This is a genomic window from Corynebacterium sp. HMSC068G04 (assembly GCF_001814885.1).
Classification (GTDB): Bacteria; Actinomycetota; Actinomycetes; order Mycobacteriales; family Mycobacteriaceae; genus Corynebacterium; species Corynebacterium hiratae.
Map to the genome: position 1 here is coordinate 19374 of NZ_KV818319.1, position 56472 is coordinate 75845.

Genomic DNA, 56472 nt, shown 5'->3' on the forward strand with positions numbered 1-56472 from the left:
AGTGCAGCTCGGACTCGTTCGGGTCGTTGGCGTTGGTGGAGGTGTCGTGCTTGGACAGGACCGAGACGTCGTTTGGCGTCAGGCCCAGTCCGCGCAGCGAGCGTGCGAGACGAGAGTTCTCGCGACCACGGCCAGCACCCAGCGCACCCAGGCCAGGGGCCGGGATGGAGGTGTGGGCACCGTCGCCATAGGAGGCGGCGTGCGCGACCACTGCGAGCACCGGCAGTCCTAAGTCGGCTGCTAGTGAGGCACGAACCAGCAGGACCGTGCCGCCACCCTCGCCTTCGAGGAAGCCGCCGCGGCGGCGGTCATTGGCGCGGGAGATGAAGCGATCATCGATTCCCTTGGCGGTCATCTTCGCGGTCTCCGCGGTGGCGTTCATATCGCCGAAGCCCTGGAGGGACTCCACCTGGACATCGTCGATACCGCCGGCCACGACCACATCGGCCTTGCCCAGGGCAATCTTGTCCACGGCCTCCTCAATCGACACCGCCGCGGTAGCGCAGGCACCGATGGGGTGAATCATGGAACCGTAGCCGCCCACGAGGGACTGCATGGTGTGCGCCGCGATGACGTTGGGCAGTGCTTCCTGCAAGATGTCGGAGGGGCGGTCCTCGCCCAAGAAGCGGGAAACGAATACCTTGTGCAGGGACTCCATGCCGCCGATACCTGTGCCCTGCGTGGTGGCCACCTGGCCCGGGTGGATGGAGCGCAGCAGCTCCGCCGGAGAGAAGCCGGCCTGGGTGAAGGCATCCACCGCGCTGACCAGGTTCCACACAGCCATGCGGTCGAGCGAGTCGAGCATGTGGTCCGGGATGCCCCAGCGGGCAGCGTCGAAGTTGTCCGGCATCTGCGCGGCCACGGTGCGGGTGAGCGTGGCCTTGCGCGGCACCTTTGCGGTGGCACCCTTGCGGCGGGTGACCTCCCACTCGCCGTCAGCCTCGCGGATGCTGGTGAACTCTGGGTCGGCCTCGGCGATGTCGCGGGCGGTGGCCTCGGAATCGACGGTGAAGGTGATGTCGCGGTCCAAGAACACCGTGGTCAGGTCGATGGAGCCGCGGTCGGTGAGGTGATACTTATCCGTCAGCGTGCGGATGCCACAGCGCGCGACGACCTCATCGCGGAAGCGGTCGAAGATGTCCTCTTCGGCGATCTCTTCGTCGTTTTCCACGACGAACCAGCCCGGCGTGGGCTCCTCGTGCCATGCGATGAGGCCGGTCATCCACGCGAGCTCAATGACACCGGCGGCGGTCAGCTCGGCGGAGCCGTCGCGCTGCAGGCCATACTCGGCCTCGAAACGGGTGCGGCCGGAACCCCAGGAGCTCACCTCACCGATACCGGCGATGACCACCATGTCGTCGAGGTCGGTGGTGATGTCGCCAAGTTCCTGAGCCAGCTGCGGCTGCACCGGGCGCGCCGGGGAAGGCAGTGCCTTGATGCGGACGGTGGTGTCCTTGGCGGCACCCTCTGCAGCGGACTGCGCAGCAGGCTTCTCGACCTCTAGAGAAGTCAGCGAGAAGCCTTCGAGACCGCCGGTGAGGTCTGCCTCGATCGGGCGTTCGGTGGCGCGGGCACGGGATTCGGCGGAAGCTAGGTCTAGCAGCTCAGAGGAGATTTCCTCCGGCGACCAGACGTGGATTCCGGCCTTCTGCGCGGCTGGAACGAGGACGTCGTTGCCGCCCATGAGGTGAGTGCCTGCGACCCAGCCGATCTTGGCTTGCGCCAGGGTGACGCCGGCCGGCCAACCAGCCTCGACGTTCCACTTGGCCAGGATGGCGTCGAGTGCCGCCTTGACCTCGCCGTAGGCGCCGTCGCCACCGAAGGTGCCGCGGTTGGGCGAGCCTGGCAGGACAACGTGGCAGCGCTTGTCGACGTCCCCCTGGCTCAACCTTGCCAGTCCCGCGATGGTGCGCTCGACGGACCAGAGCAGCAGGCGGGCCTGCGTCTCGGTCGTTCCGGAGGCATCCGCTAGCGAGCCGGAGACACTCGGCGCGGCGAAGGGGAAGGCCAGCGTCGGCGTGAGGGCCGGCTTGAGGATCTTGACCTCGTTGCCCACGGACTCGCGCTGTTCAGTGCCGATCCAGTCGATGAGCGCGTCAATATCGCGGAAGCTCGACAGGTTCGCCGGGACCAGCCACAGGGCGGAACCAGCAGCGCCGTGCTCGGCGTAGAGCGTGCGCGCGAATTCCTTGCGGGCCTGGCTGACACGGGAGGCGGTCATGATGACGGTCGCGCCGCCCTCCAGTAGGCGCTCCACCAGCGCAGTGGCGATGGAACCAGGGGCAGCACCCGTGACCAGGGCAACCTCACCGGCGAACGCGCCGGGGGTGGTGTCCACGGCGGCCTTGGCGATGTCCTCGCGCTTCCACCAGCGCGCCTGACGCGCTAGGTCCTCGCCGGCACCGCGGAAGCTGTCCACCGGGTACTCGGCCTGGCCCAGTGCCAGGCGGGCGAGGCGCTCGCGGGCGATGGCCCAGGAGTCGTCGAAAAGCACGGCCTTGTTCGCATCAAAGGACGGCGTGACGGACTTGAGCCAACCGGAGCCGAGCTCTGCCTCGACGGCATCGATGACGGTGGTATCAGGTGCCTCGATGAGCTCCGGTTCGGAGTCCAAGCCCAGCTGGGAGAGAACCTGGCGGGCGACAGTAGCCAGCACGCCGCTCTCACCGGTGACGGTCTCGGCGAAGGCATCGAGCGCAGCGGAGTCGACCACGGCACCGCCACCGGCACCACCGGCGGCCGCGCCCTTGGACACGGATGCACCGTGGGTAGCGGCGACGGCTTGGACGGCGGCGTCGATCAGCTCGTGTGCTGCGGACTTGGAGGTAGCGCTCGCCGGCACGGTGCTCAGCGAGCCGCCGCGCACGGAGTCCTCCTCGCGGGAGCCCAGCAGAATCTCAGCCTCGACGTGGGCAACCCAGGACTCGGGCAGGCCCCAGGTGCCGGTGACGTAGTCCGCCACGGCGGTGGGCTTGAGGCCCGCAGCGCCGAAGAGCTGGCGCAGGCGCGCGCCGACGGCCTCACCCAGCACCGGGCCGAAAGCGGAGTAGCCCGGGGCGGCGGTGGCGACCTTCTCGCGCAGCGTTGCCACGTCGGCATCGGCGGCGCCATCGATGGCCGGCACGCCGATCTCCGCGGACATGTCCATGAGCAGCTGGTTACGGCGCGAGGACACACCGTTGGTCAGCTCCTCCACGGTGTCGGAGTCCGCGATCTGATCCACGCGGATCTTGTTCTGGAAGGCGAAGAGCACCATGATGGCCTCCGCCGCACCAAAGCGCAGCTCGGGGGCGTCGCCGGAGGCGGCGGCTGCGGTAGGCGCAGGAGCAGGTGCGGCAGCTGGCGCGGCCGCAGCCGGAGCCTCGGCAGCCTCGGCTGGTGCCTCGTTGGTTTGTTGTGCCTCCTCGGCGTCGGATTCCGCAGCCGGTTCGGCGGCTGGGGCTTCGGAGACGTCGGCAAGCATGACCTGCTCCTGGTCGCGCTCCACGTTGAGCACGCGGATGGTGCCCTCCGGGATGCCGGCGACGGCCAGCGAGCGGGTAGCCAGGTTGGTCAGCGTCGGGGAAGAAGCCAAGCCGACCTCGATGATCTGCTCGACCTTGCCGAAGAGGAGCTCCTGGGTCTCAATCCAGCGCACAGGCGAAGCGAACTGCCAGGACAGCAGCTCAATGAGCAGCAGGCGGGCGAGCTCGTGCTCGGAGAGGTCCTCCACCTTCAGCCCGTCCAGCTTGCCGGAGGGAGCCAGCGGTGCCACGGCATCGACGAAGTCCTGGGTCAGCTCGAAGGGGCGGGCCACCAGGTTCGGGATGTAGCGGCCTACCAGGGCGTCCAGATCCAGCTCCTGCGGCAGGAGCTCATCGAGCTTCTCCGCGAAGGCCGGAACGCCCTCGCGCAGCACGCGGGAGTGGAAAGGAACGTCGATGCCCGGGACCATGACGGCCGCGCGCGGGGCGATGGCATTGGCCTTGTCCACCAGGGCCTTGAGCCCCTTCTTGGTGCCGGCGACGGAGTACTGCTGGCCGCGGATGTTGTAGTTAACAATCTCCAGGAACTCGCCGGTGGCCTCGGCGACCTCAGCCACCCAGGCGTCGACGTTGTCGGCATCAATGCCCGCCATGTTCGGGCGCAGTGCCGCCATGGCGTATTCGGAGTTGCCCTCCGCATCGCGCGGGACCAGGCTGCCCATGGCGGAACCACGGGAGTAGACGATGTCGATGACACCTTCAAGGTCGAAGATATTCGCCAGCGAGGCTAGCGCGGTGTACTCGCCCAGGGAGTGGCCGGCGAAGTAGGAGGTCGGGGCCAGGGCGTCCTCGGCGCGCAGGCGCTCGGTCTGGGCATAGGCCACTACAGCCAGGGCCACCTGCGTGAACTGGGTCAGGTGCAGCACGCCTTGCGGGTGTCGGAAGGTGGTGCCGCGGACGGTGAGCTCCGTCGGGTTCTCATCGATGACCTTCTGGATGCTAAAGCCGAGGTTCTCGCGGGTATGCGCATCAGCACGGCGCCACGCTTCGCGCGCTGCCGGGGAGGCCTGGCGGTCGCCCTTGCCCATGCCTTCGGCCTGGATTCCCTGGCCGGGGTAGACATACGCCGTGGTCGGCGCGGCAAGCAGGGCCTGGCCGCGGGAGACCACCTCGCCGTCGATGCGGCAGGTGACTTCGAGGGCCTGGTGGATGCCCTTGCGGCCGACGCGTTCAACGGTGACCTCGATGTCATCGCCCAGCTGCACCATGCCGTACATGGAGTAGGTCCACCCCACCACGCGGCCATGGCGCCCGGCCACTTGCTGTGCGGCGGCCGAGAGCCACATGCCGTGCACCAGCGGTGCCTGTAGGTTCACCAGCTGGGCCGCGTTATAGGAAGTGTGAATCGGGTTGTAGTCACCGGAGACTAGAGCGAAGGGCGTCATGTCCTGCGGGGCGGTGACGGTGGCGCGGTCGACGAAGGAGCGCGGCGTCGGCACCACCTTGGTGGCGGACTTGCCGCCGCCCCACTCCGGTGCTTGGCTCGGTGCGGCGGTGCCGGTGGCGCGGCCACGGATGGCAAAGCGGTGCATCTGCGTGGCCACGACATCACCGGAGGCGTGGTCCTTGAGCTCCAGCTCCACCGTGACGATGCGCCCGGAGACGGATTCCTCGATGGCGGTGCAGGAGGAGGTGACGTCGATCTGGCGGCCGTCGGCAAGCTGCTCCAGCGGCACGCGCAGGTCGATGACGTGGTCCAGGTGCACCGCGTTGAGCAGGCCTTCGATGACCGGGTAGCCGTCCTCCAGGCGGCCGGAGCCGAGCGCGGCGTAGATGGCCGGCCAGCACGGGCCGACCAGAACATCCGGGGTGCCGGCCTTCTCGGCTGCAGCATCGCCGCAGGTCACCGCGCTGTGTGCGGAGAGCAGCGAGGCAGGGAAGTGGAAGGAGTAGCCCGACTCGACGGTGGGCATCTCCGTGATTTCATCGCCCTGCTCCGCCGTGGAGCCGACACCAGCCAGGCCCTCCAGGAGGGTGAAGACGGAGTTGGGCAGGCGCTCCTCGGAGACCACCGGGGAGCCACCCGTGGCTACATCCTCCGGCAGGTCCACAGGGACGGTGACCTCGCGGACGTAGAAGGGGCGCTGCTCCTCCGGCAGGTCATCCCAGTAGGAGTCGGCCGTGATGACGATCTCCCAGTTGCCCTCGGCATCCTGGCGCAGGTCGAAGGCGTTCTCATCCATCTCATAAGCCGGGTTGGCCATGAGGTGGCCGTGCCACAGCAGGGTCGGGGAAGTACGCAGGAACGCGGCCTCATCGGCGGCGGAATTCAGGCGGGAGAAAGCCTTCTGCGGGGTCGATCCCTGCTCCAGCAGCGCATCCGTGGTGGCCTGCTCGAAGCGGGCAAGCAGGTCTGCCACCGGCTCGTTCTTCTTGGTAATACCCGCCACGGCCACGGGGCCGGGGATGATGCGCACCTGGTCAGCGGTGTAGCGCTCATCCTGCGCCTGCCAGAGCGTGTCCTTGCCGAACCAGGACTTCAGGTCACCGTCCAGGGCCGGTACCCACGGCATGGGCTTGACGTGCTTGTAGTGCAGGGAAATCCACCAGGCGGCATCGCGCGCCGAGACCTCGGTGGTGCGTGCGGCGGGGTAAGCCTCCAGCAGCTTCGCTGCGGCTGCGGGGGCGTCGTGGACGTCCTCAAGGCTTGCGAAGAGGGTTTCAATCTGGCCGTGGTCCGCCGGGTTCAGGCGGGCTTCGACGCGGTGGAGGAGATCGAAGAAGCGGTCATCCCACGTCGGATCCACAAACGGGTGGGCCAGCGTCACAAAACGCTCGATCCACTCGGCGTAGGTCATGGACTCGACATCGCCGAAGTAGGGCTTGCAGGTCTTGGCCAGGGCGTCGATGATTTCCTGGCGGTGTGCCGGATACTCCTCGATGCTCAGGCTCGTAATCAGACGAGAAGCTGCGGCGAAGGAATTATCGAGGTCGTGGATATCTGCCAAAAGGTGGGACTGCGAGGATGCCACGCCGTTCGCACCGGTGCCGCGGCCTACCCAGCCGTCGTTCTGCTCCGGGCTGATACCGGCGGTGTTGACCAGCAGGTCCTTCACCGAATCAGTGGCCTTGGCCTCCTTGGTGGCCATGGCGACGGTGCCGAGGAAGACGGAGTCGACAGGCATGGCCGGCATACCGTGCTTCTTCGCCCACTCACCGGTGAGGTAGGAGGTGGCGCGGTCGGGGGAGGCGATGCCGCCGCCGACTGCCAGATAGACGTTGGGGTGCTGGCGGATTTCGGCGTAGGTATCCAGCAGCATGTCATCCAGGTTGACCCAGGAGTGGTGGCCGCCGGCGTGGCCGTCCTCGACCTGCATGATGATGCGATCCTCTGGGTAGGCCGTGGCGATGGCCAGGACATCGCGGATCTGCTTTGCGGTACCGGGCTTGAAGGAGATGAAGGGGAAACCGTCGGCGTGGAGGCGGTCCAGCAGCTCGCCGGCCTCCTCTACTTCCGGAATGCCGGCGGAGATGCACACGCCGTTGAAAGACGCACCGGCCGCGCGTGCCTTGGGCACGATGCTCGCCTGGCCGAAGTGGAGGTTCCACAGGAAGCGGTCGAAGAACATGGTGTTGAACTGCGCCGTGCGGCCCGGGCGCAGGTGCTGCTCCATTGTGGCCAGGTGGGCGCGGAAAACCTCATCGGAGTACATGCCGCCGCCGGCCATCTCCGTCCAGTGGCCGGCGTTGGCTGCCGCGGCCACGATCTCTCCATCAGCGGAGGTCGGCGTCATGCCACCCAGCATGATCGGGGACAGGCCCGTGAGATCGGAGAAGCGGGTCTGGGTATAGGTGCGGCCGTTCGGAAGCTCGATGGTGCGCGGGGCGAAGTCAGCGTAGTTCAGGGCCTTGGGCAGTTCATTGCCCGGCGTCGCCAGCGCATCGAGCTCCTGCGGGGTGGCGGCGGAGACCACCGTCACCCCGGTTCCCTGCACCACGCGGCGGGTGATGTTCGCCAAGGCGCGGTCGAGAACGATGAGATGCTCGGAGTTGAGCGCGGCCAGCGTGGCCGGCCAGTCGTGTTCGTTGACCAGGATGGCCTCGGCCTGGGTGCGGGCCTCATCCACGTCGAGGCCGCACTTCTGAGCCAGCGCCACGGTGCGCTCAGCCGCCGGCGCGAGAACCGCGTTGTGGAAGGGAAGGGCCACGGGCAGCTCATCGAAGCGCGGGCTGAGCTCATCGCCACCGATGGTGCGCTTCTCCAGCTCGGCGTTGAAGCTCTTCACGGCCTCTTCGATGGCGGTGCGGGTGGCAGCCAGGTCCTCCGGGTTGCCGGACAGCGCGAAGTGGCGGCGGCCGTTGACCACGGCGATGGCTGCGGTGCCGTGTAGGTGCTCAGTGACGAAGCTGCGCTCCAGGCCCCGGATGGACAGCATCTGGGGGCGCGGGTCGGAGCCGTTGACCGCGCTGGCTGCGGTGCCCATCAGGATGGCCAGAGCCAGGGCTTCTACTGGCTTGTCGACGGCCATCTCGCCCAAGCTTCCCTGCGAATGCCCAGCGCGCTCGTCGATGTCGACGCCGAGATCACGCAGCTGCTCGATGGCAGCAATCTGGCCAAGGACGATGCCGGGGATGGACACTGCCGGCAGAGAGTCGAGGGAATTGGGCTCGACGGAACCATCAATGAGCTGCTCGAGGCGCTCAAGTGCGCCAGGGCACGTGGAGGCAATGGTGCGTGCGGCGGGGCCGGTGAGGCTGCGGGCCTGGGCGAGGGCCTCGCGCAGGGAGTCAGCGGTGGCGGCAGTCTGCGCGGCGGTGGTGATGAAATCCTGCCAATCGGAGCCTTGTCCGGCGAAAAGCACGGCCGGGCGGGGCATGGAATGCAGCATAGTAACAGGCATCTTTCCTCTTTTGAGCTGATGGGGAACGGTTTTATGAAGAGCTGTGGGCAGGATTAGTTAGCCCTACAGAACAATCATGATGTGCCACCGTAGTCGAAGCTTTCGTGCAAAGCTGTCTCCCGCGCGGAAAATGTGAGGTTTTTCTCACGTTTGGTGGCGGGGGCACTCTTTCTCAGCGCTCGCCGCGCGAAGTTGCCCAACCTTTTGTATCCTCGGGCTCACTGCAGCGGCTCGGGGAGGAGCAGGGGTGGCTCGGCATCGGCCCGCGCAGCATGAATGAAAAGAAAAACTAGGGGGGACTATGTCTCAATCAACACCAGAGAAAACGACTAAGACACCGGCTCGGCTCAGCAAAAGCCGAGTTATCAAAACCATGACCAAGCTGGCCGGAAAGCTTGAGGAGGATTCCTCGACCGGCATGCCCACCATCAAGATTGCGGGCGGATTCTTAAGCATCGACGTCAACGAAGAGATGGGCGGCCTCTGCGTCCTTGGGTATTGGGGCGGCGCGGTGTGCTTCGACCCGGACCGGCAGCCGTTGCGTATGGAAGTCAACGATCTCAACGGCGGTGCAATATCCGGCAGCCTCGTGGCCGAGCCCTGTGGAAGCTCCGCTATGCATACCCACCTGCGGGTCTTCGCGCCGCCCTATCTGCCGTCGACGGCCACGAATGCTCAGCTCAAGAGCATTATCGCGGGCTATGCGGCCGAGATGTCAGCGGTCTTCGCGCGCTTGGATGAGCAATTTCCGGAAGATCGCTCAAAGCCGCGGAAAGGCTCTGGGCTCAAGCCGGTGTCGCCTCACTATTTCAGTGAGGCCTATGGGGTGTCAGTAGTGGGGATGTGGCGGGTACATGAACGCGCCACACGCTTGGCGATGATCGGCACGCCCATCCACGTGGTGGATAACAAGAACGGGGCCGTGAGCATCCTCATCAATGAACACACGATCACCATTGAATCCGCCCTCGATGGCTCCGGGGATATTGAGCTCAGCCTCGTCACCCCCTCCGGCCGCTGCGCGTGTGACCTGGATGCGCTCGTGCGCTGGGCTGAGTTTATGAACGATGATCAATACGTTTACTCCGCGCGCATCGAGGCGGTAAACCTCGATGGCGGCCAAGAGCAGGACCTCGTTTTGGTGACCACGGCCCGCATTCCCACGAAGTGGGGCTACACCGACGAACAGCTAGATTGGCAGCTCAGCACGTTGGTGAGCCAGCTTGTCCGGGCTGGTGAAGCGTTCTACCGAACCTTCAACCCCACGCGCGTGATGCGCTATATCGACCGCGCGGCCTAGGCGGGAGCCTCTTCTCCGAGCAGTTTCAGGAGGTCCTTCTGCACTTCGCGGCGGCGGACCTTGCCTAGCTGGTCGGAGGCCAGGTGCTCGAAGTGGTAGAAGGTGCGCGGTACCTTGTAGCGGGTCAGGCGCTCGCGGCAGTAGTCCTTGAGGCCCTCCGGATCGAGCACCGCGCCATCCTCCAGGATGATGCAGGCCACGACATCCTCGGAGCCATCCGCGCGCGGGCGGCCGACGATGGCCACGTTGGTGACGTCCGGGTGCTGGCGGATAACGTCTTCCACCTCGGCCGGGTACACATTGAAGCCGCCGGTAATGATCATCTCCTTGATGCGGGAGACGATCTTGATGAAGCCATCGGGCTCCATAATTGCCATGTCGCCCGTGCGGTACCAACCATCGTGGAAGGACTGCTCGGTGGCCTCTGGCATGTTGAAGTAACCCTTGAATACCTGCGGCCCGCGCACGAGGAGCTCGCCCGCGGTGCCATCCGGCTGGGTCTCGCTGAGGTTGTCTGGGTTGCCGATGCGCACCTCGGTATCCGGGAAGGGGATGCCGATATAGCCGGGGCGGCGGTTCTTATTGAGCGGGTTTGCGGCCACGATCGGCGAGGTTTCCGTGAGCCCGTAGCCTTCCACGAGTAGGCCACCGGTGAGTGTTTCCCATTCCTCAACGATGTCCGCTGGCAACGCCGCTGCACCCGATAGACTGTTTTCGATGCCGTGGAGATCGATGTTCTGTTCCTTGGCTGCCTCCATGACCTTGGAGTAGATCGTGGGCACACCCGGCATCCAAGTGGGGCGGCGCTTTTTCATAATGTCTAAGAGCAGCGGAATCTTTGGCGCCGGGGTGAGGACCAGCTCGCCGCCAATGTGTACGCCGAGGGCTGCGATGAGGGTGAGGCCATAGACGTGGAAGAGGGGGAGGGCAGCGAGCATGCGCTCGGGCTTCTTGCCTATTTCGGGCACCCACGCTTCTGCCATCTTCATGTTGCAGTACAGGTTGGAGTGGGTTAGCTCCGCGCCCTTGGGTCTGCCGGTGGTTCCGGAGGTGTAAAGGATTAGCGCGGTATCGTCGCGGTTGACCTTGGCATCCTGTAGCTTCTGGCCTTGTCCGCCGATGGCGCGCCCAGTGAGCGTGCTCCACGGAACGGTGTTAGGGGCGGGAACTGAAAGTTCGGCGCGCTTGTCCTTAATGATGGGAAGTGGCAAGCGCAGTAGCAGCTGCTTGGGGCGCGGCATGGCCTCGATCATGTTGACTGTAACGATCGTTTCTAGCGGCGTGGTATCACGCAGCTCCTCAAAGACCGGGCTCGCCTTATCCCAGACCACGGCCACCCGGGCAGCGTGATCTTGGAAGAGGGGCTCGAGCTCAGCCGCAGTGTAGAGCGGGTTATGCTCCACGACGGTCGCCCCGAGCTTCAAGATGGCGTAGAAGACTGCCACATGCTGGGGGCAGTTGGGGAGCGCTACGGCGACGCGGTCACCGGGGCGAATACCGAAGGCCTTGAGGCCCGCCGCGGCGGCGCGCACGTGGGTATCGAGTTCGCGGTAGGTCATTTGGTGACCAAAGAACCACGTGGCGGGCCTTTCGCCGAGCTCTTCCACGGTTTCTCGATAGGAGTCCAAGAGCGTTTCGGTACCGTAATCCAGATTGGGCTTAGTCCACTCAGGGTAATACTGGAGCCAGGCTTTCGACTCAAAAGCGGAGGAGGCCTGGGCAGGGGATTCGGTCATGTTCACGAACTCCTTAGGTGGTCAAACTTGTTATGTTTGGAACAGTATAACCAATCTGTGACAGAAGTCTCGCAAAACTTAGCAAAGTTGCTTAAAGCAGTGAACATGCAATAACCCCGGTGATGTGCGTCTATCACGCAGGGATCGCTCCGGGGCTATTGAGTGTTACTTCTCTGCCTATTTCTCCGCCTTGAGGCGCTCAAGCAGATCTGCTTGAACCTCGCGGCGGCGAATCTTGCCCAGCTGGTCCGTGGCCAGCTTCTCAAAGTGGTAGAAGGTGCGCGGCACCTTGTAGCGAGTCAGGCGCTCGCGGCAGTAGTCCTTGAGGCCTTCGGGGTCGAGCGCGGCGCCGTCGTTCAGCACGATGCAGGCCACGACGTCCTCCGAGCCGTCCGAACGCGGGCGGCCCACGACGGCGGCCTCCGCGACGTCCGGGTGGTCCAGCAGCGTTTCCTCAACCTCGCCCGGGTAGACGTTGAAACCACCGGTGATGATGATTTCCTTGATGCGGCTGACTAGGCGGATGAAGCCGTCTTCTTCCATCACGCCCATATCACCCGTGCGGAACCAGCCATTGTGGAATGCCTTCTTAGTGGCTTCCTCATCGCCGAAGTAACCCTTGAAAACCTGTGGGCCGCGGGCGAGAACTTCGCCCTCCTGGCCATCGGGCATGGTTTCATCCAGGTTGTCCGGGTTAGCGATGCGAATCTCCGTGTCCGGGAAGGGGATGCCCACGTAGCCGGGGCGGCGATCATCGCTCATGGGGTTACCCACGATGATCGGCGAACACTCCGTGAGGCCATAGCCTTCCACGAGCATGCCGCCGGTGTACTTTTCCCACTTCTCCACGGTATTGACCGGCAGGGTCGAAGCGCCGGAGAAGGCCGCGCGCACGCCGTCGAGGGAGACGTCGTTTTCTTCCGCCTTCGCCACGATGCGCTCGTACAAGGTCGGCACACCCGGCACCCACGTCGGGGTGTGCTTCTTCATCAGATCCATGATGAGCGGCATCTGCGGGCTCGGAAGCAGAACCAGCTCGCTGGCGATGAGCGGCGCCAAGGTGGCGTTCATGGTCAGGCCATAGGCATGGAAGAAGGGGAGCGCTGCGAGCATGCGCTCGGGGGAATCACCCAGGCCCGGTACCCAGTGCTTGCCCATCAAGATATTGGAGAAGAGGTTACCGTGGGTCAGCTCCGCGCCCTTGGGGCTGCCGGTGGTGCCGGAGGTGTAGAGGATGAGCGCGGTGGTGTCCTTGGTGACTTCCTCTGGGGTGATGACGTCAGAACCATCGCCGCCAATCGCGTTGCCCACGAGGGATTCCCACGGCACCGTATTCGGGGCCGGGGCGGTGAGCTGATCGCGCTTGGACTTCAGCGGCGGGATAGGCAGGCGCAGGGCTAGGCGCTGCGGAGTCGGCATCGCGTTGATCATGTTGATGGAGACGACGGTCTCCAGGGAGGTCGTCGGACGCAGCTTCTCCAAGGTGGAGGCCGTTTTATCCCACGCGATGGCGATGCGTGCGCCGTGGTTCTTAAACAGGCCCTCCAGCTCGTGGGCGGTGTAAAGCGGGTTGTGCAGCACCGCGATAGCGCCCAGCTTGAGCACGGCCCAAAACGCGGAGATGAACTGCGGGCAGTTGGGGGCGACGATGGCGACGCGGTCTCCCGGGCGCACGCCGAAGGCGCGGAGGCCGGCGGCTGCGCGGCGGACCTGCTTGTCCAGCTCGGCATAGGTCTGCGTGCGGCCGAAGAAGTAGGTTGCTGGCTTGTCGGGGTGGAGCGCGAGGTTGTTGTCGTAAACGTCGAGAAGCGTGGTGTCCCCGTACTCCAAGCTGTGCGGGGTCCACTCCGGGTAGTACTGGAGCCACGCCTTGGACTCGTATGCCGACATCGATTCACCTTTCGGTCGCGTAGGTTGAGGTACGGGCCAGTATAACGCGGCTCGTTTCGGGATACACTGGAAAATTATGCGCATCGCGATGATTTCCATGCACACCTCGCCCCTTGAACAGCCCGGTTCCGGGGACGCGGGCGGCATGAACGTCTATGTTCTCAACACTGCCCGCCAGCTCGCGCGCCTCGGCGTAGAGGTCGATATTTTCACTCGCGCTACGCGCCCCAGTCAGGGGGAAGTGGTGGACGTCGAGGAGCGCCTGCGCGTCATCAACATTGTGGCAGGGCCCTATGAAGGCCTCAGCAAAGAGGAACTGCCCACCCAGCTGGCCGCGTTCACGGGCGGCATCTTCAACTTCGCGCGCTGTTTTGAGGTGGAGTATGACGTCATCCACTCCCATTACTGGCTCTCCGGCCAAGTGGGCTGGTTGCTGCGCGATCTGTGGGATATTCCTCTCGTCCACACCGCGCACACCTTGGCTGCTGTGAAGAACGTGCACCGCACGCTCGATGACACCCCGGAAACCGAGGCGCGTCGCATTTGCGAGCAGCAACTGGTGGATAACGCTGACATCCTCGTGGTCAACACCGCCCAGGAAACCCGCGATCTGATCGAGCATTACGACGCCTCCCCGGAAAGGATCGTCGTGGTCTCCCCGGGTGCGGACACCGAGCTGTATACCCCGGGAACGGACCGCATGACGGAGCGCGCCCGCCGCCAGCTGGGCATCCCGCTGCACACCAAGGTGGTGGCGTTCGTGGGCCGCCTGCAAAAGTTCAAAGGCCCCGAGGTTCTGATTCGCGCTACCGCGGAGCTCATGGAGCGCGATCCGGATCGCCGCCTGCGCGTGGTCATCTGTGGTGGGGCTTCCGGGGCGAATTCCTCTCCGGATACCTATCACAATCTGGCCCGTGAGCTGGGGGTGGAGCGTGTGGTGCGTTTCCTCAGCCCGCGCCCGCCGCAGGAGCTCGTGGCCATCTACCAGGCCGCGGACATCGTCGCGGTTCCCAGCTATAACGAGTCCTTCGGGCTGGTGGCCATGGAGGCGCAGGCCTCCGGAACGCCCGTGGTGGCCGCGGCCGTCGGCGGGCTGCCCATCGCCGTCGCGGACGGTGACACGGGCTTGCTCGTCCACTCACACTCAGCGCAGGACTGGGCGGACGCATTGGAGCAGCTGCTTGACGACGATCCCCGCCGCATCGCCATGGGCGAAGCCGCCGTCGATCACGCCCAGCAGTTCAGTTGGGCAGCGGCCGCCACCCAGTTGGAGAATATTTACGCCGATGCGATGAGTATCGAGATTCCGGATTGCCACGCGCGCCGGGCAATCGGATATTAATCCCACACAAGTGGGCATAAACCCACACTTAGGGGTGATGTGCTCGGGTTCACAGGCGGGCTGTCGAAAAACGTGGCATGCTGGTGTTTATGAGTAACGGAAAGCTGATTCTACTTCGACACGGACAGTCCGAATGGAACGAGTCCAACCAGTTCACCGGTTGGGTTGACGTCAACCTCACCGCCAAGGGCGAGGGCGAGGCCAAGCGTGGCGGCGAGCTGCTCAAGGAACAGGGCATCTTGCCGAATATCGTCTACACCTCCCTGCTGCGCCGTGCCATCCGCACCGCCAATATTGCACTCAACGCGGCTGACCGCCACTGGATCCCGGTTGTGCGCGACTGGCGCCTCAACGAGCGCCACTACGGCGCCCTGCAGGGCCTTAACAAGGCAGAGACCAAGGATAAGTACGGCGAGGAGCAGTTCATGGCATGGCGCCGTTCTTACGGCACCCCGCCGCCGGAGCTGGAGGACTCTTCCGAGTACTCCCAGGCCAACGACGTCCGCTACGCCAACCTGGAGACCGTCCCGCGCACCGAGTGCCTGAAGGACGTCGTCGAGCGCTTCGTCCCGTACTTCGAGGAGGAGATCCTTCCGCGCGCCAAGAAGGGCGAGACCGTTCTCATCGCCGCGCACGGTAACTCCCTGCGTGCGCTGGTCAAGCACCTAGACCAGATCTCCGATGAGGAGATTGCCGGCCTCAATATTCCGACCGGTATCCCGCTGGTTTACGAGATCACCGAGGACGGTTCGGTTGTGAACCCGGGCGGCACGTACCTGGATCCGGAAGCTGCTGCTGCCGGCGCCGCTGCCGTGGCTGCCCAGGGCGGAAAGAAGTAACCGCCCAGGAAGCTGCGTGCTGCGCACGATCCCCAGGGAGCCTATACTCCTTGGGGATTCTTTCTAGGGGTGTGAATGATTGTGGAACTGGTACTCGCTTTCCTCGCCGGTGTGGTGGCCTGCGGCCTGGCCATACCGGTGATCACCCGGATCCGTGAACGGATGGAGCGCCGCCGCGTCCGCGATGCAGACGCTAACCAGGTCACCAGTGTTAGCCAGGTTCTGCACCTAGCCGTGGGTGGTTCCCCATCTGGAATGACTGTGCTTTCGCGCACGAAAGAGGTCATCTTCTCTAACCCCGCTGCCCATGAAATGTCGATGGTGCACGACCGCGCGGTGAACCCCGACATTTGGAAGGTCGCGGAAGAGGTCTTCGAAGACAAAGAGACCCGCACGCTGGACCTTGCTATCCCCAAACGGCGCACCGGCAACCGCGTGATTCAGGTGCGCGCAGTGGTCCAGCCGCTGACGCTCAACGATGATCGCTTCGTCATCGTCTACGGCACCGACGAATCCGAATCGGTGCGCATGGAATCCGCTCGTCGTGACTTCGTGGCCAACGTGTCGCACGAGCTGAAGACCCCGGTGGGCGGCATCGCCCTGCTAGCCGAGGCGCTCCTCCAGGACACCGGGGACCCCGAGCACGTCGAGTACTTCGGTAGCAAGGTGCAGAAGGAAGCGGCGCGCATGGCGGACATGGTCAGCGAGCTCATCTCCCTGTCCAAGTTGCAGGGGGCGGAGGCCCTCCCGGAGATGGAGCCGCTCGACCTCGATGAGGTCATTGATGAGGCCATCACCCGCAATCAACTCGCTGCCGATTCCCACCACAACCAGCTCACCCGCGGCGATTCCGCAGGCGTCAAGGTAATGGGAGATAAGTCCCTCTTGGTCACGGCGATTTCTAACCTGATCTCGAACGCCATCCACTATTCGCCGGATGATCTACCGGTGTCGGTAACGCAGAAGGTGGTCGGCGAGAAGGTCGTTCATATTCGAGTTACGGATCGCGGCATCGGCATCGCCCCGGAGGACCAAAAGCGCGTGTTTGAACGCTTCTTCCGCGTGGACAAGGCGCGCTCCCGGCAGACCGGCGGAACGGGCCTGGGCCTGGCCATTGTGAAGCACGTCGTGGCTAATCACGGCGGCAACATCAAGCTGTGGTCGCGCCCCGGAACTGGCTCGACGTTCACTATCGAGCTCCCTATATACGCCGAAGAGAAGCCAGCAGATAATCTTATTAACCGGGATAATATAGAAGACGGAGCCGTCAGCTCTGCCGCCCCTGGTTTGCAGCGCGCCGTGGCGCGTGTAGCAGCTCGTCGAAAGGATAAAGCGCAATGACCACCATCCTCATCGTTGAAGATGAAGAGTCGCTGGCCGATCCCCTCGCCTTCCTCCTCCGAAAGGAGGGATTCGACGTACTCCTCGCCCCGGATGGGCCCAGCGCGCTCGAACAGTTTGCGGCAAATAAAGTAGACATCGTCCTGCTGGACCTTATGCTGCCGGGAATGTCTGGAACCGACGTCTGCAAGCAATTGCGCACGACGTCCTCCGTTCCGGTGATTATGGTGACCGCGCGCGACTCAGAGATTGACAAGGTCGTGGGCCTGGAGCTCGGCGCGGATGATTATGTGACCAAGCCTTATTCCTCCCGCGAGCTCATCGCCCGCATCCGCGCGGTGCTGCGCCGCGGCCACGACGTTTCCTCTGACAACGCCGAGGAGGAACCGGACGATCAGATTCTAGAAGGCGGCCGTGTGCGCATGGATGTCGAGCGACACACCGTGCTCGTCGCCGGTGAACCGGTCTCCATGCCGCTCAAGGAATTCGACCTTCTCGAGTACTTGCTGCGCAACGCTGGGCGCGTGTTGACCCGCGGACAGCTCATCGACCGCATCTGGGGCGCCGACTACGTGGGTGACACCAAGACTCTCGACGTTCATGTCAAGCGCCTGCGCTCCAAGATCGAAGCCGAGCCTTCCCACCCGCAGCAGCTCGTGACGGTGCGCGGCCTCGGCTACAAGTTCGAGGCTTAAGCGCGAGGATCCGCCGGGTGCCGCGGGAAGTCGACCCCGGAGCGCGCCCGGGCCTCGCAGTGTGTGGCCAGAATCTCGTAGCTCTCCTCGCCGAGTAGCGCGATGAGCTCGGTTTTCTGCGACTTCCACAGTGGTTCATCCGCTATGTGGCAGGAGGGATCCGCCGAGCAATACCAATCGAAGTCCTCGCCGCCGTTGCCCCACCCGCGACGGTCATATTCGCCGATGGTGGTGCGCAGGATTTCCTCCCCGTCGGGGCGCTCCTCATAGTCTTCGTGCCGGCGAATCGGCAGCTGCCAGCATACTTCGGGCTTGACCACGGTAAGCTCCTCGCCTGCCTCGAGCGCCCATTGGTGGATAGCGCAGCCCGCCCCCGTGGGCCAGCCGGCACGGTTAGCGAAGATACAGGCGCCGTCGACAAGCGGCGTCTTTAGCGCCGGTTCCGGCTCGCCATCGTCGCCGTCGAGCTCATCCCATTCCAGCCAGGGTTCCAGCTCCTCGGGCTCACCGTGTTGAAGGAACTCATCTACCCCCTCAGGGCGGTGCTGCCAGAAGCGGGCGGGCATGCGGGAGACGGCGTCGTGAAGCTGCTCCCTGTCTGTCTCATCAGCCATGTAGGCGCCGTGGACGCAGCAGCCGACGTCGGGCTGTTGCTTATCGATGCCGTGGCACCTCTCGGTTCCAAACTGGCAGGCATAGTGCGATTCGAGCCAGGTCAGGTCGATAGAGAAGACATGGAGTGGATCGTTCGGATCCGTAAATTCAAACCACTCTCTGGGGAAGTTGGGGGCCTTTTCGCGGCCGGCCAAGATGGATGCTGCCGCGGGGGAGGAGGCAGGAAAACCCAGGTAAACTTCATTCGATTTCGGGCGATTCACACCTACCCACGGTAGACCTACTACTCTGGAGGCGTGCGATTAGGTGTATTAGACGTCGGAAGTAATACCGTCCATCTTGTTGCGGTCGACGCCGCAACCGGTGGGCGGCCTTCGCCGATGAGCGATTGGAAGACCCCGCTGCGTCTGGTGGAACAGCTAGACAAGGACGGCAACATCCACGAGAAGGGCATGAAGAAGCTCATTTCCGCCGTGGGTGAGGCCGCTGAGCTGGGCCAGAAGCTGGGCTGTGATGAATTCATCGCCTTTGCTACCTCCGCCGTGCGCTCGGCCACGAACTCGGCCAAGGTCCTTGACGAAGTGGAAAAGCAAACCGGCGTGCGCCTAGAGATCCTGTCGGGCGAAGAGGAAGCGCGCTTGACCTTCCTGGCAGCGCGTCGCTGGTACGGCTGGTCCGCTGGCCGCATTACCAACCTCGATATTGGTGGTGGCTCGCTGGAGCTATCCACCGGTACCGACGAGCATCCGGAGATGGCCTTCTCCCTCGACCTGGGAGCTGGCCGCCTGACCCACAACTGGTTTGATACGGACCCGCCGGAGAAGTCCAAGGTGAACTTGCTGCGGGATTACATTGACGCGGAACTGGTCGGCGTGGCCGATAAAATGCGCGCACTGGGCCCCGCTGGTTTGGCCGTAGGAACTTCGAAAACCTTCCGCACGCTGGCTCGTTTGACCGGTGCCGCACCGTCATCGGCGGGTCCCTACGTCAAGCGCACCCTCACTGCACCGGGTCTGCGCCAGCTGATTTCCTTCATCTCTCGTATGACTGCAGCTGACAGGGCAGACCTTGAGGGTGTAAGTTCTACCCGATCGCATCAGATCGTCGCCGGCGCGCTTGTTGCCGAGGCGAGCATGCGTGCCCTGGGAATCGAAAAGTTGGAGATCTGCCCCTGGGCTCTCCGAGAAGGTGTCATTTTGCGCCGTACCGATAAGGGACTGGAATAGGAAAGAAACGTGGCTGACAAGAAACAGTTGACAGTTGCGGAGCTGCTGGCCCGTAACGCGAAGAACCGACCCGGCGAGGAGAAGACCCCGCGCCGCCGTCGTCGCAGCCTTGATGAAGGCGGCATCTCGGTTGCGGAGCTGACCGGCAATCTTGAGAGGGTCAAGGCAACTCCGGCCGAGGCAAAGCACTCCAGCGTCTCCATTGACGAAACGGCCCCGGTCATTCCTGCACCGAAGAAGGAGCAGAAGGAACAGCCTAAGCAGGAGACTCCTCAGCAGGAGGAATCCAAGAAGAAGGCTGACAAGCCTCAGGCTGCTGCTGTCCCAGTAGAGAAGTCAGCTGAGCCGGAGACCAAGCGCTCCCAGCCCTCTGATGAGGACACGCGTGTTATCCAAAAGGTCAAGGACGAGCCTAAGGAGAAGGCTGAGGCAAAGAAGACTGAGGCTAAGGCCGAGTCGAAGGTCGAAGAAAAAACCGACGATAAGGTCGAAACAAAGGTCGCTGACAAGACCGCACCACAGGCTGCGGTAGCAACCGAGGATGACACCGTCACCACCGGTGAGCTCGAGGCAGTGGATCAGGACCTTGAAGAATACGACGAGGACTACCACGACGAAGAGGAGGGCAAGCTCAACCCCTTTGCCGTCGTCCTGCTCGCCCTCGTGGGTATCGTGCTCGGTGCCATCGTGTTCAAGGGCTTTGAAATTCTCTGGGACCGCTTCGACCGCCTCGTCGTCGTTGTGCTCGGCGTCGTTGTCACCGGCGTCATCGTCGGAATCGTCCACGCACTGCGCACCAGCCGCGATGGTTTGTCGATGTTCCTCGCAGCCGTCGCTGGCCTCGTGCTTACCTTCGGCCCGCTGCTCGTTGTGATGTAAGCACCTGTTCCACAAGACACTTTCTATAAGGCATCTGTCAGAAGGCATCTGTACCCCTGGAAAACGCCTTCTGACAGATGCCTTTTGTATGCGCGGGGTCAACCTGCGGGCAAAGCCTTGACCTGGTGGCCGCGTTCCAGCCTTTCTGGCACCCTGGGATGCATGACAAAAATTGCAGTACTTGGTGGAGGACAAATCGGCGAGGCCCTAGTTTCCGGGCTGGTGAATGCAGGCTACGAGGCCGCAGACATTGTGGTGACTAACCGCCGCTCCGAGCGCGGTGAGGAGCTGAAGAACGCTTACGGTGTGAGTGTTACCAGCGATAACGCCGCGGCGATCGACGGCGCCGACTACATCTTTGCGTGTGTGAAGCCCTATGCCATCGTCGAGCTTCTCGAGGGCCTCGACATCCCCAAGACAGCTGTGGTCGCCTCCATGGCGGCTGGTCTGACCCTCGACACCCTGGAGAAGGCCGCCGGTGAGGGCGTTCCCGTCGTCCGCGTCATGCCGAACACTCCCATGCTGGTGGGCAAGGGCATGTGCACCTGCGCGGGTGGTGCCCACGTCACGAAGGAGCAGCTCGACGGCGTGGTCAAGCTGCTGGAGGCCGTCGGTGAGGTCGCCGTCATCGAAGAAAAGCACATTGATGCCGCTACCGCCCTGGCGGGTTCTGCGCCTGCCTACTACTTCCTGGTCACCGAAGCGCTCATTGATGCCGGCGTCCAACTCGGCCTCACCCGCGACGTTGCCGAGAAGCTGGCCACCCGCACTGCACAGGGCGCGGGTGAAATGTTGGCTGAATCCGGTAAGGATCCGGTCGCTTTGCGCGCAGGGGTAACCTCCCCGGGGGGAACCACTGCCGCTGCCCTTCGCGAGCTCGAGGAGTCCGGACTTCGAGGCGCCTTTTTCCGCGCCGCTGAGGCATGTTCCCAGCGTGCGCAGGAACTTGCCTAGAGTTCTCCACCGCCCTGGGAGCGATGTGACACCTGTTGTCATTCGGGCTTGATGGGGAACAACGGTGCGAAAGAGGAAAAAATTAGCACTTGGGTCGCATTAGTCACAGGTTTCACGCTAAGCTGGCAGGAGCGCGTGCGTGATAGTCCTGTGGGAGGGGAAGCCTACAGCGCGTCACGTGCTGAAGGGTTAAATAAACTATGACGAATGAAGATAAGGGAACCTTCCTGACCATCGCCGAAGTTGCGGAGATCATGCGTGTCTCCAAGATGACGGTGTACAGGTTGGTTCATGCAGGTGACATGCCGGCAGTGCGCGTGGGACGCTCGTTCCGCGTTCACGAATCCGCCGTCAAGGAATACCTTGAGGCTTCCGTGTACGGAGCCTAGCGCGCACCTCTCTCTGACAGCGCCCACCACTGCGGACCCTCGCGGTCCACGGCGGTGGGCGCTGCCGTTAGTTTTGGTGCTGGGCAGGCCACTAGGTAAGATGGTGAACATTCGTTTCGGCACTGGTATGCCTGTGTCTCCCCGTTTCGCGGGGCCGCCTCGAGTGCACCGTGGGTGGTTTTATTCCAGGCGTTGCCGGCCGGGTTACGTACGTACTGATACCGAAAGTGAGGAAACCTGCTATGGGTTCTGTCATCAAGAAGCGCCGCAAGCGCATGTCCAAGAAGAAGCACCGCAAGATGCTTCGCCGCACCCGCGTTCAGCGCCGTAAGCTGGGCAAGTAAAGCTTCGCCTGCAAACTCCCCGCATGGTCCTTTTGGGATCGTGGCGGGGAGTTTCTGTTATCTTTTCTCCTTCCCGTCATTTCAGATGACCGCGCCGTCGTTTCAAACGACGACACCGCTTAGAACGGAATATCTTCCTGCGGGGTGCTGGGGGTGCGGGGTTCCTCGGCAGCGTCGTGCGCGTTGTGAGCCTCTTGTGCTTCCTCGTAGGCGCGCTCGCGGGTGGCCGTGATCTTTTGGGCTACCGTCTGGGCCCAACGCTTCGTCTTCTTTGCCAGCGGGCCAGTCGGCTCCGTCATGGCCCACGTTCCGTCCTCGTAGAGCCACACGATGTCCCCAGTATGCGGATCCATGATGTAGTGCGCGCGCCCATCAGTCTTCATGTTGTGGTGGTGCTGGCACAGGCTGGCCAAGTTGCGCGGGTGCGTGGCGCCACCATCGGCGTAGTTAATGCGGTGGTCCATTTGGCACAGGTAGGCCGGCCGGTTGCATCCCGGAGCGCGGCAGGTGCCGTCCCGGCCCTCCACGTATTTGCGGATGAGCTCTGAACAAACGTAGCTGGCTGACTCCGGCGGCTGCGAGGAAAGGTCGCGCGTGCGTGTTGCGGGAATGTCCTGTGACGTCCAACCATGCCCTTGGACGAAGGTGGGAGCGTTGTCGATATCGCTGGCTTGATAGGTGTGCAGAATGACGGTCGCGGGCGGAGAGATACTGCCGGCGATGAGCTTCTTCAGGGCATCGGCCTGTGAAAGGCCGTTTTCCTTTGCTGCCTGCTTGATGTAGCCATCCAAAATCATGCCCGTGGCGCTATCGGTATTGAGCTCGAGGATGCCGCGCTCGCCAGTATCGGTAAAAGTATATGAGTCCTTCTTCGGGGAATCGCGGAAGGAAAAGGACTTGTTGATGCTCTTGCAGATATCGCGCACCTTGCGCCCAATCTGCGCCGGGGTAGGAAAGACCTGGTTCGGTGAGGTAGGGGTGAAGAAGGTGGCAAGGGCGTCGTCGATAAGCGCGAGTGTTTCCGCAGGCAGCGCGCCCAGTTTGGTCAAGGTGCGGTCGATGGTGATGAGCGCTTTCATATCGAGCAAGAACTGACTGTCTTGCAGGGCCTTGACCTGCGGTAGCTCCGTGAGGCGGTGCACGGCTAGACAGCATTCACTAACGGTGTAGTCCCCGACGCCAAGCTTGGTGACGAGCCTCTGGCACGCGACACCGAAATCCTCATCGAGGTCTGGCATGGCAGCTACCCACGAGCGGTAGTCTGCACGGCGAGCGGCGCTGCGCTCCACGGCGAGGGCGCAGTCAGGGTTCATATGGGAAAAGTAGGCGGTTTGGGTGGCGGTATTCACGGTATCCCCCGGGTTTGACGTGTCGATGATATGTTCTAAACGAACTATAAAACATGTCCCGGACATCTATCTCTACCAGGCATTATTGGGATATCTGGGTGAGAGTTATGGATCGTGTATTTGTCACTATAAACCGAGTGGGGAGTGTCATCCTTCTCACCCCACAGGAGCTCATCGCGTACGTAAAATGGCGAACTATGTTGCCTCGACTCCTCACTCTTGACAGCCTGGTTATTTCGCAGACCAAGTCCTTCATGCAGGATGAATTCCTGATCGCCGATGACGAGGGCGTGCCCGTCGGGACGATTCTGCAGTCGACGAGCCTGAAGGACATGTTCTTCAAGGCCTCCCGCAGCCTTCAAGTTGCCTTCACGGATGAGCAGGGAAACCCGCAACAGCCGCTCATGGTGATCAAGGATCCGCCCAACTTCGTGCAGGATACCTATGAGGTGTATCTGCCGGGCGTCGAGAAGCCCATGGCGATCGTGACCAAGCGGTTTGCCATGTTCAAGACGCGCCTGAGCCTAGAAATGGAGGGCTTCCCGGAGATCGAGATTGAAGGCGATGTCTGGGATTGGAATATCACGATTACCAGCCAGGGGCAGCCGCTGGCAGAGGTGCGCAACGAGTGGGGAGGCGTGGGCAGGTTCCTAGCCGGTAAGAATACCTACCGCCTCAGCATCGCGCCGGGGCTCGACCCGCAGCAGCATGCAGGGTTGATTGGTGCGGTCATGTGCATGGACATGCTGCGCACTAAGGCTCAAAACAGCAGTTAGCGGCGCACGAACCGCCAGCTGCCATAGGAGAAGAGCGCGGTGGCGAGTGCCGGGAGGCCGTAGGTGCGCACGGCCTTGCGTACCGAGCGGTAGTCGCGGATGAGCCAGCCTTTTTCTTCGGCGATATCGCGCAACTTGGAATCCGGGTTAATGGCCACGGGGGTCCCCACCATGGAGAGCATCGGGACATCGTTGGCGCTGTCGGAGTAGGCAGTGCAACGCTCAAGGTCGAGGTTCTCCAAGGTGGCCAGCGCTGCCACGGCGTGCTTTTTACCTGGGCCGTGGAGGATATCGCCGACGAGGCGGCCGGTGAAGCGACCATCTTTAACCTCCGCCACGGTGCCGAGCGCGCCCGTGAAACCGAAGCGCTGCGCCAGAATCTGCGCCAGCTGCACGGGGGTGGCGGTGACCAGCCACACCTGCTGGCCGGCGTCGAGGTGCATCTGCGCCAGCTGCTTCGTGCCCGGGTAGGCCTTCCGGGCCATCGATTGGTCCACGATGCTCTCGCACAAGGCCACCATCTCATCTACCGAGCGGCCCTTGACGAACTCGAGCGCCTGCACGCGCCCAGCAGCCACGTCGGCGGCATTCTCCGATCCGGAAATGCGGAACTTGAGCTGCTTCCAGGCAATGGGCAGAATTTCTGAGAGCTTGAAGTAGCGACGCCGCGCGAGGCCCAAGGCAAAGGACACGAGCGAGGACCCTTGGACCAAGGTGTTGTCCACATCAAAGAAGGCTGCAGCGCCGGCGTCTTGGGGGATGTCTGGGTCGGGCTCGGTTATGGAGCGCGACCCCGCCGATTCGAAGGAACCCTGGACGGAATCGATGCCAGAGGAGAAGGCATCCAGGTCGATGCCGAAGAGGTGCTCCACGGCGGCGGCTGCCGACGCCTCACCGGCCGTACGCTGGTGCTCTTCGCCGAGCGGGGCGAAAGCCTGTTGCTCCAGGAAATTGCGCAAGTTTCCCCTGCTAGCGGTCCAATTGGCAAGGAACTCGCGGGGAGAATCGGGCATACCAGGAGGGAGCGGGAGGGGCACGCGTTCAGCTTTCATAGGGTGGGCGGACTAACGTGTCCATAGTAAACCGCGAAACGTTCTACGTCCTACCGAGGAGAGCTTTATGTCCCACGTCGTCGAACTGATGGTGCGTACCACGTGCGGCTCCTGCGCGCGCGTTCTGGAGCAGATTACCCCGGTGGTCCGTCACGCTGGGGCAGAGCTTAAAGTGTGCAACGTCGATGAGGATGCGGAGCTGGCCATGGAATACGGCGATCGCGTTCCTGTTGTGGTTATTGATGGAGAGGAATTCTCCTGCTGGGAAGTGGACAATGAGGAGCTAGCGCAGGCGCTGGCGGACTAGCTTTCTGTGGGCACTTCCGTGAGTTTCGGAAACGAGATGACAACTAGTAGTCTTTTGGATGATCTATGTCATCCAAAGGGATGATGCAAAACTGGAGGGTTGTGCATGAGTGTGCTCGTCGTGGGCATGTCGCATCAGTCGGCGCCGGTGGCGCTGCTGGAAAAGCTGAGCATGGACGAGACCGTGCAGAATGACACTTGCCGGGCCATGGTGTCGGCGGGCTCGCTGAGCGAGGCGATGATTATCTCCACCTGCAACCGCCTCGAGGTATACACCGTCACCAACTCTTTCCACACCGGGGTCCAGGATGTCGTGCGCAACCTCGCTGACGTTTCCGGGGTGGAGGAGGAGAAGCTGCGCTCCTATCTCTATGTGCGCTATGCCGACGCCGTCGCTGAGCACCTCATGATGGTGGCCTCAGGCTTGGACTCGATGGTGGTAGGGGAGCAGCAGATCATCGGCCAGGTGCGCACCGCCTACCAGTTTGCTTCGGAGCAAGGAACCGTCGGCCCGCGCATCCATGCGCTGGCGCAGTCCGCGCTGCGCACCGGCAAGCGGGTGCATTCCGAAACCGAGATCGATGAGGCGGGCTCCTCCATGGTCTCCTTTGCTTTTGATCAGGCGCTGAGCCGCATGGGCAGGGAAGATCTCGCGGGCAAGCGCGTGCTCATCTTGGGCGCAGGCGCGATGGCCTCGCTCGCGGCAACGCACGCGGGGCGCCTGGGTGCGCAGCTAATTATCGCGAACCGCACCATTGCCCGTGCGGAGCGCGTGGCACAGCATGCCCATGAGGCGGGCGTGTACGCGGACGTTATCGACTTCTCGGAGCGCGCCCAGGCCCTGCGCGATGTGGACGTGGCAATTTCCGCCACGGGAGCCCAGGGCTTCACTATTACGGCGGCCGACGTCGAGCGCTATCACGTAGCCGACCGCGAGCTGATGCTCGTGGATCTCTCTCTGCCGCGCGATATTGATGACGCTGTGGCAGAGGTCGAGGGAGTCGATCTGGTCAACATCGAGAGGCTCAGCAACTCCCTGCAGGCAGCCGATACCGACCTGGCCGCCGGTACCAGCCCGCACGCGCAGGCGCGGCGCATCGTCAGCGAAGAGCTGGAAGCCTATGCCTCTGAGCAACGCGTCCGCGACGTCGTCCCGGCGGTCTCAGCTCTGCGCAAGCGGGCCGCGAACCTGGTCCAGTGCGAGGTAGCGCGGCTGGAGCAGAAGCACCCGGAGCTGGATGAGCGCCAGATGGGAGATATCAATCGCGCCCTCAAGCGCGTTGCGGATAAGCTGCTGCACGAGCCCACGGTCCGCGCGAAGCAGCTCGCGGCGAACTCTGGCACCGTGAGCCACGAGACCGCACTGCAGGAGCTTTTTGGACTCCACCTGGAGGGCAGCGGCGTCGCCGTGGACGTGGCGGAGCTGCCGGACGCCGCGCAGATGGAAGCCGCGGAAAGCACTAAGGAAGAAAAGGACGCATAGATGTTGAAGATCGGTACCCGAGGATCCCTCCTGGCCACGACTCAGTCGGGCCACGTGCAAGAGTGGCTGCAAGAGGAAGGCTATGAGGCTGAGCTGCACATCGTCACCACGCAGGGTGACGTCAATATGGCTCCCGTGGAGCGCATCGGCGTGGGCGTGTTTACCCAGGCCCTGCGTGAGGCCGTCGCCCGCGGCGAGTGCGAGATCGCAGTGCACTCTTTTAAGGACCTGCCCACGGCTGCCGACGAGCGCTTCGACCTCGTGGTTCCGCAGCGCCAGGACGTGCGCGAAGCACTTATTGCCCGCGATGGCCTGACCCTCAAGGAACTGCCGGAGGGCGCGCGCGTGGGTACGTCTGCCCCGCGCCGCATCAGCCAGCTGCGCGCGATACGCCCAGACCTGGACATCCGTCCGCTGCGCGGCAATATTGATACCCGGATGGGCAAGGTCACCAGCGGCGAGCTCGACGCCGTCCTCTTGGCCTACGCCGGCCTCGTGCGCGCGGGTTACGCGGATCGCGCCACCGAGGTCTTCGATCCGGAGATCTTCATGCCCGCGCCCGCGCAGGGTGCCCTGGCCATCGAGGCGGTCAAGGGGACCGAGGCGGCGAAGGCCATCGCCCTGCTTGCCGACGCCCCCGCTACCGCCGCCACCCGCGCCGAGCGCACCGTACTTTCCCAACTGGAGGCTGGGTGCACCGCGCCGGTGGCCGCTACCTCCCACTGGGAGGGCGATCAGCTTGTCGTGCGCGGTGGGGTCTTCGCTCTCGACGGCTCCCGCCAGCTCATCGCTCAGGCTCAGGGAACAGCGGACGAGGCTGAAGAATTGGGGCGCGCGGTCTCCAAGGAGCTCTTCGCGCAGGGAGCTGCAGACCTACTGGCAGCGGAGTAATCGCACGTAGATTTTTGGTTTCGGGCCTTTTCCTTTAGTGTGTATCTAGCACACGATCATTGAGAGCAATGATTAAGGGCCCCTTAACTCGCGAGTGAGGGGCTTTCTTATCTCCATCCCGCGCCTGCCACGCTTCGGCGCCGGGGCACTCGGAACCCACAAACTAGAAAAGAACCTTATGAGCAATGCCGTGCCGGATACCCAGCCTGAGCTGGGTAAGTCTGATCTGGGCAAAGTCGTCTTCGTCGGTGCCGGCCCAGGTAATCCTGATCTGCTGACCGTCCGCGCCCGCGAGGTTCTGGAGACCACCGCTAACGTTGTCACCGACGCGGGGGTTTCGCAGGGCGTGCGCGACATGGTGGCGCAGCAGGTGCCGGTTCCGCAGGAGCTTCTCGACGCCGCCGAGGAAGAGTACGAGCGCATCTGCGCCGCGGCCAAGGAAGCGGGCGCGCGCCGCAAGCCGCCGCGCCCAGCACCGCCGACGGCGGCGGTCTTTGAGGAGGTCGAGGGGGACGTCGTCAAGCAACTGCGTAACGCGCTCGAGCGCGCCGAGGGCCACGACGTGATCCGCCTGGTTACCGGTAACCCGCTCAACCGCGAATCCATCAAGGCGGAGATTACCGCCGTGGCCAACGCAGGCATGGAATTCCAGGTGGTTCCGGGCATGTCTCTGCCTTCGACGGTTCCCTCCTTTGCGGGCATTGCTCTCGGTGCCACGTACACCGAGGCTGATATCACGCAAGGGGCGGACTGGGACGCGCTGGCCACCGCGACGCAGCCGCTGGTTTTGCAGGCCACGGCGGATGACCTGCCGGTCATTTCCGCCGAGTTGGTGGAGCGCGGAATGCCCGCGGAGACGGAAGCATATGTCACCGTTCACGGCACCACGCGCCTGCAGCGCACCCACGAGACCACGCTGGGCACGCTGGGCAAACTTGATGCGGAGCTGCCGGGCGAGCTCGTGGTCACGCTGGGTCGCAGCTTTGATGATCGCTCGAAGTACTCCTGGTGGGAGAACCGTTCGCTCTATGGCTGGCGCGTGCTGGTGCCGCGCACGAAGGAGCAGGCCGCGGCGATGAGCGCCCGTCTGGCTGGTCACGGCGCTATCCCGCAGTCGGTGCCCACCATCTCCGTGGAACCGCCACGCAATCCGGCGCAGATGGATCGCGCCATCAAGGGTATCGTCGAAGGCCGCTACAAGTGGGTCGTGTTCACCTCCGTCAATGCGGTGAGCGCGGTGTGGAAGAAGATTGCGGAACTCGGCCTCGATGCCCGCGATTTCGCCGGCGTGCACCTCGCCGCGGTGGGGCAGAAGACCGCCGATGCGATTCGCTCTAAGGGCATGGTCCCGGAGCTGCTGCCGCCGGCAACGAAGCAGAACGCCGAGGGTCTCGTCGAGGTTTTCCCAAACTATGTTGAAGACATCGACGCTGTGGGGCGTGTGCTGCTGCCGCGCGCCGATATTGCAGGCGAGGCGCTGGTGACTGGCCTGCTGGACTTGGGCTGGGAAGTCGATGATGTCGTGGCCTACCGTACCGTTCGTGCGGCCCCGCCGGCCGCGGAGATCCGCGACATGATCAAGACTGGCGGTTTCGACGCCGTGGCCTTTACCTCGCCGTCGACGGTACGCAACCTCGTCGGCATTGCCGGCAAGCCGCATGCCCGCACCATCATCGCCTGCATCGGCCCCTCCACCAAGGCGGCGGCCGAGGAAGTGGGCCTGCGCGTGGACGTGGTCCCGGAGGTCGCGGACGTGCCGATGCTTGTCGACGCCCTCGCTGACCACGTCGCGGCCCTGCGCGCTGCCGGCAACCTTCCTGCTCCGCGCAAGAAGCGCCGCTCGCGCAAGAAGACGGCGTAGACCGCTTCTGGGCGGGCAGGAGAGGGGCGACTAGAGTCGAGAAGGTAGTTCAATTTTCTCGTAGCTCAAAGGAGAGTTTTTACTCATGAGCATTGCTCGCCGCCCCCGCCGCCTACGTCAGAACCCGGCTTTTAGGGATTTGGTTGCGGAAACCTCGCTGCGCCCCTCCGACCTCATCCTCCCGATGTTCGTGGTCGACGGTCTGAACGAACCCCGTGATATCCCCTCCATGCCGGGCGTGCAGCAGCACAGCCTGGATTCCCTCAAGCGTGCCGCGCACGAGGCCCTCGATGCGGGCGTGACCTGCGTTGACCTCTTCGGCGTGCCGCGCGAAGAGGATAAGGACGCGACCGGCTCCGTGTCCTGGGACCCGCAGGGCATCCTCAACGTGGCGATTGCGGAGCTGCGTCAGGAATTCGGCGATGACCTCATCGTCATGGCGGATACCTGCCTCGACGAGTTCACCTCCCACGGCCACTGCGGCGTGGTCGATGACCAGGGCCGCGTGCTCAACGATGAAACCGTGGAGCTCTACCAGGATATGGCCCGCTCCCAGGCCCGTGCTGGCGCGCACATGGTCAGCCCTTCCGGCATGATGGATGGTCAGATTGCCGCGATCCGCGAGGCCCTCGATGAGGCCGGCCACGAGGATGTTGCCATCATGGCCTACTCGGCCAAGTACGCTTCGGCCTTCTTCGGCCCCTTCCGCGATGCCGTGGGCTCCTCCCTGGAGGGCGACCGCCGCACCTACCAGCAGGACCCGCGTAATTTCCGCGAGTCCATGCTGGAAGTGGACCTGGACATCGAGGAAGGCGCGGACATCGTCATGGTTAAGCCTGGCCTGCCGTACCTCGATGTGCTGGCCGGTGCTGTCGAGCGCTCCTCCGTGCCGGTAGCTGTATACCAGGTCTCCGGCGAGTACGCGATGATTCAGGCCGCTTCCCAGAACGGGTGGATCGATGGCGAGGCCGTTATGCTGGAGTCCTTGACCGCGTTCAAGCGCGCGGGCGCGGATCAGATCCTGACCTACTTCGCCACGGACGCCGCCCGCTTGCTCAAGTAAAAGGAGAATCGTGACGTTCAGCCCGAACACTACGCCGTCGGCACACAAGCCGGCGAAGCAGGATACGGAGCCGGATAAGGAGCAGGCCAAGCGCACCGAAGCCGTCTCCCTCATGCTCAAGGTGTGGACCGTTGCCTTGGTGCTCGAGGTGGTGCACCTGGTCTTGAGCATCGTGCTGACCCTGCTGAATAGGGAGGAGCTCTTTGCCCAGGCCCGCACTACGGCGGAGTCCGCAGCGGAGAAGTCCGGGCAGGACGTCAGCGATGCCCTCGTACAGCTCGTGGGCTATGGCTCGGTGGCGTTTAGCTCGCTGATTTCACTCGCCATCGTGGTGCTGTTGGGCATCATGCTGGGCTTTATCCACAAGAACTCCAAGGCAGCCGGTACTGGCCGGCGCCTGTGGTTCGCCTTCTCCCTCTACTTTGGCCTCCGCGTGCTCATCGTCTTCATCAGCAGCCCCGCCGGGGCGAGCGCGCCGGATTGGCTCTTCTTACTCGATGGTGCCGTGCAGATCCTCGTCGGCGTGGCGGCCGTGATGGGCTTGATGTTCTCCACCAAGGAAGAGGTGCTCGAGTACACCGGCGAGATGGAGCAGCTGCGCCAGATGCGCAAGGAGATGGAGGAGCAGCGCCGCCAGGAAAACCTGGAGGAGCGCGAGAAGAAGAACAAGGACAATAAAGAAAAGGACAGGGAGAAAGAAGACAACAAGGACGGCAAGCGATGAGCGAGCGCCCCGGTCCCGCGGACTATAACCGCCGCCCACGCCGCCCTAAGAAGCAGGGTGAGCAAGACTTTTCCACCTGGCCTTCGCAGCTGCGCATTGCCTACTGGGTCTGCGTGATTGCCGCAATTGTCATGCTCACCGCCGGAATGGTGGGGATCTTTGGTTCCTATACATCGGTGACGAACACCCAGCTCAGCCCGGAGCAGGTGGACTATATCCGCTTCAACACGCGTTTTGCGGCCATCTCCAACGTGGTGGGTGCCGTCATCATCGCGGCCTGCTCCGCGCAGCTGGCAAGCGGCTCAGTATGGGCGCGCCGCATCATCACCGCGGTGTCTGCCTACACCATGTTCGTCAGCATTGCGGCGCTGATCGCGGGCGTGGGCGGGCTGCTCTTGCTGCTTATCCCGATGGCGCTCATGGTGGCCATCTACTTCCTCTTTCACCCGGATTCAACGGCTTTCATCAAGGCCCGTCGCGCCCAAAACTCCTGATTGGCGCCTACTCCAACTTTTGATTCATAATGGACGGTATGTCTCGACTGTCTGATGCGCCGCTAATTGCTGCCGCTACTGGCCACACGCCCTCCCGCCCGCCCGTCTGGTTCATGCGCCAGGCGGGGCGCTCTTTGCCGGAGTACCGCAAGGTGCGCGAGGGAATCAGCATGCTGGATTCCTGTTTCATGCCGGAGCTCCTCGCGGAGATCACCCTGCAGCCGGTGCGCCGCCACGATGTCGACGGCGCCATCTTGTTCAGCGATATCGTCGTCCCGCTCAAAGCCGCGGGCGTTGGCGTGGAGATCGTCCCCGGCCGCGGCCCCGTCATGGATGCACCCGTGCGCACCACGGAGGACGTGGACAACCTGCCTATCCTCGACGTGGATGTGCCCGAGGTCCGCCAAGGCATTGAGATCATTCTGAGCGAGCTCACCGACAAGCAGACCCTCATCGGCTTCGTCGGCGCACCCTTCACCTTGGCCAGCTACCTCATTGAGGGCGGCCCCTCGAAGAACCACGAGCGTACCAAGGCACTCATGCATTCCGATCCGGAGACCTGGCACCAGCTCATGGAGCGCCTGACCCCGACGATCATTTCTTTCTTGGAGCTCCAGCTGGATGCCGGCATCGACGCCATGCAGCTCTTCGATTCCTGGGCGGGTTACCTCAATGAGCGCGATTACCGCGAGTTCGTGCTGCCTTATTCGGAGCAGATCCTTAAGGTCGCAGAAGGCCGCGTGCCGCGCATTCACTTCGGCGTGGGGACTGGCGAGCTGCTCGGCGCGATGTCGGAGGCCGGTTCTGAGGTCATGGGCGTGGACTACCGCGTGAGCATGGATGCCGCCGCGGCCCGCGTCAACGCGGACATTCTCCAGGGCAACCTCGACCCAGCCCTGCTGTTCGCCGGCGAGGATGCGGTGCGCAAGGAAGTACGCGCCATCAAGGCAGAAATAGATGCCGCCCGCGCGGCAGGCAACCTGCGTGGACACATCTGGAACCTTGGCCACGGCGTGCTGCCGACCACGGAGGCGGAGGCCATTACCCGTGCCGTCGCCATCATCCACGAGGAGGGCTAAATGAAGATCGCGATCATCGGTGCGGGCCTCGCGGGCCTCACCGCGGCATGGGAAATCAAGCAGAACACTGAGGGCTCCCACGACATCTTCGTCTTTGAAGCAGCGGATCGCATCGGCGGCAAGCTGCACACCGTGGCCTTCAACGGCGGTCCGACGGACATGGGCGCGGAGGCCTTCATCCGCCGCCGCCAGGACGCCGTGGACTTCTTCACGGAGCTCGGCCTGCAGGATTCCTTTGTGGAGCCCAATCCGGAGTTGCGCCCGCGCGTGTACACCGGCGGCGAGCTGCACTTCCTGCCGCAGGGCGGGGTCATGGGTATTCCTTCCGAGCCGCAGGACTTCTTCTCCGAGGCGACCAACGAGCGCATCACCAACGAGCAGCCCTTCGAGTGGGAGATCGGCGGGGATGTCTCTGTGGGTCAGCTCGTTCGCCAGCAGTACGGCGATGACGTGGTGGACCACGTGGTCTCCGCGCTGCTCGGCGGTGTGTACTCCTGTACGGCCGACGACCTAGGCCTGCGCGCCACGGTTCCGCACCTGGCGGCCACGCTGGACACACTGGCGAAGGACGGCCCCGTCACGCTGTCGGCCGCAATCAAGCAGATCGAGTCCGGCCGCAGCCCGGCCGAAGGCTCCGTCTTTGGAACCTTCAAGGGCGGCTACGCCGAGCTTTACGAGGCCCTGGCTGACAAGTCCGGTGCGCAGATCCACCTGGACACCTTCGTCTCCGGCGTGACGCGCAAGGGCGATGCCTTCGAGGTCAAGGGCGCGCCGGGGGCTATCGGCCCCTTCGACCGCGTGCTCTTTGCCACCCCGGCACCGACCACCGCGCGCCTGCTCAAGGCCGTAGCCCCCGAGGCCGCCCAGGAGCTGTCCACCGTCCAGCTGGCTTCCTCTGTGGTTGTCGGCTTCAATTTCGCCTCCGCCACGGATCCGGAGGGCAACTCCCTTCCGGAGGCCACCGGCATCCTCGTCGCCTCCGATGAGCCTGACCTGCGCGCCAAGGCCTTCACTCTCTCCTCTAATAAGTGGCCGCACCTGAACGAGCGCGAGGGCTTCCTCGTGCGCGCCTCCTTCGGCCGCTTCGGCGATGACGCCCTCGTGCGCGCGGAGGAGGATGACCTGGTGGACTACGCCCTCGATGACCTGCAGAAGATCACAGGCTTCGACGGCCGCGCCGCCGGCGTGGAGGAGATCTACACGCAGCGCTGGTTCGGCGGCATCCCCCGCTATGACGAAAAGCATCTGGCCACCGTTGCCGCGGTCCGCGCCAAGCTTGCCGACGTCCCCGGTATCGCCACCGCCGGCGCCTGGGCTGATGGAGTCGGCGTGCCCGCCGTCATCGCGGGTGCCCGCGCTGCCGCGCAGGCGCTCGTCAACTAGCTAGTAGTGGTATCTGCACCCAGCAATCTCGATGGTCGCGCCCTTAATGCGATAGATCAGTCGGTGCTCTTCGGTAATTCGCCGAGACCAGAACCCGGCTAACTCGAACTTGAGTGGTTCGGGTTTTCCTATACCGACATTGCCGTTTCGTGCAATGTCTTTAATGAGGCTATTGATTCTCTTGAGGATCTTCTTGTTGTGAGCTTGCCACCAGAGGTAGTCCTCCCATGCTTCCTCTGTCCACGAAAGAATCATGAAGCTTAATCTTCCTCAACGAGCTCGTGCTCCGTTGCTTCCCCGGCGTTGAGACTCTCGATGGAGTCAAGCAGGCGCTGGGCATTGCGAGGGGAACGCAGAAGGTAAGCGGTTTCGCGAAGAGAGTTGTAGTCATCTAAGGAAACGATGACTGCAGACTCATGACCACTGCGAGTGATGATGACTTCTTCACGGTCATCAACGACTGACTGTAGGACCTCGGCGTATCTTGCTCGCGATTCCGAGTAGGACATGGTTTTCATAAGCTACTCCCTTCTTGTACAAGAAACTGTACAACGAAAAGGGGATGAGCGCTAGAGAGGTTTCAGTTTATGGGGCCACGTGAACGGTGCGCGTCAGATTGAGCTGCTCGCATACGTGCTCATCGTGGCTGACCAGGATGAATGCCCCGCGGTAGCTCGTGAGCACCTCAATCAGCCAATCGGTGGTGGGGATATCGAGGTTGTTTGTCGGTTCGTCGAGAAGCAGAAAGCGCGGGGCTGGGTCGCTGAGCAAGACGCGAGCGATTTCGACGCGGAAGCGCTCGCCACCAGAAAGCTGGCCCACGGGCTGGTGGATCTTGTCGTTGATAAAGAGCATCTGGGCCAGCTGGTCGCGCAGGAACTGCGGGTCCGCGCCGGGGTTGGCCTCCCGCACGATGTCGAACACCGATTTCTCCGCGGGCAAGACGATGCGTTGGCGGATGTACCCGCAGGGCAGCGCGTACTCGACGTCTCCGCGGGCGATGCGGTTGAGGAAGGTGGTCTTGCCGCTGCCGTTTGGCCCGGCGAGGCGAACGCGCTCAGGGCCAGTAATGCTGAGCAGATCGCTGACCAGCACGCGGGTGCCCGCGGGCAGCTCAGTGCCGGGGAGATCGATGTGGACCTGGGTGTCGTCGCGAAGCGCGCGCTGTGCCTTGTCATGAGCCGACAGGGCGGCAGCCACTGCATCGTTGGCCTGCTGAGAACGCCCAGCGGCCGAGCGCTCGGAACGGTTCTTGTCCAAGCCCATGGCCATGCCGGGCTTGCGCTTCGAGGCGGCGAAGTTCTTGCCGCGGCGGGCATCGCGCGCAATGCGGGTCTGCATAGCGGCGCGCTCGCGGATCTGTTTGCGGTGTTCGGCCTTGGTCTCCCTGACCTTGGCCTGCGCGGAATCCTGCTCAGCATCAATCGCTGCGCGGTAGGAGGAGTAGTTTCCCTCGAACTCGCGGAGTGTGCCGTGGTAGAGCTCCGCGATGCAATCCGCGTGCTCGAGGAGCTCGCGGTCGTGTGAGACGACGAGAACCGGCATCGGCGCGGTGCGAATGAGCTCGAGTAGGCGCTGGCGCGATTCGGAGTCCAGGTTGTTGGTGGGCTCGTCGAGGATCAGGAAATCCGGTTTGCGGAAGAAGGCGGCGGTCAGCGCCACAGTCACGGCTTCACCACCCGACAATGTGCCGATAGTGCGATCCAGCGGGAAGGGGATACCCGCAGCGTCGAGAGCTGCTTCAATACGCTCTGCTAAGTCCCACTGCTCACCAACAGCGGCAGCGAGCTCTTCCGAGTATTCGCCAGCCTCAATACGGGCAATGGCGCTGAGGACATCTGTTGCGCCAAAGACATCGGCGATGGTGTCAGACGTATGGAGGCCTAAATCCTGGTCGACATAGAGGACTGAGCCCGCGGATACCGTTCCTGAAGTCGGGGCAATGAGGCCAGCAAGCACCTTGGCCAGCGTTGATTTTCCGGAGCCATTCGCGCCGACCAAGCCCGTGAAGTGGGAGGAAAACGTACCGGTGAGGTCCGTGAAACAAGGGGCGCCGTCGGGCCAGGTGACGGTGAGATGAGAAAAAGAAATAGGCATGAAGAAATCCACCTTCGAGTAGGTCGCGTAAAAGTGTGACGTCGAATTAGGAAAAAATCTTCATGCCGGAAAGACTAGCCCCGGCTAATACCCGAGCGCAAGGGCCGCCACGCCAAGGCCGAGGGCGCCGCGGGCAATGTAGTGCAGCACCTCGGGGGAGAAGGAAACACCGAAGCCGCCGCTATCCAGCATCGACATGCTGTCTACCCGTGCTGGGCGGGAACGCTTAAACGACGCCCAGCTAAGACCGGCGATGATGAGCACCACTGCGATGGCGGAGAGCTTCCACACCAAGAGGAGGACACCGGCACCAAGAAGCGCCGTGCCCACAGAAGCGATAAGGGGAAGGCCCCAGTCGGGCCATGCATCGTCGCTGACGCGGCCGAAGGAGGCGGCGCGCCCAACCGCCGCGCCGACGATGCTCCACGCGGACATGAATCCAACGATAGCCAGCGCCCCGAGCTGTGGGGCGAACCCCAACGTCAAGCCGAGGGCCGCGAGCGCACCGACGCCGATGTACCACCGTCGTCCCAGACGACGGAAGAAGAGACCCGTCAACGTGGAGGGCGCATGGGCGCGACGAGGAATCCAGGCGGACTGGTTCGCAATGGCATCGGAGGTGACCTCCGAATCAAGCAGGCCAAGGCCAGATCCACCGACCAGGCGCGTGCGCCCAGCGCTGAGAAGCGAAGCCAGCGTGAACGAGCGCCACCCCACGACGAAACGCAGGGCTGGGACTGCCAGCGCGAACCACGGGGATAGCCCGGTGGACACGCAAATGCCGAGCCCCAACACCCCGAAGCCAATCAGCTGCGCCCACGTGATCCAGTCCGTGCCACGGAGCCTGCCGCGCGGGCGATCGACGTACACCCAACGCTCCCGGGATAGCGCGCGCAGGGGATAGAGAGCCTCGGTGAGTACCATAAGCGCGAGCAGTCCCACGATGCCGGCAATAGGAGCGACACCAGTCAGCGTGATTCGCGCCGGGATGATAGGCAGGACTGCGCCGACTTCTTGCCAGACTGTATAACCGAAGCCGAAGACGATGCCGGCGAGGATGAGATACCAAATGCCATCACCTAGCCGGGATAGCGTGCGCATCACAGCTGCACCACCTCGTCGCAGGCTTGGGTGATGGTGTCGGAATGTGAGGCCACGACGATGCAGCGATTCTCCTCGTCGGCTAGGTAGCGCAATTCGCTTGCGAGGAACTCGGTCCAGGTGGCGTCGAGGTGGCGCTCGGGCTCGTCGATAAGCAAAGCACGCGCCGGCTGGTACAGCTGGGCAGCCAGAAACACGCGCTGGCGCTGGCCCGAGGACAGGCGCGAGGCAGGGTGTGGAAGGAGAGGCTCAAGCGCCCAGAGCTCGCAGAGCTTGGCGACGTCCACCCCTGCCGCCTTTCCTATCACGTCCAGGTGCTCGCCCACGGTGAGGTCGGGGAGAAAAACCGGCTCGGCTACCGTAATCACAGCACCCGGCTGCTCCTTCGTGCCGACGGGACGGCCGTCGCACTCCACTGAGCCTTCGAGAGGCGCAAGCTCACCGCCGAGCGTGGCAAGTAACGTGGATTTACCTGAACCGTTGGGCCCAGCGAGGCCATAGATGCGGCCTGGGGCGAAGTCCTTCTCAAGGTGTCCAAGGGGCGTGGAATGCCCGTAATCGGCGTCGATGGAAAGCATTGCTGGGCGGCGAGCTCCTTACACTGGGCGGCTAGACAATAGCTAAAACTTATTGATGAAGTTTAGCAAAATACACGCCCTGAACGTTGTTCTTGAGATGGGAAGCGCCCTTGGGATTGGTGTTGTGAGCTGCTAAAATGAGAGAAAATGTAGTTGAAAACTCGGGAGGATAGCAATGTCGGAGCCTGTTCAAATTGAAAGCAGTAGTAGCGACCGTGATCCGTTAGCGTTGAGCGATGCTGCGTTGCGTCTAGCAGGCCACGATGTGACTGATGAGTACGTGCGCCAGCTGGGCCGCGAGGTGGCTGCAGGGACATTATCTGCCGACGAAGCAATCGCTCGTGTTCGGCGAGCTTCGCTGAAGTAGAGCGCGGGGAGAAACATGAGCGGGGGCTGGGAGAGCTATTTCATTCCAGGGACCAAGGTTCTGAAGAATCGCTTGGGGTTAGATGACGCAGAAGAACTACGGATCTTGGAAGAAAAGTTTGTATTTCTTCGGATAGCCGAGTTGGACTCGGCACCTGTGGAAGGTGCTTTTGACTACGCGCATTTCAAGGCCATACATCGACGTCTGTTTCAAGATGTCTACGAATGGGCGGGCGAAGAGCGGACTGCCCCTACAGGTCAGTTCATGATTAAGGCTGGGCATGCCTACTATCCGGCGGGGCCGGAAATGACGAAGGCAGCAGAGAAGCTGTTTGCGGGGCTGGCGAAGGATGACTTTCTGCGTGGCCTAGAGATTGATGAGTTTGTGGCCAAGCTGGCGGAGCTGTGGGGCGAGCTCAATGTGGTTCACAGCTTTAGAGAAGGCAATACCCGAACGCAGACGGTGTTCTTTGACTCGCTGGCTACGGCGGCAGGATACCAACTCGATGTGGAGCGGCTAGCGAGTGATAGCCGCGTGCGCGCGGAGTTTATTGCAGCGCGCTTTCACAGCCAGGACACGGGGGATAACGCGCAGCTGGAGGAGGTGCTGCGCGGGCTCGTCGTAAAGCGGGGCGTCTAAACGCTCGGGCCTAGCCCTTGTTGCGGAAGACGAAGATAGAGGAGAAGTCCTGGTCGCCGTGGCCCATTGCCTGCTGCTCCTCAAAGCGTTCGATCGCGGCGGCTACTGCCGGCAGCGGCTTGTTGGCGGTCATCTCCATGAGCTTGGCATCCTTGCACAGGGCATCTACGGTGAAGTCACCCGGAGTGGTGTTCCGCTCGCCGGTGATGAACGGGCCCTTCATGTTCTTCATAAAGGCCAGACCGGTGATGTCGAGCATCTCGAGGATGACCTCGGAATCGAGGCCCTCGGACTCGCCGAGGTGGAGTGCTTCCAGCACGCCTTCCGCAGTAACGGCAAGGGCCAGGTTGGCCAGGAGTTTGCCAATCGCCGCGGTGGCGGCGGACTCCACACCGATGAGCTTGTTCTCATCGGCCCAGGACTCGGCAATGGTCATGGCGAGCTCACGGCGGTCGTCGTCAGGCGTGCCCACATAGACACCGAGCTTGCCTTCGCGCGCCGGGCCGAGCGAGCCGACGACGGGTGCGTGGACATAAGAGTCGACCGCGGCGGCGAATTCGCGGGCGGCATCGGGGGAGACGGTCGTGGTATCGATCCAGGTCACGCCCTCTGGGATGAGGTTGGCGTCAATGACCCGCTCACGGATGTCATCGGGGCCAAAGAGCGAGGTGATGATGACCTCTGCGCCCTTCACGGCGGCGGTGGGGGAATCGGCGAGGGTAGCGCCGGCGTCGACCAGCGGCTGCGCGCGCTCGGCGGTGCGGTTCCACACAGTGAGCTCATGGTGGTCGAGGAGGTGTCGGGCGAGCTCGGTGCCCATGCGGCCAGTACCAAGGAATGCAATCTTCATGCCGCCCAGTGTGCCATTATTGTGGGCAGGCTCGCCGCGATTCATGCGAGCCCCGGACGAGGGAGCCGTACCCGGTGACGCGACAAGACGGCCAGAAAGGACTGGCCATGTCGTGGTTCGTGCTGATTTTCTCCGGTGCCTTCGAGGCTGTGTGGGCAGCGGCGCTGGATAAGTCGGAGGGCTTTAGCCGGCTGAGGCCCTCGGTGGTCTTTTTCGTTGCCTGCGCCATTTCCATGGGCGGGTTGGGCTGGGCTATGAAGTCCATCCCCGTGGGCACGGCCTACGCGGTGTGGGCTGGCGTGGGCGCGGTGGTTACCGTCATCTATTCCTTCGCCGCCGGGCACGAGGCGGCAACCGTATGGAAGGTGCTTTTCCTCGCCATGATCATTGGTGGAATTATGGGGCTGAAGGTGGTGCACTAGGAGGCGTCGGGCTTTTCTGATAAATTTGTGGATATCAAGCTGCAAGGCGAATAGGCTCTGGCCCCAGCACAGCTGGGGCCATCTTTCGTGAGGAACCTTTTTAGACATTGGGCCGCTGTTCAAATTCGAAATGGCAAGGTATTTGGCCAATTGTCCCCTCCGCGCAGCTATAAATTTCCTAAGATCAGAAGCATGAAACTGTTTTCGCAACCTTTTGATACGCAGCTTGGGGAATACCTCAAGGAACTACTTAATTCTGAGCAGTATGACACTCTGAACGTTGTTGTCGCTTTCGCTAAGAACAGTGGTGTACTAAGGCTCAAAGATTCGCTTGAGCGCTTTCGTGAAAAAGGTGGAGAAATTAATGTTTTCGTTGGCATTGACTTGAATGGGACTTCCGCTGAAGCACTCGTAAACTTGTTAAGTATCGTTACGAGCCTCCACGTGATTCATGATGAAAACGGCCAGACATTCCACACAAAACTTTTCAACTTTGTAGGGACCAAGCAAGCTTCTCTCGTCGTTGGATCAAATAATCTGACTGCAGGCGGATTGTGGACGAACTATGAATCGTCGATTCAACTCTCACTGGACTTGGCTAAGCCAGAATTCCAAGTGATGCAGCAATCTGTAGACAACTACCTTTCAAAGTTGAGCTCTAACACTGAGACTGTGAAGCAGATTAAAAGTCGGGCCGATATTGATGAATTAGAGGCGAATGGATATGTAGAAAAAGAAGTTAGGAGCAAAGTCCATACAAAAAAGAAAAGCGGAAATCGGGAAAACAGGAAGAGTTCTTTTGGTTCGAGTAAGCGTGCTCCGCTACCTGGTTTATCCACATTTAGCAAGACGGTTGAGGGAATCGTTGTTTCGGGAGATGCTACAGTTGACAATCCCGATCTATCGTCTCTCATTGATGCGAGCGATTTTACGGAAGCAACTTTGTGGTTAGAAACACGCAAAATGACAGGTGGTTCCCGCAATATTCTTGATCTTTCAAAGACCTCTTTACTGCTTAGCGGTACGGTTGCGGGGACTGAGTATGCCCACAGCGATAAAAAATACATGCGGGGGGCTGTGGAATTTTTTGGCCTTGACCCAGACGATACCGATGTAGAGAAAGAGATTGTTATTAACTTTGATGGTGTCGACTATGGGGGAAATATTATTAAGTTTCCAGAAGGTGAGAAAGCAAACGGCACGTGGCGTGTTCAAATTCGCGGAGTATCTGCAGCTGGAAAAAGAATTACGTCAACGTTTAGAGAAAAAGCTAATGGTGGGCACTATCTTCCTGAAAAAATCGTCTCGTTTACTCGATTGAATCCGAACTATTACTTTCTTTCTGTCTTTGATGGGGGAGAGCTTAGCAACTTTATGAAAGCGTCATCGATTACTGCGTATAACGGCCGTACTGATCAAGCGAAGCTTCTAGGAATCTTGGAAGGGCGTTAGCCATTCGCGATGCTTTTTTACGCGCCTACCTGAAATTCCACCATTGGCGCCTCCGAGAGTCAGCTCGATAGCATTATCGTTCAAGGGGATTCCTTCGGAAATGAAGATCGACGCATTGGTGTGAGTGCGAAGATATTTGGCAAATTCCCTGACATCAAAGCCGAAGCCATACTTTGTGGTTCCTGAATATGGAGGGTCGACGTAAATGACGGCGTTGTCCGGAACCTCCTTTTCTAGGATTTCAGAAACGTCACAACGGTGCGCTTGCACTCCTATTGCGTGACGTGCAATCTCATGGATTCTACGCTCCAATTCCTTCGGCTGGGGCTGCATGGGGTTTGCTGGGCTTCGGCGAACACTGGTGGCTGTGGGCTGCCAGTATTCTCGGAAAAAAGCATTCTTCCAAGCGACACCGTCCCACCATAGTTGTTTCCCGCCGAATGAACATGCTTGTAAAATTGGATAAATTTCAGCCTCGTATTGATCAGGGCTACGCTTTGATAGACGCGTCATATAATCTTTGACTTGGCGCTTATCGTCTGGGATATCTGCGATAAGCTCTGCAAAGACTTGTATATTAAAGGTCCCTGTTCCAATAGCAGACCAAAAGGTTCCCCATGAACTTGAATCCAACATGGTGATGCGAGCTGGGTCCACTCCCCTATTGATGAGTTCAACCGAAATGGCACCCGAGCCACAGCACAAGTCGTAAAAGGGAGTGTTTGAATCAGGGGCAGAGTGAATTAGTATGTCTGCAATTTGTGCTGCAATGCGTTGCTTCCCACCTTGGTAAGTGCACGGAACCCGTAGTTGAGGGATCATTTTTTAACTCTCCGGATGAGGATCCGAGCATAAGAGCGCCGACCTTTTATAATTCCACCCCCGCCTCTGTCTTCCGGATGGGGGATATATCCTGCAGAAGTAAGGGTGTTTTGTGAGACATTGGTGCGTGCGTTTCCGTTCGCAAGCATCACAATTTCAAACTGCTCTGGGGTGTAGCGATCTAGGAATGTAATAGGAACCCCCATCAAACCAGGGTAATCCGTGGGGATGTCCATGGTGCGGCCTACCTCGATAGCGTCGTAGTTGTCAAACTTGGGATACATTGTTGGATTGTATGATTTGGATAGCTCGATTCTTTCATGCCGACGTGAGTTATCTAGATTCGTGAACCAACGGACGCCTTTGACACGAATGAATCGGCGTCCTGATTCGTCAATTCCGCAGTTTGCTGCACCCAGGGGGTAGGAGTCGGGAACGTGAAATTTCCTATCCCCTGAACGAATCGATTCCCCATACCAAACTTTATTGTCTCGGAAAAGTGGAAAAACTTCCTTGTAAGTTGATGCATTCATGTTCCCTAGGATCAGAAATGTTTTATCGTATTCAATGAGTTGGGAAATGTATTCGCGAAAAAGGCTAAATGGGGGGTTCGTAACGATGATGTCTGATTCTTTGAGGAGTGCAATGCACTCGGGAGAACGGAAATCTCCATCTCCGTCGAGCAGGCAGATCGAGTTTCCAGCTATATCAAATACTGGATCAAGATTAAGGGAACCGTCTGGCAAGACTAAGTCCTCTCCAGGGACTCTCGTCACTGTCGTGATGTAGGGCTGTCGTTCATCCTCCAGAGGGTAGTCTTGTCCTGCAATTTGAGAGGATGCATAGCAAATTGACTTTAGGCTTGCTAAGCCTAGCTTCTCGAAGTTGAGGAGAAAGTACCTAAAAAAGGCAGATTCAAAAGGATCGTCACAATTGCATAGGACGCTCTTTCCTGAGAATTGATCAGGATAATGCGCTAACTCTTTTTCAATATCTTCGTATTGGGTATAAAATTCGTCCTTCTTGGCGCGAAAAGCTTGGTTTAATGTTGCGTTTCTGGGTGTGGTATGGGGGCGTGGAGGAGTTGCCTTTCTCGTTGCTTTTGTGTCGAATTCAAAAGGAATGCGTCCAGTGCGTGCAACGTTAGAGAGGAAAGCATTGATTGCCGCACTCATTGTGATACCCAGTTCTTTAAAAACTGCGTTTGCATCGTCCTTAAGGGATTGTGGGATGCGAATGGTGGTGGTTGGGTTATGGTTCATGTTGTCTCTATCTCGTTTCTTGCGAAGCTTTTGTAGCACATTGTAGCACAAACTTAGGTGTCCCTTAGATTGAAATTCGGTTCCTAGTTAGAGAAACATGACTGACGGCGAGTTGATTGCTTTAACTAATTCGTTGAGTCTGAACGAGGACGTGTAGCCTGTTCTCTTTAATGCTCTGGACTGGTCGATAGGTTGGTGGTTTACCAATTGCATGGACTCCGTAGCTTGGCATCGATTTTGTGGATGTGTATTCCATGTAAACGGTGCCTCCGTGCTGTTTAACCAAGTGGAGGTAGGTGTTTCGGCGAGGCACCGGCAATGCGCTAAGTATGGTCTCTGCCTCAGAATGACCTAGGTCTTGCTGTATGAGTTTCATGAGTGCCTCTTGATTGGAAGTACCGGCAAGAGGGGGTTGAGGTGCGAAGAACTCAAAACGCACCGCTTATCCAAGATGGAGTCCCCCCGAACTTTTGGGCTTCAGAATACCTGATAAGTCGGGAGGAGAAGAGGGATCATTCGTAGCGCAGCGCCTCAATCGGGTCCAGCTTTGCGGCCTTGCCCGCGGGGTAGTAGCCAAAGAAGAGGCCAATAGCCAGCGAGAAGAGCAGCGAGAGAATAACCGCCCACAGCGGCGGTGCCACGAGTGAGCCAATGGCGGCCGCACCCGCCATGCCGGCGGCGGTGCCGATGGCGATGCCGATGAGTCCACCGATGAGGCAGACCACGATGGCCTCCGTGATGAACTGGATGCGGATATCACGGCGGCGTGCGCCAAGCGCCTTGCGGATGCCAATCTCGCGGGTGCGCTCGGTGACGGTGATGAGCATAATGTTCATCACGCCGATGCCGCCGACGAGCAGCGAGATACCGCCGATGGCCGCGAGCACTAGGCTCATCGTGGTGAAGATCTGGTTCAAGGACGCGAGGTCATCGCTGAAGTCGGTCACTTTGACCATGTAGTCCGGGTTGTCCTTGTAATAGCTATCGAAGACACGCTGCAGGTTGCTGGCCACCGCGGACTTATCCAAGTCTGGGTTGCCGCGAACGGTGACCTCGCTGAAGGCGGTGCCGGCACCGGGGGAATCGGAAAGTTCGGCTTCCAGCGGGTAAGGAACGAAGGCGGATTGGCTGGGGCCACCGCCTACAAGAGGGCCGGTTTGCGGTTCTTCAAAAACACCGATGACGGCGAGTTCAATAGGAGAGGCCTCTTGGGTTTCGAAGCTTACGTATTGGCCAATGGCGTCTTCAGGAGCACCGAAAAGTTTGGTGGCGGTCTCCTTATCCAGCATGGCTACTGCTCGGCTGGAGTCGATATCGTCTTCATTGAGGAAGCGCCCGGCCACGATGGAATAGGAGGAGCCTGAGACATAGTCCGGGTTGGTCGGGCGGATGAGGAGGTTGGCGGTCTCCTCCCCGGATTCGCCCTCGACCACGAGGGCGCCGGAATAGGAGCTGTACTCGCCGATATTGATGCCGGCGATCTGGTCCCCCATGACCTCCTTGGCGCGGTCCAGCATGTCCGGGGTGAGCATCGAGGACTCGTCCTCGACATAGCCGCCGCCCATGAAGGGATCGTCGGCTTCTTCCTCTTCGCCCTCCTCAGGGCGCTCCTTGACCTGAACGGTGAAGTTATTAGCGCCGACCTTGTCCAAGTCTTTTTGAACCGAGGCCTGCAAGGAGTGGCCGAGCGTGACGATGGAGATCACCGCGGCGATGCCGATGATGACGCCCAAGAGCGTCAGCGCCGAGCGCATCTTGTTGGTGCGCAGGCTCGTCAGCGCCATCTTGGTGGATTCAGCGAAATTCATGACAGCACCCCGTCCTTCATCGTGACGGTGCGGCTGCATTCATCAGCCAATTCCGGGTTGTGGGTAATGAACAAAATGGTCTTTCCATGCGTGCGGTGCAGTTCGTGGAAGAGGTCCATGACCATGCGGCCGGTCTGCGAATCCAGCGCACCGGTGGGCTCGTCCGCCAACAGAATCTCCGGCTGGTTGGCCAAGGCGCGGGCCACGGCTACGCGTTGCTTCTGACCACCGGATAGCTCATTGGGGAGGTGGTTCATGCGGTCGCTCATGCCGACCATCTCCAAAAGCTCTTCCGCGCGCTGGGTGCGCTCGTGGGTCGAAACGCCCGCATAGACCATGGGCATCTCCACGTTTTTCAGCGCGGACATGCGGCCGATCAGGTTGAAGTTCTGGAAGATGAAACCGATTTTTTGGCCGCGGAAGGAGGCTAGTTTGTCGTCGCCAAGCGCCAGCGCATCGACGCCAGCCAGCTGGTACTCGCCGGCGGTGGGGCGGTCGAGCAAGCCAATGATGTTCATGAGCGTGGACTTGCCGGAGCCGGACTGGCCCACGACTGCCACAAATTCGCCTTCGTCCACGCTGAAATCGAGGCCCGGGATGACGGTTAGCTCGCTGTCGAGGCCCTCGTTGAAACGTTTGACGATTCCCCGCATCTCAATGAGGCGGCTCATGCGTTCTCTTCCGCATCATCGGAGCCATCGACGGAGGCGGACATGCCGACCATGTCCTTGTGGGTATCCGCCTGGCTGATGACGGTCTCGCCCTCCTTGAGGCCGGAGGAGATGGCGGCGGAGAAATCAGATTCGCTGGCCACCTTGACCTCGCGCGCCTGGATCGTGCCGTTGTCGACGACGAGGACGTTCTTCTTGCCGCCTTCTTCATAGATGGCGGAGAGCGGCACGGTGATGACGTTCTTGTCCTTCTTCGTAATGATCTTTACCTTTGTGGTGGAACCGAGGCGCAGCCCCTCGCGGTTGCCGTCGACACGGATGTGCACGGGGAATTCGGGCTTGGAGGAGCCAGTTGGCTTGCCGGAGCCGCCGCCTGCGCCAGCCTCGACATCGGGCTGCTCAGCGGTGGGGGAGATGAAGGTGACCTTGCCTTTGAACTCCTTGCCTGGGCTGGAAGGCGAGGTGAACGAAACTTCATCGCCGACCTTGATGCGGGCGATATCGCCCTCCTTGACCGTGGACTTCACCAGCAGGGAGGAGTCATCCGCCACGGTGAGGATGGGGCCTTCGGCGGGCATGCCGGCTTCGCCATTGACGGCGGTGATGACTCCCGCCAATGGGGAGCGCAGGTCGGCCTGGGAGAGCCGGTACTCCAGCGGCCCATTTTCCTTGGCATTGTTCGCGTTCGCCGACGCCGCCGATTCCACCGCGTGGTTCACCGCTTGGGACTGGGAGGAAATCTGCTGTTCGATGGCGAGGTTGCTGGCTTGCAGCGCGCGTTCGGCATCGGCAACCGCTTGGTAGGAGGCGGCGGTGGCGCGCTGTTGTTCGCCTAGCTCGCGGTCGATGCCGCGGAGGACGCGACCATAGGATTCCTCGGACTGCTTGAGCTGGCGCTCGGAGTCCTGCACGGCCTCGTCAGAATCGAGGTAGCTCAAGAAAGCGCTGGCAGTGTTGATTCCGGAAGGATCTTCGGTGGCGGTGCCGAGGGAGGCCAGTGCGGACTGGAAAGACTTGGACTCAGCATCGCGCACCCCGGAGCGTGCTTGCTCGACGGCGGCGCGGGCTTCGGCAATCTCGGGGCGGTCGCCCTTGGCAGCGAGGGCATCATCGAGCTTGCGCTGTGCCTCGGCGTACTCGGTCTGCGCCGAGTTCACGGCGGACTGGGCGCTGTTGACCTCGGGGTTGAGGCCTTGGTCGAGGGAATCCTGAAGCTGGCGCAGCTGGAGCTGGGCATCCTCGATTTGGTGGACGGCCTCGAGCTTGCTGGCCTCCTGGGAGGTGCGCTGGGCCTCGAGCTCGCGCTCGGTTTCGGTGGTGTCCATGCGGCCGAGCAACTGTTGGGCTTCGACGCGATCGCCCACCTTCGCGTCTAAAGACTGGATGGGGCCGGTCAGCGAGGTGGTCAGTGAGAGTTCGCGCTCGGCAGAAACCGTTCCGGAGGCGGAGACGGAACTGATCAGGTCTTCTTTGGTGGTTTTCGTGACATCGGTTGCGGTGAGCTGAATATCGGAAGACCCACTGGTTAGTGCGTACATTCCACCGCCGCCTGCGAGGAGAACCGCAGCGATAGCGCCAGCAGTGATGCCGAGAGCTTTCTTATTCATGAATCCCTTACTGTCAGGTTAACGCCGTCATTGAAATCGGGTTCAGATTAACTCTCGGGCATGTGTCTTGTCATGCGCAGTGGGGGGAATATAGGAGGTAGATCAGGGTCTACCCTTAGATGGTGCGAGGCTATGAGGTCTGGTGACGTTTCGATCAATTAAGGTCCCGAAAATGGGTGATTTTCTGCCACTATTTGATCGAAACGTATGTGGCATCTGACTTTTAGAAGGGCACATCGATGTAGATCTCCTCCGCCTTCGGCAAAGGCGGCAGTTTGGGTAGCTGATCGAGACCCTCCTGGACTTCCGGCGGGAGGGGAATCTGCGGAGGCTCGGGCAGTTCTAGCTTGGGTTTGGGCCGCTGCGGTGGGGCCGGGCGTGGCGCCGGTGCTGGTGCGGGCGCTGGCGCGCGGACGGTGACGGTTTCTACTTCGACGCGTGGCGTGGGTGTTTCGGCTACTACGGGTGCGGGAGCTGGTGCTTCGGCCGTAGGTTCCGGTTCAGCCGGAGCTGGCGCGATGGAGGTGGTGTCACCCAAGCGGTTGACCGGCTGGGGTACCGCATCAGGCTTCCAGGAAGGCAGCTGGGCCGAGGTGGTGGGGTTGGGCTCGGCTCGCGGAGCAGGTTCTGCCTGCGTGGCAGCGCAGGCAGAAAGCGGAAGGCAAGCAAAAATGACAAGAATACGGCGCGATGCCATGGGAATCCCCCTTAAGTAGTGCCTCCCACAGCGCACCCCAGCGCTTAATTAAAGAAAGGCAGAATCAACAGTGTGCTGCCAGCATAGCGTTCCCATGGCGGGTGCGCAGCGCGAGCGCGCTCAGGGTGCTCGCGAGGTGGTGGAGAGGAGGCTGCAAGACACGAGGGGACTCCAACTTTTGTATAGGGCTAAAACCGATACAATGTGGGCTATGCCTAACTCCAGCCAGCTAAACCAGCAGAATACGTCCCAGTCCGCCGAGTGGTTCGAGCGCGCCACCAAGGTCACCCCGGGCGGTGTGAATTCCCCGGTCCGCGCCTTCGGATCCGTGGGCGGCCAAGCCCGCGTTATCGCTCGCGGTGAGGGCTCCCGCCTTTGGGATATCGACGGCAACGAGTACGTCGACCTGGTCAGCTCCTATGGCCCGATGATCCACGGCAATGCCCACCCGGCCATCGTGGAGGCAGTGCAGAAGGCGGCTGCCGACGGCCTCTCCTTCGGTGCCCCGACCGAGGGCGAGACGCTGTTGGCGGAGCACATCGTCAAGCGCACCGCCGTGGAGCAGGTGCGCCTGGTCAACTCCGGTACCGAGGCCACCATGTCCGCCGTGCGCCTGGCCCGCGGTTTTACCGGCCGCGCCAAGGTCCTGAAGTTTGAAGGCTGCTACCACGGCCACGTGGATGCGCTGTTGGCGTCGGCTGGCTCCGGCGTGGCCACCTTCGCGCTCCCGGATTCCCCGGGCGTAACCGGCGCTTCGGCCGCAGATACCATCGTTGTCCCTTACAACGATCTCGACGCCGTCCGCGAGGCCTTTGCCGCGCACCCGGGAGAGATCGCCTGCATTATCGCGGAAGCAGCCGCCGGCAACATGGGCACCGTGGCCCCGGAGGAGGGCTTCAACGCCGCGCTCAAGGAGATCGCGCATGCCGACGGCGCCCTGCTGATCCTCGACGAAGTCATGACCGGCTTCCGTACCTCCTACAAGGGTTGGTTCGGCGTCGATGAGGTAGCGGGTGACCTGGTGACCTTCGGCAAGGTGGTCTCCGGTGGTCTGCCCGCAGCTGCCTTCGGCGGTCGCGCCGACGTCATGGCCTCGCTGGCACCGTCCGGTCCTGTCTACCAGGCGGGCACGCTGTCCGGTAACCCGGTGGCGATGGCCTCCGGTCTGGCTTCCCTGGAACTGGCCAACGAAGAGCTGTACCCGCGCCTGCAGGCCAACGCGGACCGCCTGACCGGCCTCATCACCGAGGCACTGAGCGCCGCCGGAGTGGCACACCACATCCAGCGCGCGGAGACGATGTTCTCCATCCGCTTCGCCGAGGGCCAGGGCCGTAACTTCGCCGATATGCAGGCAGCCGATACCTGGCGTTTCGCTCCCTTCTTCCACGCACTGCTGGAAGGCGGCGTGTACGTTCCGCCGTCAGCCTTCGAGACCTGGTTTGTCTCTGACGCGCTCACGGACAATGATTTTGAGGTAATCGAGGCAGCTCTCAAGCCTGCCGCCCAGGCCGCTGCCAGCGCGCAGCGCCCGCAATAAACCAACCATGTTGAGGGGATAGACACAGGCATATGTCCACCACCATCGTCCACTTCGTCCGCCACGGCGAGGTTTATAACCCGGATAAGATCCTCTACGGGCGCATCCCGGGCTATCACTTGTCCTCCCGTGGGCATTCCATGGCCGCACGCACGGCGAAAGCCTTCGAAGGCCATGACGTGACCTACCTGGCGGCCTCGCCGTTGCAGCGCGCGCAGGAAACCGCGATGCCGATTGCGAAGGTGACGGGCTTGGAGGTGGACGTCGACAAGGGCGTCATCGAGTCCGGTAACCGCTTCGAGGGCCTGCGCACCAAGGGCTGGAACTCGCAGCTGTGGAACCCGCAGCGCTGGCCGCTCATGGTCAACCCGCTTGAGCCCTCGTGGGGCGAGCCTTTCGAGGAGATCGCCGCGCGCATGATGGACGCTGCCGAGCGTGCCCGTTCCAAGGCTGAGGGACACGAGGCCATTGTGGTCTCCCACCAGCTGCCCATCGTCATGGTGCAGCGCACCGTGCTGGGCAAGCGCCTGGCCCACGCGCCGTGGGACCGCGAATGCGACCTGGCCTCGGTGACCTCGCTGGTCTACCGCGACCGCGAGATCATCGATATCTTCTACTCCGAACCGGCGCAGGACATCTAATGGGACGCAGAACTATCCGCGCCGCCGCGGCCGGTGTCCTTGCTGTGTTTGCCTTGGCAGGCTGTGCGCAAAGCGAGGAAAACGCGCAGAACGCCGTGGCTTCCGGCGGCACCTTCGAGTTCATCTCGCCCGGCGGGCAGACCACCATCCGCTATGCGGAGGAAGACCGCAAGCCGCTCAAGGATTTCTCCGGTGAGGACCTGCGGGATGAGTCCACGACGATCAAGCTTTCGGATTTCAAAGACCAGATCGTCGTCCTCAACTCCTGGGGTCAGTGGTGCGCGCCGTGCCGCTCCGAATCGGATGACCTCCAGGCCATCCACGCGGAGCTGCAAAAGCGCAAGGTCGGCACCGTACTGGGTATTAACGTCAAGGACTTCAACCCGGAGATCTCCCGGGACTTTATGGCCGATAACGGCCTAGAGTACCCCTCCATCTACGACCCGCCCTTCAAGACGGCTGCGGCCCTCGGCGGCGTGCCCACCTCCGTGGTGCCCACCACCATTGTTCTGGATAAGCAGCACCGCCCCGCCGCGGTCTTCCTGACCGAGATCACGGAAAAGGATGTCCTCGAGGTCGTCGACGAACTGGAGAAAGAACAGTGATCCTTGCCGCTGACGGTATGGGGCAAAGCTTCGCCGATGCCGCCGTGTCCGGCCCGCTCCTGATCGGAGTGCTCGCCGCGGCCGTGGCCGGATTGGTCTCCTTCGCCTCACCCTGTGTGGTTCCACTGGTTCCTGGCTATATCTCTTACCTCGCCTCCGTGGTCGGCGGTGAGGTGAGCTATGACGAGGAGTTGGGGGTGGGCGTCGGCAAGCGCCGGCGTTGGGCCGTCGTCGGTGCCGCAGCACTCTTCGTGCTGGGCTTTACCGTCGTTTTCGTCCTAGCCACCGTGTCAGTCTTCGGCGCCATTTCGGCGCTGACGCTCAACGCGGATACCCTCATGCGCGCCGGCGGTGTCATCACCATCCTCATGGGTGTGGTGTTCATGGGCGTGGTGCCGGTACTACAGAAGGACACGCGCATGGCGCCGCGGCGCTGGACCACGTGGCTGGGCGCGCCGCTGCTCGGCGGGGTTTTCGCCCTGGGCTGGACCCCGTGCTTGGGCCCCACGCTGGCTGCCATCCTGTCTGTCTCCGCCGGCACCGAGGGAACCACCGCGCTGCGCGGCACCATCCTCATTATTGGCTACTGCCTGGGCCTGGGCCTGCCCTTCTTGCTCGTGGCACTGGGCTCCGCTAAGGCCATGCGCACCGTGACCTGGATGCGGGAGCACTCCCGGACCATCCAGATTCTCGGGGGCATCGCCATGATCCTCGTCGGCCTGGCGCTGCTGACCGGGCTGTGGGGAGATTTCATCAACGCCATCCGCCAGTGGACCGTGTCCTATGGCGCGACGCTGCTGTAAAGGAGATTTTTCGTGAGATATATCCGCAAGGCCTGGCACTGGCTGACCAGCATGCGCACCGCGCTGGCGCTGCTCTTCTTGCTGGCCATCGCCGCCATTCCCGGATCGCTCCTGCCGCAGCGCTCGCTCAATGAATCTAACGTCAACGACTTCATTGAGACCAACGGCAAGGTGGCGGAGATCTACGACAAGCTGCAGCTTTTCGACGTCTTCTCCTCCGTCTGGTTCCAGGCCATCTACGTCCTGCTCATGATTTCTCTGGTGGGCTGCATCATCCCGCGCTCCTGGGATCACTACAAGGCCTACCGCACACCGCCGACGCGCGCGCCGAAGTATCTGGAAAAGATGCCGCTCAACGCCACCGGGCATTCGGAAAAGTCCCCGGAGGAGATCGCAGCGGCCACCACAACCATGCTGAAGAAGTGGCGGGTCTCCGAGGTCTCGCCCGAGAAGGACCGCGCGGGTGCGCAATCCTTCTCCGCGGAGCGCGGCTATGCCCGCGAGCTGTGCAACCTCATCTTCCACATCGCGTTGGTGGCAATCTTGCTCACCATGGCAGCCGGGCGCCTGGTGCACTACGAGGGACAGGTCATCGTGGTCACGGAGAAGAACTCCCAGGGGCAGACCCAAGAGCAGGCGCAATCCACGGAGTTCTGCAACACCTCCACCTCCGTCTATGACTCCTTCCGCGCCGGCCCGCTATTCGACGGCACCGGCCTGCACCCCTTCTGCTTCTTGGCCCACGACTTCACCGCGGACTACCTGCCCAATGGCCAGGCGGAGATGTTCACCTCGAACGTGTCCTATGCCGCCGGCGACGACATCTTCACGGACCCGGAGACCTGGGAGGACTACCAGCTGCAGGTCAATCACCCGCTGCGCATTGACAAAAACCGCGTTTACCTGCAGGGCCACGGTTTTGCGCCGACCATGACGGCGGAGTGGCCTAACGGTGAGAAGCGCACGCAGACCATCCAATTTCAGCCCACTGACACCACGTTCTTCCTCTCGTCGGGAGTGATGCGCTTCGACCCGCCGGCGGGCATGTACCCGGACCTGTTTGAGCGCCGCCAGAACCAGATCGCCATCCAGGGCCTGTTTGCCCCGACCGCCGAGTGGTCCGGCGAGAGCGGCAAGCTGTTGCAGTCTTCCTACCCGGCGATGCTGGATCCGGCCGTGGCTATCGATATCTACCGCGGCGATGCCGGCCTGGACACGGGTACCCCGCAGTCCCTCTTCTCCCTCGATTCCAACCTGGTCCACACGGGCCAGCTGCAGAAGATCGACCGCGTCAACCTGAACCAGGGTGAATCGGTCACGCTGGACGACGGCACGAAGATCACCTTCGACGGTGCCTCCGAGTTTGCGAACTACCAGGTTTCCTATGACCCCTTCCAGAGCTGGGTTCTCGTGTCCGCGCTGGTCATGCTGGTATCCCTGGTTGGCTCGCTGGTGATCAAGCGCCGCCGCGTGTGGGTGCGCATCCGGCCGGGGGCCAATGGTGGCACCGATATTGAGATGGGCGGTCTTGCCCGCACCGACCGCGCGGGCTGGTCTGAGGAATTCCATGAGCTTCACCGCGAGCTCCTGGAACTGCCGGATCCCGATGAGGTGGAGGAGGACGAACTCTACTCCGCCGACTAAAGGTGAGAAAGCTATCCGTCAAAAGTTGGATACTCCCGCTGAAGGGGGGTACTCTGATGAGCACCATAAATCTCTCCGCTCATGCAGCCTCGTGCGTGAAGCACGGTGTAGGCACGATTGTGAAGGCAAGGTTTCCCACTCATGCAGGTTGATCAAAATCTGTCCAACTTTTCCGACATCGCGGTGCAAACCGCGTTCGTCGTTTATGCTCTCGCCTTGGTGTTGTCCCTGGTCTACTACGGCCGGATGCACAGCATCATCGAGGCGATGCGCTCCCGCACGACTGCTGTGGCGCAGCAGCGCGAACTCGCTAGCGTGGGGGCCTCGGCAGACAGTGCCGCGCTTGGCGACGTCCCCCCGACAGCCAGCACTGGCCCCGATGCTGACCTAGACGCGGATCTGTCGAAGAAGCGGGAGAACGCCGACAAGCTCGGCGGCATGACGCAGATGCTCCTGTGGTTGGGTATCGCCTTACACTTGGCGGCCATTGTGCTGCGCGGCCTGGCCACGGGGCGTTTCCCGTTTGGCAACCTCTACGAGTACGTGCTCATGGTGACCGCCGGCGCCATGGTGGTGGCGACCATCGCCATGCAGCGCAAGGAATGGCGCACTCTGTGGCCGTGGCTGCTCACGCCGATTCTGGCGCTGATGTTCTACGGCTCCACCAAGCTCTATGCGGAATCCGCTCCGGTGGTTCCGGCACTCCAGTCTCACTGGCTGCCCATCCACGTCACTGTGGTCTCGTTGGGTGCGTCCATCGGCGTGGTCTCCGGTATCGCTTCTTTGCTCAGCGTGCTGCGTGAGTTCCAGCCGAAGGGCAGTGAGTCCGGTTTCTTTGGTGCGCTTGCCCGCCCGCTTCCTTCTGCTAAGAAGTTGGACCGCTTGGCCTACCGCTTGGGCGTGGTGACGCTGCCGACTCTGGGCCTGGGTATTGTACTGGGCGCTATTTGGGCCGAGTCCACATGGGGACGCTACTGGGGCTGGGACCCGAAGGAGACCGTATCCTTCGCCACCTGGATCCTCTACGCCGCCTACCTGCACGCCCGCGCGACGCCGGCCTTCCGCAAGGCCGCGCCGTATATCAACATCGCGGCGATGCTGCTCATGATCTTCAACCTGTTCTTCATCAACATGGTTGTCTCCGGCCTGCACTCCTATGCGGGGCTGAACTAAATGGCGGATACCCCTAAGCCGCGGCACAAACAGGGCAAGCCGGCGGGCGATAACCCGCAGCTCATCGCTCTCGGTGAGGGCTTTGCGCAGCGCCGCCGAGAACTCGGTATCTTGCAGCAGGAGCTGGCTGAGAAGGCCGGGATTTCGCGCTCCACGCTGCACACCATCGAGCACGGCGGCTCTGGCGTGCGCTGGGAAAAGGTGATTGCGGTGGCTGAGGCCCTCGGCCTTGAGATGACCTTCGAGCCGAAGGCTTAGGCTTCGTCGGCTTTATTGTCTTTGTCCTCGGGGGCCTTGGGTTTCTGGGAACCTTGTGAACCCTGTGAGCGACGGCGGCGCTCTTCTTCTTGGCGCTCTGCCTCCCGCTCCCTGGCGCGGCGCTCTTTGAAGCGCTGCTTCTCTAGGTTCCACAGGAACTCTTCGTCATCGTCTGGGCCCTTGATTGCGGGGCGCTGCGGCTGCTGTGTCTGCTGCACCTTCTTATTCCAACTCGACGGACCAAAGGCCTTCCATACGAGGACCGCCGCGAGGACAAACAAGAGTAGTAGTATCAATCGACCCATGCGTTGTATTCTACGGAATGCCCGCAAAGCAAAAGTGAGAATTATGAGTCAGACAGAAAACACCACCAACGCCTCCCAGAACTCCGAACCGCCCCAGCCGGACCCGGCGCTCAAGCGCCGCTCCCGCGTCGCTTTGTGGAAGTACGGGGCTGCCCGCGTGGTGCTGTTCATTGTGCTCACCGCGGTGATTCAGCTGCTGGCCATGGCGGTTCTCGGGACCTTTCCGCTGCTGGTCTCCGCCCTGTTGGCGTTGTTTGTGGCGCTGCCGCTGTCCATGCTGATCTTCTCCACGTGGCGCATGGAAGCCACTCAGACGCTGGCGGAGTACTCCGCGCAGCGCAAGGCCCACAAGAAGTGGGTCCAAGAGGAGCTGGCTGGCCGCTAAATCGGTGGTTAAACCAGAGCCAGCGCTACAGCGTTGATAACCGCCCACACCAGCATCGCGCGGCCGGCCATGCCAAGTACTGGGATGAGTTTCGGGCCGCGTGCGCCGCGGTTGACGGTGCGGATAGCACCCAGCGCGAGAGGGAAGTAGAGCAGCGAAGCGAGCGCGGCCCAGGAATCGAAGGCTAGGCCGATGGTGAGTAGTACCGGCAGCAGCAAGAGGGTCATGAATAGCGTGCGGGACTTTTTATCACCCAGGCGCACCGCCAAAGTGATCTTGCCGGTGGCCTTATCGGAGGGGATGTCCCGGATGTTATTGGCCAGGTTTACCGCCGCACTCATACCGCCGATACCCACGGCTAAGGCAAGGCCT

The 56472-nt window shown here is 61.9% G+C and carries 51 protein-coding genes and 1 riboswitch (1 of these 52 cut by a window edge); of the genes, 31 read left to right on the top strand and 20 right to left on the bottom strand.

From position 1 onward, the window contains the following. Positions 1–8365 (bottom strand): type I polyketide synthase (locus tag HMPREF2993_RS05440; RefSeq protein WP_070701436.1); only part of this gene is annotated, 8365 nt, incomplete at its 3' end. A gap of 373 nt (positions 8366–8738) precedes the next feature. Here HMPREF2993_RS05440 and HMPREF2993_RS05445 point away from each other — a divergent pair. Further along, a complete protein-coding gene (locus HMPREF2993_RS05445; protein ID WP_070681410.1) occupies positions 8739–9665 on the top strand; it encodes a hypothetical protein in 927 nt (308 codons plus the stop codon). On the opposite strand, the gene HMPREF2993_RS05450 is transcribed toward HMPREF2993_RS05445, so the two are convergent. Continuing rightward, a complete protein-coding gene (locus tag HMPREF2993_RS05450; RefSeq protein ID WP_070701438.1) occupies positions 9662–11401 on the bottom strand; it encodes a long-chain-fatty-acid--CoA ligase in 1740 nt (579 codons plus the stop codon). The genes HMPREF2993_RS05445 and HMPREF2993_RS05450 overlap by 4 nt on opposite strands. 177 nt (positions 11402–11578) lie before the next feature. After that, on the bottom strand, positions 11579–13291 hold the full coding sequence (locus HMPREF2993_RS05455; protein ID WP_070701440.1) for a long-chain-fatty-acid--CoA ligase: 1713 nt from the start codon (positions 13289–13291) through the stop codon (positions 11579–11581). A gap of 76 nt (positions 13292–13367) precedes the next feature. On the opposite strand from HMPREF2993_RS05455, the gene mshA reads away from it, so the two are divergent. From mshA to HMPREF2993_RS05475, 4 genes are all read left to right on the top strand, one after another. Continuing rightward, positions 13368–14633: a D-inositol-3-phosphate glycosyltransferase gene (mshA, locus tag HMPREF2993_RS05460; protein WP_070701442.1), complete on the top strand. Its 1266-nt coding sequence runs from the start codon at positions 13368–13370 to the stop codon at positions 14631–14633. A gap of 89 nt (positions 14634–14722) precedes the next feature. Next, entirely contained in the window at positions 14723–15472 is a 750-nt protein-coding gene (locus HMPREF2993_RS05465) for a phosphoglyceromutase (RefSeq protein WP_046647908.1), read from the top strand. A gap of 75 nt (positions 15473–15547) precedes the next feature. Further along, positions 15548–16813, top strand: a complete 1266-nt coding sequence (locus tag HMPREF2993_RS05470) for a sensor histidine kinase (protein WP_070701444.1) — start codon at positions 15548–15550, stop codon at positions 16811–16813. Beyond that, positions 16810–17508, top strand: coding sequence for a response regulator transcription factor (locus tag HMPREF2993_RS05475; RefSeq protein WP_070701446.1), 699 nt, complete (start codon positions 16810–16812; stop codon positions 17506–17508). Before HMPREF2993_RS05470 ends, HMPREF2993_RS05475 begins: the two co-directional genes overlap by 4 nt. Here the strand turns inward: HMPREF2993_RS05475 and HMPREF2993_RS05480 are convergent. After that, positions 17505–18386: a DUF3109 family protein gene (locus HMPREF2993_RS05480; RefSeq protein ID WP_070701448.1), complete on the bottom strand. Its 882-nt coding sequence runs from the start codon at positions 18384–18386 to the stop codon at positions 17505–17507. The genes HMPREF2993_RS05475 and HMPREF2993_RS05480 overlap by 4 nt on opposite strands. A gap of 33 nt (positions 18387–18419) precedes the next feature. Between HMPREF2993_RS05480 and HMPREF2993_RS05485 the strand changes: the two genes are divergently transcribed. The 5 genes from HMPREF2993_RS05485 to HMPREF2993_RS13100 all read left to right on the top strand — a co-directional run bounded on the left by HMPREF2993_RS05485 (position 18420) and on the right by HMPREF2993_RS13100 (position 21915). Then, on the top strand, positions 18420–19349 hold the full coding sequence (locus tag HMPREF2993_RS05485) for a Ppx/GppA family phosphatase (protein ID WP_083312729.1): 930 nt from the start codon (positions 18420–18422) through the stop codon (positions 19347–19349). 9 nt (positions 19350–19358) lie between these two features. Beyond that, complete coding sequence (locus HMPREF2993_RS05490) at positions 19359–20228, top strand: hypothetical protein (protein WP_070701450.1); 870 nt, start codon at positions 19359–19361, stop codon at positions 20226–20228. A gap of 162 nt (positions 20229–20390) precedes the next feature. After that, complete coding sequence (gene proC / locus HMPREF2993_RS05495; RefSeq protein WP_070701452.1) at positions 20391–21182, top strand: pyrroline-5-carboxylate reductase; 792 nt, start codon at positions 20391–20393, stop codon at positions 21180–21182. A 200-nt stretch (positions 21183–21382) separates the two neighbouring features. Next, entirely contained in the window at positions 21383–21571 is a 189-nt protein-coding gene (locus HMPREF2993_RS05500) for a helix-turn-helix domain-containing protein (protein WP_010189818.1), read from the top strand. 242 nt (positions 21572–21813) lie between these two features. Continuing rightward, positions 21814–21915 (top strand): 30S ribosomal protein bS22, encoded by a 102-nt coding sequence (locus HMPREF2993_RS13100; protein WP_003855542.1) that lies wholly within the window; start codon positions 21814–21816, stop codon positions 21913–21915. A gap of 119 nt (positions 21916–22034) precedes the next feature. On the opposite strand, the gene HMPREF2993_RS05505 is transcribed toward HMPREF2993_RS13100, so the two are convergent. Next, positions 22035–23264: an HNH endonuclease signature motif containing protein gene (locus tag HMPREF2993_RS05505; protein ID WP_070701454.1), complete on the bottom strand. Its 1230-nt coding sequence runs from the start codon at positions 23262–23264 to the stop codon at positions 22035–22037. A gap of 197 nt (positions 23265–23461) precedes the next feature. On the opposite strand from HMPREF2993_RS05505, the gene HMPREF2993_RS05510 reads away from it, so the two are divergent. Beyond that, on the top strand, positions 23462–24040 hold the full coding sequence (locus HMPREF2993_RS05510; RefSeq protein WP_070701456.1) for an LURP-one-related/scramblase family protein: 579 nt from the start codon (positions 23462–23464) through the stop codon (positions 24038–24040). Here HMPREF2993_RS05510 and HMPREF2993_RS05515 read toward each other — a convergent pair. Then, positions 24037–25053 (bottom strand): HAD-IB family hydrolase, encoded by a 1017-nt coding sequence (locus tag HMPREF2993_RS05515; RefSeq protein ID WP_070513459.1) that lies wholly within the window; start codon positions 25051–25053, stop codon positions 24037–24039. The genes HMPREF2993_RS05510 and HMPREF2993_RS05515 overlap by 4 nt on opposite strands. Positions 25054–25159: 106 nt before the next feature. On the opposite strand from HMPREF2993_RS05515, the gene HMPREF2993_RS05520 reads away from it, so the two are divergent. From HMPREF2993_RS05520 to HMPREF2993_RS05560, 9 genes are all read left to right on the top strand, one after another. Then, the gene (locus HMPREF2993_RS05520) at positions 25160–25399 is read left to right on the top strand and encodes a glutaredoxin family protein (protein WP_070513456.1); all 240 of its coding nucleotides are present in this window, start codon (positions 25160–25162) and stop codon (positions 25397–25399) included. A 105-nt stretch (positions 25400–25504) separates the two neighbouring features. Next, complete coding sequence (locus HMPREF2993_RS05525) at positions 25505–26881, top strand: glutamyl-tRNA reductase (protein ID WP_070513453.1); 1377 nt, start codon at positions 25505–25507, stop codon at positions 26879–26881. Next, positions 26882–27772, top strand: coding sequence for a hydroxymethylbilane synthase (gene hemC / locus HMPREF2993_RS05530; RefSeq protein ID WP_070513451.1), 891 nt, complete (start codon positions 26882–26884; stop codon positions 27770–27772). Between the two features lie 178 nt (positions 27773–27950). Then, the gene (locus HMPREF2993_RS05535; protein WP_049154863.1) at positions 27951–29633 is read left to right on the top strand and encodes a bifunctional uroporphyrinogen-III C-methyltransferase/uroporphyrinogen-III synthase; all 1683 of its coding nucleotides are present in this window, start codon (positions 27951–27953) and stop codon (positions 29631–29633) included. Between the two features lie 85 nt (positions 29634–29718). Beyond that, positions 29719–30696, top strand: a complete 978-nt coding sequence (gene hemB / locus HMPREF2993_RS05540) for a porphobilinogen synthase (protein ID WP_070701458.1) — start codon at positions 29719–29721, stop codon at positions 30694–30696. 10 nt (positions 30697–30706) lie between these two features. Further along, a complete protein-coding gene (locus HMPREF2993_RS05545) occupies positions 30707–31420 on the top strand; it encodes a hypothetical protein (RefSeq protein WP_046647805.1) in 714 nt (237 codons plus the stop codon). Beyond that, positions 31417–31914, top strand: coding sequence for a hypothetical protein (locus HMPREF2993_RS05550; RefSeq protein WP_046647804.1), 498 nt, complete (start codon positions 31417–31419; stop codon positions 31912–31914). Before HMPREF2993_RS05545 ends, HMPREF2993_RS05550 begins: the two co-directional genes overlap by 4 nt. Positions 31915–31952: 38 nt before the next feature. Beyond that, the gene (gene hemE / locus HMPREF2993_RS05555; protein WP_070701459.1) at positions 31953–32993 is read left to right on the top strand and encodes a uroporphyrinogen decarboxylase; all 1041 of its coding nucleotides are present in this window, start codon (positions 31953–31955) and stop codon (positions 32991–32993) included. Continuing rightward, a complete protein-coding gene (locus tag HMPREF2993_RS05560) occupies positions 32994–34376 on the top strand; it encodes a protoporphyrinogen oxidase (protein ID WP_070547306.1) in 1383 nt (460 codons plus the stop codon). Here HMPREF2993_RS05560 and HMPREF2993_RS05565 read toward each other — a convergent pair whose 3' ends face one another. The 5 genes from HMPREF2993_RS05565 to HMPREF2993_RS05585 all read right to left on the bottom strand — a co-directional run bounded on the left by HMPREF2993_RS05565 (position 34377) and on the right by HMPREF2993_RS05585 (position 38152). Continuing rightward, the gene (locus HMPREF2993_RS05565; protein ID WP_070701460.1) at positions 34377–34631 is read right to left on the bottom strand and encodes a Txe/YoeB family addiction module toxin; all 255 of its coding nucleotides are present in this window, start codon (positions 34629–34631) and stop codon (positions 34377–34379) included. 5 nt (positions 34632–34636) lie between these two features. After that, positions 34637–34894 (bottom strand): type II toxin-antitoxin system Phd/YefM family antitoxin, encoded by a 258-nt coding sequence (locus HMPREF2993_RS05570; RefSeq protein WP_070701461.1) that lies wholly within the window; start codon positions 34892–34894, stop codon positions 34637–34639. Between the two features lie 67 nt (positions 34895–34961). Further along, entirely contained in the window at positions 34962–36473 is a 1512-nt protein-coding gene (locus tag HMPREF2993_RS05575; protein WP_070701462.1) for an ABC-F family ATP-binding cassette domain-containing protein, read from the bottom strand. Between the two features lie 84 nt (positions 36474–36557). Next, positions 36558–37574, bottom strand: a complete 1017-nt coding sequence (locus HMPREF2993_RS05580) for an ABC transporter permease (RefSeq protein WP_070701463.1) — start codon at positions 37572–37574, stop codon at positions 36558–36560. Further along, positions 37574–38152, bottom strand: coding sequence for an ABC transporter ATP-binding protein (locus HMPREF2993_RS05585; protein ID WP_070701464.1), 579 nt, complete (start codon positions 38150–38152; stop codon positions 37574–37576). The genes HMPREF2993_RS05580 and HMPREF2993_RS05585 overlap by 1 nt, the downstream gene beginning before the upstream one ends. Before the next feature lie 382 nt (positions 38153–38534). Here HMPREF2993_RS05585 and HMPREF2993_RS05590 point away from each other — a divergent pair, with 382 nt between their 5' ends. Next, positions 38535–39158 (top strand): Fic/DOC family protein, encoded by a 624-nt coding sequence (locus tag HMPREF2993_RS05590; protein WP_070681463.1) that lies wholly within the window; start codon positions 38535–38537, stop codon positions 39156–39158. Between the two features lie 10 nt (positions 39159–39168). Here the strand turns inward: HMPREF2993_RS05590 and HMPREF2993_RS05595 are convergent, their stop codons facing one another. Further along, positions 39169–40008: an NAD(P)-dependent oxidoreductase gene (locus HMPREF2993_RS05595; RefSeq protein ID WP_070701465.1), complete on the bottom strand. Its 840-nt coding sequence runs from the start codon at positions 40006–40008 to the stop codon at positions 39169–39171. Positions 40009–40033: 25 nt separating this feature from the next. Next, a riboswitch (guanidine-III (ykkC-III) riboswitch) is annotated at positions 40034–40104 on the top strand. 11 nt (positions 40105–40115) lie between these two features. Between HMPREF2993_RS05595 and HMPREF2993_RS05600 the strand changes: the two genes are divergently transcribed. Beyond that, positions 40116–40430 (top strand): DMT family transporter, encoded by a 315-nt coding sequence (locus HMPREF2993_RS05600; protein ID WP_070701466.1) that lies wholly within the window; start codon positions 40116–40118, stop codon positions 40428–40430. 192 nt (positions 40431–40622) lie between these two features. Next, complete coding sequence (locus tag HMPREF2993_RS05605) at positions 40623–41882, top strand: phospholipase D family protein (RefSeq protein WP_070701467.1); 1260 nt, start codon at positions 40623–40625, stop codon at positions 41880–41882. On the opposite strand, the gene HMPREF2993_RS13105 is transcribed toward HMPREF2993_RS05605, so the two are convergent. The 6 genes from HMPREF2993_RS13105 to HMPREF2993_RS05630 all read right to left on the bottom strand — a co-directional run bounded on the left by HMPREF2993_RS13105 (position 41859) and on the right by HMPREF2993_RS05630 (position 48749). Next, complete coding sequence (locus HMPREF2993_RS13105; RefSeq protein WP_083318708.1) at positions 41859–42704, bottom strand: DNA adenine methylase; 846 nt, start codon at positions 42702–42704, stop codon at positions 41859–41861. The two genes, HMPREF2993_RS05605 and HMPREF2993_RS13105, sit on opposite strands and share 24 nt — an antisense overlap. After that, the gene (locus tag HMPREF2993_RS05610; protein ID WP_070701468.1) at positions 42701–43966 is read right to left on the bottom strand and encodes a type II toxin-antitoxin system RelB/DinJ family antitoxin; all 1266 of its coding nucleotides are present in this window, start codon (positions 43964–43966) and stop codon (positions 42701–42703) included. Before HMPREF2993_RS05610 ends, HMPREF2993_RS13105 begins: the two co-directional genes overlap by 4 nt. Positions 43967–44478: 512 nt before the next feature. Continuing rightward, positions 44479–45774 carry an ABC transporter permease gene (locus HMPREF2993_RS05615; protein ID WP_070701469.1) on the bottom strand — a complete coding sequence of 432 codons (1296 nt, stop codon included), beginning with the start codon at positions 45772–45774 and terminating at the stop codon, positions 44479–44481. After that, positions 45771–46445, bottom strand: coding sequence for an ABC transporter ATP-binding protein (locus tag HMPREF2993_RS05620; RefSeq protein ID WP_049154852.1), 675 nt, complete (start codon positions 46443–46445; stop codon positions 45771–45773). Before HMPREF2993_RS05620 ends, HMPREF2993_RS05615 begins: the two co-directional genes overlap by 4 nt. After that, on the bottom strand, positions 46442–48052 hold the full coding sequence (locus HMPREF2993_RS05625; RefSeq protein WP_070701470.1) for a permuted SH3 domain-containing protein: 1611 nt from the start codon (positions 48050–48052) through the stop codon (positions 46442–46444). Before HMPREF2993_RS05625 ends, HMPREF2993_RS05620 begins: the two co-directional genes overlap by 4 nt. A 223-nt stretch (positions 48053–48275) precedes the next feature. Then, on the bottom strand, positions 48276–48749 hold the full coding sequence (locus HMPREF2993_RS05630) for a hypothetical protein (RefSeq protein WP_010189769.1): 474 nt from the start codon (positions 48747–48749) through the stop codon (positions 48276–48278). A gap of 202 nt (positions 48750–48951) precedes the next feature. Here HMPREF2993_RS05630 and hemL point away from each other — a divergent pair, with 202 nt between their 5' ends. From hemL to HMPREF2993_RS05665, 7 genes are all read left to right on the top strand, one after another. Next, entirely contained in the window at positions 48952–50286 is a 1335-nt protein-coding gene (gene hemL, locus HMPREF2993_RS05635) for a glutamate-1-semialdehyde 2,1-aminomutase (protein WP_046647792.1), read from the top strand. 32 nt (positions 50287–50318) lie between these two features. Continuing rightward, positions 50319–50927 carry a histidine phosphatase family protein gene (locus tag HMPREF2993_RS05640; RefSeq protein ID WP_070547311.1) on the top strand — a complete coding sequence of 203 codons (609 nt, stop codon included), beginning with the start codon at positions 50319–50321 and terminating at the stop codon, positions 50925–50927. Next, a complete protein-coding gene (locus HMPREF2993_RS05645; protein ID WP_046647790.1) occupies positions 50927–51532 on the top strand; it encodes a TlpA disulfide reductase family protein in 606 nt (201 codons plus the stop codon). The genes HMPREF2993_RS05640 and HMPREF2993_RS05645 overlap by 1 nt, the downstream gene beginning before the upstream one ends. A gap of 17 nt (positions 51533–51549) precedes the next feature. Continuing rightward, complete coding sequence (locus tag HMPREF2993_RS05650; RefSeq protein ID WP_046647905.1) at positions 51550–52335, top strand: cytochrome c biogenesis CcdA family protein; 786 nt, start codon at positions 51550–51552, stop codon at positions 52333–52335. A 12-nt stretch (positions 52336–52347) separates the two neighbouring features. After that, entirely contained in the window at positions 52348–53979 is a 1632-nt protein-coding gene (locus tag HMPREF2993_RS05655) for a cytochrome c biogenesis protein ResB (protein ID WP_070701472.1), read from the top strand. A gap of 141 nt (positions 53980–54120) precedes the next feature. Further along, positions 54121–55152: a c-type cytochrome biogenesis protein CcsB gene (gene ccsB, locus HMPREF2993_RS05660; RefSeq protein WP_049154848.1), complete on the top strand. Its 1032-nt coding sequence runs from the start codon at positions 54121–54123 to the stop codon at positions 55150–55152. Further along, a complete protein-coding gene (locus tag HMPREF2993_RS05665) occupies positions 55153–55410 on the top strand; it encodes a helix-turn-helix domain-containing protein (protein WP_046647787.1) in 258 nt (85 codons plus the stop codon). On the opposite strand, the gene HMPREF2993_RS05670 is transcribed toward HMPREF2993_RS05665, so the two are convergent. After that, complete coding sequence (locus tag HMPREF2993_RS05670; RefSeq protein WP_049154847.1) at positions 55407–55715, bottom strand: hypothetical protein; 309 nt, start codon at positions 55713–55715, stop codon at positions 55407–55409. The two genes, HMPREF2993_RS05665 and HMPREF2993_RS05670, sit on opposite strands and share 4 nt — an antisense overlap. Positions 55716–55758: 43 nt before the next feature. On the opposite strand from HMPREF2993_RS05670, the gene HMPREF2993_RS05675 reads away from it, so the two are divergent. Then, positions 55759–56100, top strand: a complete 342-nt coding sequence (locus tag HMPREF2993_RS05675) for a DUF4229 domain-containing protein (RefSeq protein WP_046647785.1) — start codon at positions 55759–55761, stop codon at positions 56098–56100. 8 nt (positions 56101–56108) lie between these two features. Here the strand turns inward: HMPREF2993_RS05675 and HMPREF2993_RS05680 are convergent, their stop codons facing one another. After that, positions 56109–56472: the end of a 1,4-dihydroxy-2-naphthoate polyprenyltransferase gene (locus HMPREF2993_RS05680; protein ID WP_046647783.1), read on the bottom strand. 521 nt of this gene lie beyond the right edge of the window; the window shows 364 of its 885 coding nt (coding positions 522–885); the start codon falls outside the window, past its right edge; the stop codon is at positions 56109–56111.

Bases quoted from the DNA above. Each gene is read 5' to 3' on its own strand.
- HMPREF2993_RS05445 (WP_070681410.1), top strand. From the start codon at position 8,739: ATGACCAAGCTGGCCGGAAAGCTTGAGGAGGATTCCTCGACCGGCATG.
- HMPREF2993_RS05450 (WP_070701438.1), bottom strand. From the start codon at position 11,401: ATGACCGAATCCCCTGCCCAGGCCTCCTCCGCTTTTGAGTCGAAAGCC.
- HMPREF2993_RS05455 (WP_070701440.1), bottom strand. From the start codon at position 13,291: ATGTCGGCATACGAGTCCAAGGCGTGGCTCCAGTACTACCCGGAGTGG.
- mshA (WP_070701442.1), top strand. From the start codon at position 13,368: ATGCGCATCGCGATGATTTCCATGCACACCTCGCCCCTTGAACAGCCC.
- HMPREF2993_RS05465 (WP_046647908.1), top strand. From the start codon at position 14,723: ATGAGTAACGGAAAGCTGATTCTACTTCGACACGGACAGTCCGAATGG.
- HMPREF2993_RS05470 (WP_070701444.1), top strand. From the start codon at position 15,548: ATGATTGTGGAACTGGTACTCGCTTTCCTCGCCGGTGTGGTGGCCTGC.
- HMPREF2993_RS05475 (WP_070701446.1), top strand. From the start codon at position 16,810: ATGACCACCATCCTCATCGTTGAAGATGAAGAGTCGCTGGCCGATCCC.
- proC (WP_070701452.1), top strand. From the start codon at position 20,391: ATGACAAAAATTGCAGTACTTGGTGGAGGACAAATCGGCGAGGCCCTA.
- HMPREF2993_RS05500 (WP_010189818.1), top strand. From the start codon at position 21,383: ATGACGAATGAAGATAAGGGAACCTTCCTGACCATCGCCGAAGTTGCG.
- HMPREF2993_RS13100 (WP_003855542.1), top strand. From the start codon at position 21,814: ATGGGTTCTGTCATCAAGAAGCGCCGCAAGCGCATGTCCAAGAAGAAG.
- HMPREF2993_RS05510 (WP_070701456.1), top strand. From the start codon at position 23,462: ATGTTGCCTCGACTCCTCACTCTTGACAGCCTGGTTATTTCGCAGACC.
- HMPREF2993_RS05515 (WP_070513459.1), bottom strand. From the start codon at position 25,053: ATGCCCGATTCTCCCCGCGAGTTCCTTGCCAATTGGACCGCTAGCAGG.
- HMPREF2993_RS05520 (WP_070513456.1), top strand. From the start codon at position 25,160: ATGTCCCACGTCGTCGAACTGATGGTGCGTACCACGTGCGGCTCCTGC.
- HMPREF2993_RS05525 (WP_070513453.1), top strand. From the start codon at position 25,505: ATGAGTGTGCTCGTCGTGGGCATGTCGCATCAGTCGGCGCCGGTGGCG.
- hemC (WP_070513451.1), top strand. From the start codon at position 26,882: ATGTTGAAGATCGGTACCCGAGGATCCCTCCTGGCCACGACTCAGTCG.
- HMPREF2993_RS05535 (WP_049154863.1), top strand. From the start codon at position 27,951: ATGAGCAATGCCGTGCCGGATACCCAGCCTGAGCTGGGTAAGTCTGAT.
- hemB (WP_070701458.1), top strand. From the start codon at position 29,719: ATGAGCATTGCTCGCCGCCCCCGCCGCCTACGTCAGAACCCGGCTTTT.
- HMPREF2993_RS05550 (WP_046647804.1), top strand. From the start codon at position 31,417: ATGAGCGAGCGCCCCGGTCCCGCGGACTATAACCGCCGCCCACGCCGC.
- hemE (WP_070701459.1), top strand. From the start codon at position 31,953: ATGTCTCGACTGTCTGATGCGCCGCTAATTGCTGCCGCTACTGGCCAC.
- HMPREF2993_RS05560 (WP_070547306.1), top strand. From the start codon at position 32,994: ATGAAGATCGCGATCATCGGTGCGGGCCTCGCGGGCCTCACCGCGGCA.
- HMPREF2993_RS05565 (WP_070701460.1), bottom strand. From the start codon at position 34,631: ATGATTCTTTCGTGGACAGAGGAAGCATGGGAGGACTACCTCTGGTGG.
- HMPREF2993_RS05570 (WP_070701461.1), bottom strand. From the start codon at position 34,894: ATGAAAACCATGTCCTACTCGGAATCGCGAGCAAGATACGCCGAGGTC.
- HMPREF2993_RS05575 (WP_070701462.1), bottom strand. From the start codon at position 36,473: ATGCCTATTTCTTTTTCTCATCTCACCGTCACCTGGCCCGACGGCGCC.
- HMPREF2993_RS05580 (WP_070701463.1), bottom strand. From the start codon at position 37,574: ATGCGCACGCTATCCCGGCTAGGTGATGGCATTTGGTATCTCATCCTC.
- HMPREF2993_RS05585 (WP_070701464.1), bottom strand. From the start codon at position 38,152: ATGCTTTCCATCGACGCCGATTACGGGCATTCCACGCCCCTTGGACAC.
- HMPREF2993_RS05590 (WP_070681463.1), top strand. From the start codon at position 38,535: ATGAGCGGGGGCTGGGAGAGCTATTTCATTCCAGGGACCAAGGTTCTG.
- HMPREF2993_RS05595 (WP_070701465.1), bottom strand. From the start codon at position 40,008: ATGAAGATTGCATTCCTTGGTACTGGCCGCATGGGCACCGAGCTCGCC.
- HMPREF2993_RS05600 (WP_070701466.1), top strand. From the start codon at position 40,116: ATGTCGTGGTTCGTGCTGATTTTCTCCGGTGCCTTCGAGGCTGTGTGG.
- HMPREF2993_RS05605 (WP_070701467.1), top strand. From the start codon at position 40,623: ATGAAACTGTTTTCGCAACCTTTTGATACGCAGCTTGGGGAATACCTC.
- HMPREF2993_RS13105 (WP_083318708.1), bottom strand. From the start codon at position 42,704: ATGATCCCTCAACTACGGGTTCCGTGCACTTACCAAGGTGGGAAGCAA.
- HMPREF2993_RS05610 (WP_070701468.1), bottom strand. From the start codon at position 43,966: ATGAACCATAACCCAACCACCACCATTCGCATCCCACAATCCCTTAAG.
- HMPREF2993_RS05615 (WP_070701469.1), bottom strand. From the start codon at position 45,774: ATGAATTTCGCTGAATCCACCAAGATGGCGCTGACGAGCCTGCGCACC.
- HMPREF2993_RS05620 (WP_049154852.1), bottom strand. From the start codon at position 46,445: ATGAGCCGCCTCATTGAGATGCGGGGAATCGTCAAACGTTTCAACGAG.
- HMPREF2993_RS05625 (WP_070701470.1), bottom strand. From the start codon at position 48,052: ATGAATAAGAAAGCTCTCGGCATCACTGCTGGCGCTATCGCTGCGGTT.
- HMPREF2993_RS05630 (WP_010189769.1), bottom strand. From the start codon at position 48,749: ATGGCATCGCGCCGTATTCTTGTCATTTTTGCTTGCCTTCCGCTTTCT.
- hemL (WP_046647792.1), top strand. From the start codon at position 48,952: ATGTGGGCTATGCCTAACTCCAGCCAGCTAAACCAGCAGAATACGTCC.
- HMPREF2993_RS05640 (WP_070547311.1), top strand. From the start codon at position 50,319: ATGTCCACCACCATCGTCCACTTCGTCCGCCACGGCGAGGTTTATAAC.
- HMPREF2993_RS05645 (WP_046647790.1), top strand. From the start codon at position 50,927: ATGGGACGCAGAACTATCCGCGCCGCCGCGGCCGGTGTCCTTGCTGTG.
- HMPREF2993_RS05650 (WP_046647905.1), top strand. From the start codon at position 51,550: ATGGGGCAAAGCTTCGCCGATGCCGCCGTGTCCGGCCCGCTCCTGATC.
- ccsB (WP_049154848.1), top strand. From the start codon at position 54,121: ATGCAGGTTGATCAAAATCTGTCCAACTTTTCCGACATCGCGGTGCAA.
- HMPREF2993_RS05665 (WP_046647787.1), top strand. From the start codon at position 55,153: ATGGCGGATACCCCTAAGCCGCGGCACAAACAGGGCAAGCCGGCGGGC.
- HMPREF2993_RS05670 (WP_049154847.1), bottom strand. From the start codon at position 55,715: ATGGGTCGATTGATACTACTACTCTTGTTTGTCCTCGCGGCGGTCCTC.
- HMPREF2993_RS05675 (WP_046647785.1), top strand. From the start codon at position 55,759: ATGAGTCAGACAGAAAACACCACCAACGCCTCCCAGAACTCCGAACCG.